Origin of the sequence: Zoogloea ramigera, assembly GCF_006539865.1 — a bacterium.
GTDB lineage: Bacteria > Pseudomonadota > Gammaproteobacteria > Burkholderiales > Rhodocyclaceae > Zoogloea > Zoogloea ramigera.
The window spans coordinates 1-41,982 of record NZ_BJNV01000047.1 but is presented as its reverse complement, the minus strand read 5'-3'; the positions used below and the strand labels follow the sequence as shown (position 1 = coordinate 41,982).

Sequence of the window (41,982 nt, the reverse complement as noted above, 5' to 3'; positions counted from 1 at the left end):
CCGGGACCCGGCCGACGGAACGCTGAATAAAGGAAAGCACCTGGTCTCCATCAGCGAACAGAATGCAGCCCGGCGTGCCCACCCACCAGTGGAACCGAGACCCTGACCAACGCAAGCCCCATCGACGGCAAGCCCCTGGCCTCCATCAACGATCAACTAGCGGCCGGCCTCACCGGGGTGGGGGGCAGCGGGGGCGCCGCACGCTGACACCCCCGCCGCCCGCCCCGATGGAGCGCACTCAGATAAGCAGTTCGCGCACCTCGTCCGGCGCCGCCGGCTGGGCGCCGGGGCTGCGGGCGCTGCCCTGCAAAAAACCGTAAAGGCGCAGCAGCAGGCGGTTGCGCAGGGTGCGGCGCAGGCTCAGCACCGCCGCCCCGCGCAGGGCGCCGTTGGCGAACTGGCGCTTCACCTCGCACTCGCCGGGGCGGAAATCCATGTAATGGAAGCCCGGCTCGCCGAACACCCGGCGAATCGCCTGCAGGTGCAGCACGGTGCCCGCCGACCACGGGCGGAAGTCGTCGCGCTCGGCCGAGCACAGGTAGTGCAGCACCTCGCCCACCGCCGTGAGGCACAGGCCGGCCACCGGCTCGCCGTGGGCAAACAGCAGAAAGGCGCGCAGCTGGCCGCGCTGGGCCGCCGCCAGCAGCTCGGCCGCCTCGACCGGCCTGCCGAAGAGCGCGCCGCGGCCGCGCAGCTGCGCGAGGTGGCTGATGAACTCGCCCACCTGCCCCGGCTCACGGTATTCGCGCAGGTCGAGGGCCTGCCCGCTGTGCTCGAGGAAGCGGGCCTCGTCGCGGGCGTAGGACTCGCGGGTCTTGGCCGAATAGCGGCCCTCCAGGAAGTCCTCATAGCGCCCGGTCCAGGCCAGGTAATGCCACACGTCGCGGCTCAGCACGAAGGCCACGCTGTTGTCGCGCAGGGTGTGGGTGCGCCAGCCGGGATCGACGACGCAGCGCAGCAAGAGGCCGTCGGCCCCGGGCGGCACCGGCAGCTCGGTGAGGGCCTGGGCGGCCTGTCCGGTCAACACCTCGGGCAGCGCCGCCTCGCGCACGGCCACACGCAGGCGGACGGAGAACAGGCGCTTGCCGCGCCAGATGAAAGGGAGTGGGAAAACCCGGTCGGGAAGCTCATTCATGCTGCACTTTCGGAAGTTTCGGTCGCCGGAAACCCGCGCCAGCCCAGGGTGGGCGGTGGGCGCAGCCTCGAACAACTTTTTAACAAAGCCGGATAGTACAGACGCATCCGGCGTACAACCACATGCCGCCGGATTTATTTTTCGTGGCGTTAAATTATTGGCAAAGCATTCCCACGAAAGCTGCTCAGCTTGGGCGCGGCTGGCCGGTCTCGCCCGCTTCCGGCACAATGGCCGGGCCCCTGCCCTGCCCCGAAGCCGATGCCGTCCTCCCTCACCCCGCCCCCCGCTCCGCCGGCCCTGGAATCCCTCGGCCAGGTGTTCACCCCGGAATCCGTCGTGCGCTGCATGTTGCGCCTGCGCCACAACACCGGCCGGGTGCTGGAGCCCTCCTGCGGCGACGGCGCCTTCCTCAAGCACCTGCACCACGCGGTGGGCATCGAGCTCGACCCCCGCCAGTGCCCGCCCGGGGCGCTCAACATCGACTTCTTCGCCTACCCGGAGGGCGAGAAGTTCGACACCGTGATCGGCAACCCGCCCTACGTGCGCTACCGGGACATCGGCGCGGCCACCCGCAAGCTGCTGCGCCAGGACGGCTTCGACGAGCGCAGCAACCTCTACCTGTTCTTCATCGAGAAGTGCGTGCGCCACCTGGCGCCGGGCGGCGAGCTGATCTTCATCACCCCGCGGGATTTCCTGAAGGCCACCAGCGCCCGCCGCATGAACCGCTGGCTGCACGCCCAGGGCACCATCACCCACGCCATCGAGCTGGGCGACGCCCGGGTGTTCACCGACGCGCTGCCCAACTGCCTGATCTGGCGCTACGAGCTCGGCAACCTCAGCCACAACACCGCCTGGGCCCACATCAGCCAGTCCGACAAGCTGGCCCACGCCCTCGAATACCCGCCCTGGCAGTACCGTCGCTTCTCCGAGTGCGCCGGCCAGCTGCGCTTCTCCCACCACGACTACACGCTCAACCTGCAGGCGCTGGCGAGCGTGCGGGTGGGCGCGGTGTCCGGCGCCGACGAGATCTACGCCAGCGAGGCGGCGGGCAACCTCGACTTCGTCACCTCGTCCACCGTGCGCAGCGGCCTCACCCGCCGCATGATCTGGTGCGAGCCCGGCGAGCCCCCGCCCGCCGCGCTGCTGCCCCACCACGACCGCCTGATCGCCCGCCGCATCCGCCCGTTCGACGAGACCAACTGGTGGCACTGGGGCCGCGGCCTGCCGCGCAGCAGCGCGCCGCGCATCTATGTAAACAGCAAGACGCGCCAGCCGAAGCCCTTCTTCCTCCACCCCTGCAACAACTTCGACGGGGCCGTGCTGGGGGTCTTCCCCCACCGCCCGGATGTCGACCTCCCCGCCCTGTGCGAGGCCCTCAACGCCGTCGACTGGGGCGACCTGGGCTTCATCTGCGACGGCCGCTACATCTTCAGCCAGCGCAGCCTCGCCAACGCCCCGCTGCCCGACAGCTTCCGCCAGTTCCTGCCCGAGCCGGCCTGAGCCACCCTTCCCGAAGCGGCCGTCAGGGCGCACCACAACGAGGCGTGCCGGACGGATGGTGTAAGATCAAACGAACAAACACGGGCCGCGCAGGTCCACGACCCGCCCTGCCGGCGTCGATCACCTGACGCCCAGCCCACCTGAGAACAGTCCGCGAGGTTTCCATGGTCCCCCATCTCACCACCGCGCTCACCGGCCCCCTGCTGGAGCTCGAAAAACACTTCCTCGACAACGCCACTGCCATCGAGCGGTGGATGCGCAGCCAGTGGCAGGAGCACATGCCGCCCTTCTACGGCTCGACGGACCTGCGCAACTCCGGCTTCAAGCTCGCCCCGGTCGACCTGAACCTCTTCCCCGGCGGCTTCAACAACCTCAACGACGCCTTCCTGCCCCTCTGCGTGCAGGCCGCCCAAGCCGCCGTCGAGCGCATCTGCGTGGGCGCCCGCTCCATCCTGCTGGTGCCCGAGAACCACACCCGCAACCAGTTCTACCTGCAGAACGTGGCCAAGCTGGTGTCCATCCTGCGCTTCACCGGCCTCGAGGTGCGCCTCGGCAGCCTGCTGCCCGACATCACCGCGCCCACCGTGGTCGAGCTGCCCAACGGCAGCAGCCTCACCCTCGAGCCGCTGGTGCGCCACGGCGGCCGCCTCGGCGTCGAAGGCTTCGACCCCTGCGCGGTGCTGCTCAACAACGACCTGTCGGCCGGCATCCCGGCGCTGCTGAACGACCTCCACGACCAGTGGGTGATCCCGCCGGTGCACGCCGGCTGGCACGCCCGCCGCAAGTCCATCCACGCCGCCGCCTACGACCGCGTAACCAAAGACTTCTGCGCCGAGATCGGCATCGACCCGTGGCGCATCAACCCGGCCTTCGACACCTGCAGCGGCCTCGACTTCCACGCCCGCACCGGCGAGCAGGAGCTGGCCGACAAGGTCGCCACGATGCTCGACGGCATCCGCGCCAAGTACAAGGAATACGGCGTGAGCGACGAGCCCTTCGTGGTCGTCAAGGCCGACGCCGGCACCTACGGCATGGGCGTCATGACGGTCAAGGACGCCGCCGAGCTGATCGGCCTCAACCGCAAGCAGCGCAACAAGATGAGCGTGGTCAAGGAGGGCCTCGAGGTGCACGACGTGATCATCCAGGAGGGCGTGCACACCTTCGAGACCCTCAACGGCGCGGTCGCCGAGCCGGTGGTGTACATGATGGACCACTACGTGGTGGGCGGCTTCTACCGGGTGCACACCCAGCGCGGCCGCGACGAGAACCTCAACGCCCCGGGCATGCACTTCGAGCCGCTGGCCTTCGAGGCCCCGTGCAGCCTGCCCGACTGCAACCAGGAGCCCGACGCCGCCCCCAACCGCTTCTACGCCTACGGCGTGGTGGCCCGCCTGGCCCTGCTGGCCGCCTCGGTCGAGATCGAAGAGACCGCGCCGGCCGTGGCCGTCGAGGCCTGAGCCGGGAGACCGCGATGAAATTCGCCTTCATCCTCGACCCCCTCGACAAGCTCAAGGCCTACAAGGATTCGAGCATCGCCATGATGCGGGCCGCCGCCCGCCGCGGCCACGAGATCTTCGCGATCCAGCGCGAGGCGCTGATCTGGGAGGCCGGCACCGTGTCGGCGCGCTGCCACGCGCTGTCGATCTCCGACTTCGACCACGCCTGGTACATCCCCGGCCCCGAGCAGACCCTGCCCCTCACCGCCTTCGACGCGGTGCTGATGCGCCAGGACCCACCCTTCGACTTCGAGTACGTCACCGCCACCTGGCTGCTGGAGCGCGCCATGCAGGCCGGCGCGCGCATCTTCAACCACCCGGTGGGCATCCGCGACCACTCCGAGAAGCTCGCCATCACCGAGTTCCCGCAGTTCGCCCCGCCCACCCGCGTGGCCTGCCTGGCGGCCGACATCAACGCCTTCATCGACGCCCACGGCGACACCATCCTGAAGCCCCTCGACGGCATGGGCGGCAGCCAGATCTTCCGGGTGCGGGCCGACGACCCCAACCGCAACGTCATCATCGAGACCCTCACCCAGGACGAGACCCGGACCATCATGGCCCAGGCCTACCTGCCGGCGATCAGCGCTGGCGACAAGCGGGTGCTGATCATCGGCGGGCAGGTCATCCCCTACTCGCTGGCGCGCATCCCGATGGCCGGTGAGACCCGCGGCAACCTCGCCGCCGGCGGCCGCGGCGTGGCGATGCCGCTCACCGACGGCGAGCGGGCGATCGCCGAACACCTGGCACCTATCCTGTGGCAGCGCGGGCTGCTCATCGTCGGCCTCGACCTGATCGGCGAGCGGCTCACCGAGATCAACGTCACCAGCCCCACCTGCATGGTCGAGATCACCGACCAGACCGGCTTCGACGTACCCGGCGCGGTCATCGACACCCTGGAAGATGTGTGCGCCTGACCCACCCGGCCGGCGGCCTGCGGGCTGCCGGCGCCCGGCTCCTGGCCCTGATTGCCCTTGCCACGCTGCTGCTCGCCGGCTGCGCCCGCGAGCGCCTGCACCAGCAGGAGTCCTACGTGTTCGGCACCCGGGTCGAGCTGCTCACCTGGGACGCCTCCGACGCCAAGGCCGAGAGCGCGATGGCCGAGGTGCTGCGCGAGTTCGACCGCCTGCACCGGGCTTACCACGCCTGGGAGCCGTCCGAGCTCACCGCCCTCAACGACGCCATCGCCGCCGGCAGGCAGGGCATCCCGGTCTCGCCCGAGCTCGCCGCGATGCTCGCCGACGCCAAGCAGCTCGCCGCCACCGGCGATGAGCTGTTCAACCCGACCCTCGGCCAGCTGATCGCCCTGTGGGGCTTCCACACCGACACCTTCACGCCCCACCGGCCCGACCCGGTGCGGCTGGCGGCCATCGTCGCCACCCGCCCGCAGATGGCCGACCTCAGCATCAGCGGCAACACCGTGACCAGCCGCAACCCCGCCGTACAGCTCGACCTGGGTGGCTACGGCAAGGGCTACGCGCTCGACCGCGCCGCCGCCATCCTCAAGGCCCGCGGCGTAAACAACGCCCTCATCAACATCGGCGGCAACGTGCTGGCGCTGGGCAGCAAGGGCGAGGCGCCCTGGCGGGTCGGCATCCAGCACCCGCGGGAACCGCGCCCCCTGGCCAGCCTGCCGCTGCGCGACGGCGAGGCGATCGGCACCTCGGGCGACTACCAGCGCTTCTTCGAGATGGACGGCGAGCGCTACTGCCACCTCCTCGACCCGCGCAGCGGCCGCCCCGCCCGCGGCACCCAGGCCGTCACCGTGCTGATCACCCCGCGCCCCGGCGCCGGCACCCTGTCGGACGCCGCCAGCAAGCCGGTTTACCTGGGCGGCGAAGCCTGGCGCGACTACGCCCGCCGCTTCGGCATCGACCACGCCCTGCGGGTGGATGCCGACGGCCGCATCCAGGTCACCCGCGCCCTCCACGACCGCCTGCAGTACGGCGAAGGAGTGGGCCAGGCCCGCGTGCTAGACTGACGGATGCCATCAACATGGCGATGCAGCCACTGTCGCCCGCAGCCCCCAAGGAAACGCCATGACGCCCACCATCCTCCCGTTCTGGCGTGCGATGCTCGCCGACCCACGGCGGATCGGCGCCATCGCCCCCGCCAGCCGGTTCCTGTGCGACGCGATCATCGATGAAGTCATGTCCTCCCGTCCCGGCCACGTCATCGAGCTGGGGGCAGGCACCGGCGCCATCACCCGGGCGCTGTTCGGCCAGCGTGCCCAGTTCGACAGCCTCGCGGCCGTCGAGCGCTCGCCCCACCTCGCGCAGCTCCTGGCGCATCGGTTTCCCGGGCTGGCGGTGCACCCCGTCTGTGCCTCGCGGCTCGACACCCTGCTCAAGGGGCCACTCGACACCATCTCGGTTGTCTCCTCCCTGCCCTTCCGCTCCCTCCCGCAGGGCGACCGCAAGCAGATCGAGCAGGCGATCCTGCGCCTGAGCCGGCACAGCCGAACCTTCCGCTTCATTCAATACAGCTATCTCGGACGCCTGCCCTTCCCCGTCGACAGCGCCCACCCGCTGCAATGGACCCGGCGCCGGACAGTCCTGGGCAACCTGCCGCCCGCTACGGTGTGGGTGCTCGCCCACCATCACCGATGAGCCCCAAAAGCACACCCGCCCCCCACCGCCAGCAGGCCTTTCGCGCGCGCCTGGCCCTCTTCGCCGCCGCCCTGTGCCCGCTGGCGATCTGGCTGATCTCCAGCGGCCGCCTCGCCCGCCCGGGGGAAACCGCGGCGTGGGCGCTGCTCTGCGCCCTGCTGATGGCATCGGCCCCGGGCCGCTGGATGCGCCCATTTGCCTACGCCCAGCTCCTGCTGCTGCCCCTGACCCTGGCCTGGGTCGGCGCGGTCGCCAGCACCGGCATGGGGCCGTCGATCGCCAGCCTGGAATCTGTCACCGCAGGCGCCTACAAGGAAGTCCGGACCGCCCTCGAGGTGGTGCTGCGGGCGCCGGGCTTCGCGCTCACGGCCGGCGCGACGCTGTTGCTGAGCGCCGTGGCTGCGCGCCTCGCCCATCGGCAGCGCTGGGAAGCCGATGGGCGCTCGGGGCTGCTGTTCCTGGTCCTGCTGCTGCCGGCCTCCGCCGCGGTGCTGGACGCCGCGGGCCTCCACGGCTTCGCCCGCCTCGCCGGCCCCGAGGCGCGGGTCTCGGTGCCCTGGCTGTCCCACCTCGAGATGATGAAGGCCAGCCTCAACCAGCTCGTGATGCCCGGCGCCCAGGCGCGCGACGCACAGCCGGTCCGGTCGGCCCTGGGCGTCGCGCCGGCCTTCCGCACCGAAGCGGGCGTCGCCGTCCTCATCATCGGCGAATCGCTGCGTGCCGATGCGCTGCTCAAGCCGGGCCGCGGCCCGGGGTCGGCGGAGCTCCAGCGGCGCCTGGACGACGGGCTCGGCGTCCGCCTGCCGGACGCCTGCGCCGGCGGCAACGGCACCTTCATCGCGGTGCCCAAGCTCCTCACCGCGGCCCCCGCCGAGGCGCCTCCCTCCGACACCCACCGCCCCAGCCTGCTGGCGCTGGCCCGGGCCGGCGGCGCCAAGACGGCCTATATCAACAACCACGAGATCTGGGTCATGCCCGAGGCAGGCCACGACCTCGTCCAGAAGATCTCGTCCACCGAGACCAACAGCTACGACGAAGTGGCCACCGAAGCCGTGGAAAACTTCATCCGGCGCGAAGAAGGCAGCCCCAGCCTGGCCATCGTGCTGCATCTGTATGGCCAGCATTTCTTCTACGAAGACCGCTACCCGAGCGGGCTCTTCGAGCCCGAGCCGGCGCCGGCCTCGCCCAGCGAACTCGAAGAGCTCCGCTACCAGCGCGCCGCCGAATACGGCGCCCAGGTGCTGGCCCGCGCCGCGCGGATGCTCGACGGGCTGCCCACGCCGGCCTACCTGGTGTTCACCAGCGACCACGGCGAGAACCTCCCCTCCGACCACAACGGCAAGCGTTTCCACGCCGGCCCGGTCAACAGCCGGCCGGACACCCTGGTGCCCGCCCTCGTGCTGTGGAACCGGGCCTTCGCGCAATCAGGGCGCCAGCACCGGCTCGAGGCGCTGCAAGGCACCGCGCTGATCACCCACCACGACCTCGCCCGCGCCTGGCTCGCCCTGCTCGGCGCCCCTGGCCGCCTCACCCCGGCCACCGAGCCGATGACCTGGGGCGCCGTGACCGCCGGCCTGCCGGCCGGGCCGCTGCGCTGTGGCGATCTGCCACCCTGACCCCGATCACGACAGCGGCTTGCCGGCCCCGCCCCTTGGGATAGAATCCCTACATGATCGGCGTCCTCCTCATCACCCATGGCACCCTCGGCGAAGCGCTCGTCCAGTGTGTCAGCCACGTCATGAACCGCCGCCCGGCCCAGCTCATGCAGCTTGGCATCTCGGGCCAGGACGACCCCCTCGACGCCCTGCCCATCGCCCGGCGCCTGGTCGAGCTGGTGGACAGCGGCAGCGGGGTGCTGATCCTCACCGACATCCTCGGCGCCACCCCCGCCAACACGGCCGCCAAGCTCCTCGAGCCGGGCCGCATCGAGGGCGTCACCGGGGTTAATGTGCCCATGCTGCTGCGGGTGATCACCTACCGCGAACGGAGCATCGAAGTGCTCGTCAAGAAAGCCGTGGCCGGCGCCTGCGAGGGCGTCGTCCACATGAAATAAACCCCACACGCAAAACCGACGCCACGTCGAGGACGACAGAAAGAACAACATGCCCCGCCAGGAAGCCCCCATCGTCAACAAACTGGGCCTGCATGCCCGCGCCTCCGCCAAGCTCACCCAGACCGCCAGCGCCTACGCCTGTGACGTGTGGCTGGAGCGCAACGGCAAGCGCGTCAACGCCAAGAGCATCATGGGCGTCATGATGCTCGCCGCCGCCAAGGGCAGCACCATCGTCATCGACACCGACGGCAGCGACGCCGACGCCGCCATGGCCGCCCTCCAGGCCCTCATCGCCGACAAGTTCGGCGAAGGGGAATAGGGCGGGAGGTAGGAAATGGGAAGTGGGAAATGGGGGGGTGACACCCGCCCAGCCCGCGGCCCCTGCCCCCCATTCCCCACTACCCACTAGCCACTAGCCACTCCCTATACAGCCATGAGCTTCACTGTCCACGGTCTCGCCGTCTCCCAGGGCATCGCCATCGGCCATGCCCACCTGGTCTCTCACGCCCTGCTCGAGGTCGCCCACTTCACCGTGGCGCCCAAGCACGTGGACGCCGAGGTCGCCCGGCTGCGGGCCGCGGTGGCCCGGGTCAAGGCCGACCTGGCGGGCCTGAAGGCTTCGTCCGGTGCCGGCACGGCGCCCTCCGAGGTCGACGCCTTCGTGGGCATGCACATCATGTTCCTCGAAGACCCGATGCTCGTCGGAGCTGCCGAGACCCTCATCCTCACCCGCCGCGCCAACGCCGAGTGGGCGCTGGTGCAGCAGATGGAGCTGCTGGTGGAGCAGTTCGAGGCCATCGAGGACGCCTACCTGCGGGAGCGCAAGGCCGACGTGGTGCAGGTGGTCGAGCGGGTCGTCAAGGTGCTGCTGGGCCACCCGGGCCACCTGCCGCCCAAGCGCAAGGACGGGCTGGGCACCATCATCGTCGCCCACGATCTCTCGCCCACCGACACCATCGGCTTCAAGGACCACGCGGTGGCCGGCTTCATCACCGACGTGGGCGGGCCCACCGGCCACACCGCCATCGTCGCCCGCAGCCTGTCGATCCCGGCGGTGGTGGCGCTGCGCCACATCCGCCACGTGGTGAAGGACGACGAGCTGGTGATCATCGACGGCACCCGCGGCGTCGTGATCGTCGACCCGGACGAGCGCGTGCTCGAGGAATACCGCCTGCGCAAGGCCTCCGTCGAGCTCGAACGCTCGCGGCTCAAGCGCCTCAAGTCGATGCCCGCCGCCACCCTCGACGGCGAGGCGGTGCAGATCCTCGCCAACATCGAGCTGCCCCCCGACGCCGTCCAGGCCAAGGCCGTCGAAGCCGACGGCGTCGGCCTGTTCCGCACCGAGTTCCTCTTCATGAGCCGCGACACCTGGCCCAACGAGGACGAACAGTTCGAGGCCTACAAGGCGGTCATCAAGACCATGGCCGGCAAGCCGGTCACCGTGCGCACCCTCGACATCGGCGCCGACAAGGAGCTCGAGGGCGCCACCCGCCAGGAGGACAACCCGGCCCTCGGCCTGCGCGCGATCCGCTTCTGCCTGGCCGAGCCCAAGATGTTCCTCACCCAGCTGCGCGCGCTGCTGCGGGCCAGCCAGTTCGGCAAGCTGAAGATCCTGATCCCCATGCTGGCGAGCAGCCACGAGATCGACCAGACCCTGGTCCTGCTCGACAAGGCCAAGGCCCAGCTGCGCGAGCGCAAGATCAAGTTCGACGAGGCCGTCGAGGTCGGCGGCATGATCGAGGTGCCCGCCGCGGCGCTGTGCCTGGGCGCCTTCACCCGCAAGCTGCAGTTCCTGTCGATCGGCACCAACGACCTCATCCAGTACACCCTCGCCATCGACCGCGGCAACGAGGCCGTCGCCCACCTCTACAACCCGCTCCACCCGGCGGTGCTCAAGCTGATCCACCTGACCATCCAGACCGGCGCCAAGGCCGGCATCCCGGTGTCGGTGTGCGGAGAAATGGCCGGCGACCCCGAGTGCACGCGCCTCCTGATCGGCATGGGGCTGCGCCAGTTTTCCATGCACCCGGCGCAGATCCTCGAGGTCAAGCAGTCCATCCTGCGCGCCGACGCCGCCGACCTGGGCCCCAAGGTGCAGCGCCTGCTCAAGCTCGACGAGCCCGACCGGGTCCGCGAGGCCGTCGAGAAACTCTAGCGCCGCGGCCGGGCCGGTTTGACTTGGCCCGATCCGCGCGCTAATCTTTGGTTCAGCGCCGATTTGAACCCTTCAGCTTGCGGGCGCTTAAAAAATGCGGCTAAAGCGACGGCAGCCCAGTTCGCGACCGTTCGCCAACTGGGTTTTTTCGTTTTTGGGACGAAACACGAATGCACGCACAAACGCAATGCGCCGCCGAATCCGTCGGAGTGGTCGAGCCCCAACGGGCCCACTTCGACGCGCCGCTGGCGCTCAAGAGCGGCGGCACCCTGCCCGCCTACGACCTGGTCTATGAAACCTACGGCACCCTCAACGCCGCGCGCAACAACGCGGTGCTGGTGTGCCACGCGCTGTCCGGCTCCCACCACGTGGCGGGCACCTACGCGGGCAAGAAGAACTCCGAGGGCTGGTGGGACAACCTGGTCGGCCCCGGCAAACCCCTCGACACCCGCAAGTTCTTCGTCATCGGCGTGAACAACCTGGGCGGCTGCTACGGCAGCACCGGGCCCAACAGCATCAACCCGGCCACCGGCAAGCCGTGGGGCGCTGATTTCCCCTTCGTCACCGTCGAAGACTGGGTGGACGCCCAGGCGCGCCTGGCCGACCGGCTCGGCATCCAGCGCTTCGCGGCGGTGGTCGGCGGCAGCCTCGGCGGCATGCAGGCGCTGTCATGGACGCTGCAATACCCCGACCGCGTTGCCCACGCGCTGGTGATCGCCTCGGCGCCCAAGCTCACCGCCCAGAACATCGCCTTCAACGAAGTCGCCCGCCAGGCCATCCTGAAAGACCCCGAGTTCCACGGCGGCCACTACTACGAGCACGGCGTGGTGCCCACCCGCGGCCTCGCGCTGGCACGCATGGTGGGGCACATCACCTACCTGTCCGACGACTCGATGGACCAGAAATTCGGCCGCAGCCTGCGCCACGACAAGCCGGTGTTCAGCTACGACGTGGAGTTCGAGATCGAGTCCTACCTGCGCTACCAGGGCGACAAATTTGCCGGCTACTTCGACGCCAACACCTACCTGCTCACCACCAAGGCGCTGGATTACTACGACCCGGCCTTCGACTACGACGGCGACCTGGTGGCCGCGTTGGGCCGCGCCAAGGCCGATTATCTGGTCGTGTCCTTCACCACCGACTGGCGCTTCGCCCCGTCGCGCAGCCGCGAGATCGTGTATGCCCTGATGCACAGCGACCGCCGGGTGAGCTACGCCGAGATCGACTGCCCCGCCGGCCACGACTCCTTCCTGCTCGACGACGCCCAGTACCACGCGGTGCTGCGGGCCTACATCGACAACATCGAGATCTGAGCCATGAGCTACCAACGCTACGACTACGACGTGATCGCCAACTGGATCGAGCCCGGCGAGCGGGTGCTCGACCTCGGCTGCGGCGACGGCAGCCTGCTGCGCCACCTCAGCACGGTGCGCCAGGTGCGCGGCTACGGCGTCGAGAACGACCCCGAGCGCATCGTCGCGTGCGCCCGCAACGGCATCAACGTGATCCAGATCGACATGGAACAAGGCCTCGCCGGCTTCGACGACGGCTTCTTCGACCACGTCATCATGAGCCTGTCGCTGCAGGCCATGCGCAACACCCAGGGCATCCTGGCCGAGATGCTGCGGGTCGGCCGCGAGGCGGTGGTCAGCTTCCCCAACTTCGCCTACTGGCGCCACCGCCAGGCCATCCTCAACGGGCGCATGCCGGTCTCCAAGAACCTGCCCTACCAGTGGTACGACACCCCCAACGTGCGCTTCTTCACCATCGCCGACTTCGACGCCCTGTGCGAACAGGAGGGCATCGTGATCCACGAGCGCCTCGCCTTCGACGAGGACAAGGTGATCGTCGACGAGCCCAATTTTCTGGCCAGCGTGGCGCTCTACCGGCTGGGTCGGGCGGAGGGGTGAAAACCGCCGGGGCCGTGCCCGCGGCTTGAACGCCGGCCGGGCGAAGGTCGCAGCCAGGCCGGCGGCTCCCCGGGCCCGGCTCGGGCGAAAGGCTGAAAGCTAGCCTCAGCTGCGCCGACGCAAGCGGCCGAGGCCTGCAAGCCCGGCCAGCCCCAGGGCTGCAAGCCCCGCGCTGGCGGGCTCGGGCACCGTCACCACGCCTGAGGAGATGGTCGCGTCGAACTGCACATCCTGCAATCCGCGATCGTGCGGAGATCCCCACTGCCCATCGACGGCCTCGATGGCAATCACGTTCAGCTCGCCCGCGCGCAGATAATTGCCAAAGCTGAGCGTGAAGATCCGGTCGGCAAAGCCCTGGTCGGCATTCAGATAGACCAGATTGCCATTCACGTAGAGGGCGAAGTCATCGTCGACCTGCATTTGCGCCAGCGAATTCAAGGCCTGGCCCAGCGCAAAGGCGCCAAGGGAGAATTCGTTGCGCAGATAGATGTGGTCCGGCCCTCCCGTTCCGCCAGGCGACGCGCCTCCCATCCACACCATATGCGCCCGCTCCTGCCCGGCCGGGGGTGAGAGCAACGGCGCCCCCGGGCTGGCCTCCAGCGCGGTGAGAACGGTGGGCTCGACCCAGCCCGCGGTGTCGTAGCCAACCGAGGTCCAGCCCGCAGTGGGCGCCACGTCGGTGACCTGCCACCCTGTCCCGGGCAAGGTCGCGATGCGGACTTCCGCCGCACCTGCCGGCGCCGCTGCGATCACGGCCACCAGGGCCAGGGCTGCGCCAAAACCAGAAGCTGTCTTCATTTGTCCCCTCTCTTCTTTCACATGATGGATTTGCGGTACTCCCGCCGCAGGGTGGGCCTCTCCGCCAGGCGCCAGGAGATGATTCGCCGGTTGCCAGCCTCCTTTGACAGCAACCCCGGTTTCACTGAAATATTGATCGTAAGCAGCAAACATCACCACGATTCGGAACCTTTTTAGCGCATCTCTCCTGACTCCATATTGATCCAATATCCTCGCGATTCATAGCGAGTACATGACGCCCTGCCATGCCGCCCGCAGGTATTTAACAAAGTACGATCCCCGCTCGCACAGCGGGCACCACAGCCCCGGCTGCTGGCGGTACAGTCCGGGGCCATCACTCCGAGCCTGCACGCAGCGACCATGACCGCCACCGCCATTCCCCCGCAAATCACCCCGCCTGCCGAATGGCAGCTGTGGTTCGACGGCTCGGCCCAGCCCAACCCGGGCCGGCTGGGGCTGGGGGCGGTGCTGGTGGGGCCTCTCGGGCAGCGCCAGGACTACTCGGCCCAGGCGCCGGGCCACGGCTGCAACAACGAGGCCGAGCTGCTCGCCCTCGGCAAGGCCCTCGAGCTGGCCCGGCAGGCCGGCGCGCGGCACCTGGTGCTGCGGGGCGACAGCGACTTCGCGGTGCGCCACCTGCGGGGCGAGGCGGTGACCCAGGTGGCCCGGCTCAAGGTGCTGATCGCCGCTATCCGCGCGCAGCTCGACGGCTTTGCCTCGGCGCGCCTTGAATGGGTGCCGCGCCATCGCAACCCGGATGCCGACCGCCTGTCCCGCGCCGCCCTCGGCCTGCCCGACAAACCCGCCGAGTGGCCGGGCATCAAGCGGCGCAGGAAACGGCCTTAACAGCCCGCGCGCCTCAGGTGTCGGAGACGACCGCCGGCTCGCCGCAACGCTGCAGGATCTCGGCCCGCGCCGCGTCGCGCAGGCGGACCGCCGCACTGAACTCATCGACGGCGTCCTCAGACGGCGGAATCGGCGTGCCGATGAACACCTCCAGCCGGCTGCGGCGCGGAAACCACTGGTCGGCGCGCAACCATCCTCGGCTGCCGCGGATCGCCACCGGCACCACCGGCACACGGGCCCGGGCGGCGGCGGCGAAGGCGCCCAAGTGAAACGGCCGCAGGCCAGGAATGCGCGTGAAGGTGCCCTCCGGGAAAACCGCCAGCGAGCGCCCGCTGGCCACCGCCGCCGCCAGCCGGTCTGCATCCGCGGCGCCCTGCTTCACGTCGAAGCGCTCGACGAACTCCACGCCCAGCCGCCGCAGATAGACCCGCGGAATAAATTGCCCGGCGAGCTCGCGCTTGGCAACGAAACTCACATGCCGGGGCAGCGCGGCGGCCAGCACGATGCCGTCGACGTAGCTAGCGTGATTGGCGACCAGTACATGGACCTGCCCGGGCGGCGGCAAATTGGCCACGCCCTCCACGCTAACTGGCGTGCCACAGAGGCGCAGGAACACCCGCGCCGCCAAGCGGCCGACCGCCCAGGCCCAGCTCGGCCGGGGCAGCGCCGCCGTCACCAGCCAGGTCAGCGGGGCGATCAGCGCACACAACACCCCGACGCGGATGGCGTGGGTGACTTCACCGGCCAGCACCCGCCCGCGGCGGGCCCGCGCAGCAGCCGCAGCCAACGCGAGCCGCGCGATCTGCCACCCGGCGGCGGGCGGACGGGTGCCGATCAGCCCGGCCTCATAGCGCTCACGGCAGGCCGAGCGGCGCACCTTGCCACTGGACGTCTTGAGCACCGTGTGGGGTGGCGCCAGCACCACCTCGTCGGCCGCCTCGCCCAGCACCTCCAGCGCCAGCCGGGCGATGTCGGCCTGCAGCGCCGCGCGCTGTACCGGGTCGGTAGCCTGGGTCTCGGCGAGCACCACCAGGCGCTCGGTGCCCGCCGCCGGATCAAGGCTGCCGAAGACCGCGACGCAGCCCTTGCGCACGCCGGGCAGTTCGCCCACGGCCAGCTCCAGCTCGTGGGGGTAGATGTTGCGCCCCGCGCGGATGATGATGTCCTTGACGCGGCCAGTGACGAAAACCTCGCCCTCGACGCTGTAGGCGCGGTCGCCGCTGTCCAGCCAGTCGCCATGGAAGAGCCGGCGGGTCTGCTCCGGATTGCGGTGATAGCCCGCGGTCGCCGACGGCCCCTTGAACTCCAGCCGGCCCTCGACCCGCTCGCCAAGCTCCAGCCCGGTTTCATCGACGATGCGCACCTGATGGCCGGGCAAGGGCCGGCCGCAGGAGACGAAGGCCAGCGCGTGCCCGTCTCCGGGCGCAGCGGGGCGGGCCTCGCGGGTCTTCACGAAGCGGTCGCGGTCGATGCGGTCGACCCTCGGCCGGCGCCCGAGGGGCGGCACCAGCTAGCCCACCGTCGCCTCCGCCAACCCGTACACCGGGGCCAGGGCTTCCGGGCGCAGGCCGCTGGCGGCAAGGCGGGCGGCGAAGCGCGCCAGGGTGTCGGGGTTGACCGGCTCGGCGCCGCAGGCCAGAAGCCGCAACGAAGAGAGGTCGAGGCCCTCGGGCTGCGCCTCGGCAAGCCGCTTGAGGCACAGCTCGAAGGCGAAATTGGGCGCGGCGCTGAGGGTGCCGCGGTAGCGGTGGATCGCCCACAGCCAGCGCTCCGGCCGCGCCAGAAAGGCGAGCGGCGACATCACCACCAGCGGCTTGCCGAAATACAGGCTGACCAGCCAGGCGCTGATCAGGCCCATATCGTGATAGAGCGGCAGCCAGCTGACGAACACATCGTCGGGCTGCACGCGGATGGCGGTGCCAATGGCGCGGATGTTGGCCAGCAGGTTGGCGTGGGTCAGCACCACGCCCTTGGGGTTGCCGGTGCTGCCCGAGGTGTACTGGATGAAGGCGATGTCGTCGCCCCGCGCCGGCCGCAGCGGGGCCGCCCGGGCGACGCCTTGCGTGAGCCCGGCCACGGTGACGACCCGGCGCAGGCCGGGCACGCCGGCTTCGAGCAGGCGCGCCACCGTCATCGCCTGCGGCACGGTGACGAGGATGCTCGCCTCGGCATTCTCGAGGATGCCGGTGTGGCGGCGCACGTGCTCCTCGATCTGCGCAGGCCGCGCCGGTGGGTAGATCGGCACCGGGATGCCGCCAGCAAGAAGAACGCCGAAGTAGGCAAAGAAATACTCGAGCGAGGTTGGCAGCATGATCGCCACCGTCTGCCGCGGCTGCAGGCCGCTGGCGCAGAGCCCCGCCGCCACGGCCACCGCACCGGCCCGCAGGTGCGTGTAGTCGAGCCGCTCCTCGCCGTCGCCCTCGGTGAGCAGCACGATCTGGGTGCGCTCGCCGTGGGCCTGCACATGCCAGTCGAGCACTTCGAGCAGGGTCGCGGCGGTAGTCGGGGTGGCGGCATCGCCAGCGGCGGCGGCGATCTGCGTCACGACCGCGGCCATGGCGCCGGCTGGCGCCGCGCGCGCGGGCGCTGCGGCAACCGCCGCCAGCAGGTCGCGCAGCGTCTCGGCGTGCTGCAGCGTGGCCTCCGGCAGCGCGACGCCAAAGGCGCGCTCGATGCGCAGCAGCAGCTCGACCCGGGCCAGGCTATCGAAGCCGAGGTCGCCTTCGAGCCGGCTGTCGAGGGTGATCTCGACCGCCGCGGGGGTCGACTGGCGATGCAGCTCGGCGTGGGTCACCCGCACCACGGCGAGCAGGGTGTCCGCCGTGGTGCCGTTCATGCCTGTGCGCTCCGGTGCCCGCGCTCGGCATCCACGCCGGCGAGGATGACGAGCCCGACCACGAAGTAGCTGCCGGTGATGAGGATGGCGAGGCGATGGTCGCCGCCGCTGAGCCAGGTGACCGCGCCATAGGTGAGCGGGCCGAGGATGGACGACAGCTTGACCGCCAGCCCCCACAGCCCGAAGAACTCGCCATGGCGGTCCGGCGGCGCCAGGTAGCCCACCAGCGCCCGGCTGGCCGACTGGCTGGCGCCCAGGCACAGGCCGGCGATATTGGCGGCGAGCCAGAACAAGGGCGGGCGCGTCGCCGCCCAGGCCAGCAGGATCATCACGATCCAGCCGGCCAGCGTGAAGGCGATTGCCCGCCGATGGCCGATGCGGTCCTGCCAGTAACCGAAGCCGAAGGCGCCGAGAGCGGCGGTGATGTTGACCACGAAGATCAGGCCTATGGTCTCCCTGGTCGTGAAACCCATCGCCTCGACCGCGTAGATGGCCGCCAGCGCGATCACCGCCTGGATGCCGGCCTGGTAAAAAACCACGCACACCATGAAGCGGCGCATGTCGCGGTAGGGGCCGCTGCCGCGAAGCTGGCGCAGGGTGCCCGCCACCCGCGCCCACACCGGGATGGGCGCCGTGGCACGGGCGGTCTTGCGTTCGCGCAGCAGCAGAAAGGTCGGCACCGAGGCCACCGCAAACAGCAGCGCGGTGATCAACATCGTCACCGGCACATAATCCGCGGCGGCGTGGCCCTGCGGCTCCGCCCAGGCGATGTAGGCGAGGCACGCCCCGAGGCTGGTCAGGCCGCCCAGATAACCCAGGCTCCAGCCCCAGCCCGAGACCTTGCCGAGGCTGTCGTCGTCGGCGAGCTCGGGCAGGAAGGCGGCGATCAGGTTCTCGCCGGTGCCGAAGCAGTAGTTGGACAGCACCAGAAAGCCGATCGCCACGCCAATGGCGCCGGGCCCGGCCAGCGCCAGGCCGGCGGTGCCGAGCACGCAACCTGCGGTAGTGAGCGCCAGCAGCCGCTTCTTCGCGCCATGGGTGTCGGCCCAGGCGCCCACAAAGGGCGCGGTGAGCAGGATGGCCGCATAGGACACCGCCAGCGCCGCCGTCCAGGCAAAGGTGCCCCAGGCCGCGCCCCCGGCGATCACCGCCACAAAATAGGCGTTGAAGATCGCCGTGATCACCACCGTGGTGTAGCCGGAGTTGGCGAAGTCGTACATGGCCCACGCCCACACCTCCCGGCGCGCGACGCCCGGCCGCAAACCCGGCAGCGTTTCAATCTTGTTCATGACAGACCCATTCATGGCGCAAAGCTGCCGCCGGGCGGGCTACGCAGCGCCGTCGTCTTCCATCAGCCGCGCCGCCACCAACCCGTTGACCAGCCCGAAGACGGTCGCCGCCAGCGCGAACACCGGCACCAGATAGAACACCCCATCATGGGGCACCAGCCAGATGCGCGCCACCACCAGCTGCCCCGCGAAGTGGGCGAAGGCCGCCAGCACGCTGTGGCTCACCGGGCCGAAAACGCGCCTCGGCAGGTGCACGGCAACGCCCAGCGCCACCAGGCTGGCCAGCCCGCCAGCCAGGCTCAGAAAGAAGCCCGGCGCCAGGAACTGCCCCAGCACCAGGCTGCCGACGATCACCCGCAGCAGCGCCACCCAAACCGCCTCGCGCCAGCCCCAGCGGGCCAGCACGACGAGGGTGACGATGTTGGCGAGGCCCGGCTTGACCCCCGGCAGCGGGAGCGGGATGGCCGCCTCGGCCACCGTCAGCACGATGGCCGCCGCCGCGTGCCGCGCGACCCGGTGGTCGTCGGCGCTGGGGCGGAGTTCGATTTCAGTAGCTGAGGGAGTCATACGCGGCGTTCCGCCCGGCCAGCGCGAGGCTGACCTGATTGGGCGCGCAGATGGCCACCGCACCAGCCGTCGCCAGCCAGCCCTGGCGCACGCAATACTGGCGCGGCCCAGGGTCGGCCGCCACCCGGGCCCGGCCGGGCTGGATCTCGATGCGGGTGCTGCCCAGCGGCCCCGGCACCTCGACGAGGCGCGGCGCAGTGAGATCAACCTCCAGAAAGACCTTGCCACCGGCCCGTATGACGGCCTTGTCGGGCCGCCCGCCCTGCCACAGGGCCAGCGCCGAGGCGACGCACACCCCCACCGCCAAGCCCAGCACCAGCAGGTCGCCGGCCCTCAGATGGCGCGCCCAGGCTGCCAGCCAGGCGCGCAGGGCCGGCCCCCGGCTCACTTGAAGGAGCGGTGCCGCACCAGAACGCGGGCGGAATCGCGGAGACGTTCGGCCAGCTGTTCGGCGATGTACACCGAGCGGTGCTGGCCGCCGGTGCAGCCGATGGCCACCGTGAGGTAGCTGCGGTTGTCGTTGACGTAGGACGGCAGCCAGGAGGCGACGAAGGCGTAGATGTCGCCGACCATCCGGCCCACCTCGGGCACCCGCTCAAGGAAATCGATGACCGGCTGGTCGCGCCCGGTAAGCGGCCGCAACACCGGGTCGTAGTGGGGGTTGGGCAGGCAGCGCACGTCGAAGACCAGGTCGGCATCCACCGGAATGCCGTACTTGAAGCCGAAGGACTCGAACAGCAGCGTGATCTGGCTGCCGGCCTCGAGGTTCATGAAGCTCTTCACCCAGTTGCGCAGGGTGTTGGCCGACAGGTCGCTGGTGTCGATGCGGTGGCCCAGCTCGGCCACCAGCGCGAGGGCCTCGCGCTCGCGGGCGATGGCCTCGCCGAGGGTCAGGCTGTCGTCGCCCAGCGGGTGCTTGCGGCGGGTTTCCGAGAAGCGCGCGATGAGCGTGTCGTCGCGGGCGTCGAGGAACAGGAAGCGCACGTCGCGCACCATGCTGCGCAGGGTTTCAAGCTGGCGCGGGAGCGCCGCGATGCCGCTGCCCGAACGCACGTCGATGGCCACCGCGATGCGCTGGTAGCCGGCCCCGCGCAGGTGGGTGACGAGCTGGGGCAGGAGGGCCGACGGCAGGTTGTCGACCACGTAATGCCCGCAATCCTCCATGACATTGAGCGCGACGCTCTTGCCGGAGCCGGACAGGCCGCTGATGATGACGAGTTGCATGACGATGCTGTTTCCGGGGAAGACGACCGATCTGAAGGTGCCAGTCTGTCAGGCGTTTGCGACAAAAATGCACGCAACGCAGCAACAGAATAAACAAAATGGGCACCCGCGCCACCCAAAACGGCCACAAAAACTCACATAAATGTGATTTTAAGTGATTTCAAGAAAACCACCCTCACGTCGGACCCGGCCGGAACGCAGCAGTTCATCGGCCAGCCAGCCGGCCAGGGCCTCCGGGCTCAGACCAAGGAAGCGCCGGTTGGCCTCCCGGTAGAGGGGCACGCTCGCCAGGTGGGCCGGCAGGTCGTCGAGGGCCACGCGCCGGCGCTCGAGCAGCCAGAAGGTGACGCAGGCGCGGATCGCGTTGCGGGCGATGCGGGCGCCGTCCTCCTCGAGATAGCGCAAGCGCGCGAAGGCCGCCTCGAAGGCCTCGTCCACCTCGACAAAGGGCGCCCCATGGCCGGGGATGACCCAATCCACCGACAGCCGTGCGAGGGCCTCGAGGGTGGCTCGGGCGGCCTCCAGGCCACCGCCCTCGCCGATCACCTCGGCGAACAGGATGCCGAAGCCGTTGCGCCACAGGGCATCCCCCGAGATCAGCCCGCGGGCGTCGGGGGCGTGGAAGACCAGGGCGTCCATGTCGTGGCCGGGCGCCGCCAGCGCCTGCCATTCGAAGCCGCCCATCTGCAGGCACTCGCCGGCAGCTAAGTGGTGATCGGCCTTGAAGCGCTCGCCGCGCTGGTCCGCCACGCTGAGCAGCAGCGCCGCCTCGTCCCAGGCAGCGACGGCCGGCGCGATGCCGGCGGGCACCCCGATGGTGCAGCCGAAGGCCCGCTGGACGGCCGCGTTGCCGCCGATGTGGTCGGAGTGCGAATGGGTGTTGAGGAGGCGGGCCAGCCGCCGCCCGGCCAGGGCCTCCCGCAGCAGCGCCACGGTCTGCCCGGCGTGGCTGACATAGCCGCTGTCGATGAGGCTTGCCGTGCCGCCGTCGAAGAGCAGCACGTTGTTGGCCGACAGCCAGCCCCGCTCCAGCACCTGGATGGAGGGCGGCAGATGGACGCGCGTCACGCCGGGCCGCTCAGCTGGAGGCGTCGGCGGGGGTGCCGACGACCGGCGCGACCACCTCGACGGCAGCCTCCTCGCCGGCCGACGCGGAATCCGTCTCGCCGAAGATCTCGTCGGCGCTGCGGCCGCAGCCGATGCAGTAGCCCGACTCGTCGATCTCGCAGATGCCGATGCAGGGGCTGTCCTGGCTCATGACGGGCTCCGCGGGTCGGCGCTGGCGGCTGCAGCGGCGGCCTTGCGGCGGGCCACTTCGTGCAGGATCGCGCGCTTGCGGCTGTCGTCGGCGCGGCCCCATTCGGTGATCTCGGCGATGCTGCGCAGGCAGCCTTCGCAAAAGCCGCTCTGCGGGCTCATGCGGCAAAGGTTGATGCAGGGGGAAGGGACACTCATGAAACGCTCTGGGGGTGGATGCCCGCCGCTCATGGGCGGCGGGTCGTCGTGGGTTGGGTGATGGGTTCAGTGGCAGGCCTTGGCGCGCTTGGCCAGCACGGCCCGGGCCACCTTGGAGGCCGGCGGGCGGCCGAGCCGCTCGCTGATCCAGCCGGCGGTGTCGACGAGCGCGTCCAGCGAGATGCCGGTTTCGATGCCGAGGCCGTCGAGCATGTATACCACGTCCTCGGTGGCGACGTTGCCGGAGGCGCCCGGCGCATAGGGGCAGCCACCGAGGCCGGCCACGGCGCTGTCGAAACAGGCCACGCCGGCCTCCAGCGAGGCATACACGTTGGCCACCGCCTGGCCGTAGGTGTCGTGGTAGTGGCCGGCGAGCTTGTCCACCGGCACCCGGCGCGCCACCGCGTCGAGCATGCGGCGCGTCTTGCCCGGTGTGCCGGCGCCGATGGTGTCGCCCAGGCTCACCTCGTAGCAGCCCATCTCGAAGAGGGTGGCGGCCACGCCGGCCACCGCCTCGGGGCTGATCTCGCCCTCGTAGGGGCAACCCAGCACGCAGGAGACATAGCCGCGTACCCGGATGCCCGCCGCCTGGGCCGCCGCCATCACCGGCTCGAAGCGGACCAGGGATTCGGCGATGGAGCAGTTGATGTTCTTGCGGCTGAAGGATTCGGAGGCCGCGCCGAACACCGCCACCTCGGTGGCGCCGGCGGCCAGTGCAGCCTCGAAGCCCTGCAGGTTGGGGGTGAGCACCGGGTAGCTGACGCCCGGCAGGCGTTCGATGCGCGCCATCACGTCGGCGGCGTCGCCCATCTGGGGCACCCAGCGCGGCGACACGAAGGAAGCCGCCTCGATGGCCGAAAGGCCAGCCGCGCCCAGGCGGGCGATGAGCTCGACCTTGATCTCGGTGCTGACGATCTGCTTCTCGTTCTGCAGCCCGTCGCGGGGCCCCATCTCGACGATGCGGACTCGGGTGGGTAGGTTCATGGCGTCTCCCTTCAGGCCGTGGCCGAATCGAGCAGGCCGAGGGTCTGCTTCATTTTTTCGCGGATCTGGAATTTCTGGATCTTGCCGGTGACAGTCATCGGGAAGCTTTCCACAAAGCTGATGTAGCGGGGGATCTTGTAGTGGGCGATCTGGCCCTGGCAGAAGGCGCGCACCTCGTCTTCGGTGAGGCGCTGGCCGTCGCGCACGATGATCCAGGCGCACAGCTCTTCGCCGTATTTCGGGTCGGGCACGCCCACCACCTGCACGTCGAGCACCTTGGGGTGGGTGTAGATGAACTCCTCGATCTCGCGCGGGTAGATGTTCTCGCCACCGCGGATCACCATGTCCTTGATGCGCCCGACGATGTTGCAGAAGCCCTCGTCGTCGATCACCGCGATGTCGCCGGTGTGCATCCAGCCGGCCTTGTCGATGGCCTCAGCCGTGCGGGCCTCGTCGCCCCAGTAGCCGAGCATCACCGAATAGCCGCGGGTGCACAGCTCGCCCGGGGTGCCGCGGGGCACGATGCGGCCCTCGTTGTCGACGATCTTCACCTCGCAGTGGGGCTGGACGCGGCCCACCGTGGACACGCGGCGCTCGATGGAATCGTCGGCGCCGCTCTGGAAGCTCACCGGCGAGGTCTCGGTCATGCCGTAGGCGATGGTCACTTCGGCCATGTTCATCTTGTCGATGACGCGCTTCATCACCTCGATCGGGCACGGGCTGCCGGCCATGATGCCGGTGCGCAGGCTGGACAGGTCGAAGCGGGCGAAATCCGGGTGGTCGAGCTGGGCGATGAACATGGTCGGCACGCCGTAACTGGCGGTGCAGCGCTCCTCGGCCACCGCCTGCAGCACCGCCAGCGGCTCGAAGGCTTCGGACGGATAGACCATGGTGGCGCCGTGGGTGAGGCAGCCCAGGTTGCCCATCACCATGCCGAAGCAGTGGTAGAGCGGCACCGGGATGCACACCCGGTCGCCCGCCCGCAGGCGGATCGCCTCGCCGACGAAGAAGCCGTTGTTGAGGATGTTGTGGTGCGACAGCGTGGCGCCCTTGGGGTTGCCGGTGGTGCCGGAGGTGAACTGGATGTTGATCGGGTCGTCGAACTGCAGGCGCTCGCCCAGTTCGGCCAGCTCGGCGAGCTCGTCGCGGCCGGGCGGGGCGAGCAGGTCGCCGAAGTTGAGCATGCCGGGGCTGCGCTCGGCGCCCAGGCGGACCACGATCTCCAGGCTCGGCAGGCGATGGGCGCGCAGCAGGCCGGGTTCGCAGTGGGCCAGCTCGGGGGCCAGGTCAGCCAGCATCGCCAGGTAGTCGCTGCTCTTGAAGGCCGGCGACAGGATCAGCGCCCGGCAGCCGACCTTATTGAGGGCGTATTCGAGTTCGCTCCGGCGATAGGCCGGGTTGATGTTGACCAGCACCAGCCCGGCCTTGGCGGTGGCGAACTGGGCCAGCGCCCATTCGTGGTTGTTCTGCGACCACAGGCCGACCCGCTCGCCGGGCGCGAGGCCCAGCCGGCGCAGGCCGCAGGCCAGCGCATCCACCTTCAGGCGCAGCTCGGCGTAGCTCAAGCGGACGTTCTGGTGGCGCACCACCAGCGCCTCCTGCCCCGCGTGGCGGGCGCAGGCTTCGTCGAAATAGCGGCCGATGGTCTGGCCGATCAGGGCCTGGCCCGATGCCCCATGGACGTAACTCAGGGTGTTGCTCATCTACCGTGTCTCCTCCGGCATTGTCTTGGATGGGGCTCCCGCCCGTCTGTGCGGGTTGCGGGAGCCGGGGAAAACCGCGGGCGCTCAGGCCGGCGTGGGCTCGAAATCGACCAGCTCCATGCCGTCGCCCACCTGGTCGCCCACCGCGAAGTGGAAGCCCTTGACGGTGCCGGCGGCCGGCGCGGTGATGGTGTGCTCCATCTTCATGGCCTCGAGGATCAAGAGCGGCGCGCCCTTCTCAACCGTGGCGCCGGCCTCGGCGATCAGCGCGATCACCTTGCCGGGCATCGGGGCGAGCAGCCCGCCCTCGGCGCCGCCGCCCTCGCCCGCGTGGTGCAGCGGGTCGACCGCGGCAAACTGCCAGGCCCGGCCGTGGCCGAAAACGTGCCGGCGCTCGCCGGCGACCACCACCGTGGCAGTGGTGCGCAGGCCGTCGAACTCGGCGCGCAACAGGCCGCGGGGGTTGAGGCTGCCGCTGACGAGGCTGGTGACGCCGTCGAGCCCGATCGCGAAGGCGTTGCCGCGGCTCTCCACCGATAGCAGCTTCTGCTCGTCGCCGAGGCGGAAGATCAGGCTGCGGCGGGCGTCGGTGTTGAGGCGCCAGCCGTCGCGCTGGTGCCACGGCGAGGCGGGCTCGGGGTGGCGGGCGGCCTGCTGGGCGGCCCGTTCGCGCTCGCGCAGGAGCTCGGCCAGGGCCACCGCCAGCCAGGCCTCGCGGCTGGCGCCAGCCTGCTCGGGGAAGAGGTAGTCCTTTTCGCGCTCGATGAGGCCGGTGTCGAGGTCGGCGTTGGCGAAGGCCGGGCAGGCGGTGAGCCGTGACAGGAACTCGACGTTGTTGGCCACGCCGACCACCCGGTAGTCGGCCAGCGCCTGCAGCATGCGCGCCAGGGCCCGGTCGCGGTTGACGTCCCAGACGATGAGCTTGGCGATCATCGGGTCGTAGAAGGGGCTGATCTCGTCACCCTCCTCCACGCCGGTGTCGACGCGCACGTGCCTGTTCTCGTCGGGCGGTGCCAGGTGCAGCAGGCGGCCGGTGGAGGGCAGGAAGCCCTTGGCCGGGTCTTCGGCGTAGATCCGCGCCTCGAGGGCGTGGCCGTTGATGGCGAGCTGCTCCTGGGCCATCGGCAGCGGCTCGCCGGAGGCCACGCGGAGCTGCCACTCGACCAGGTCGAGCCCGGTGATCATCTCGGTGACCGGGTGCTCCACCTGCAGGCGGGTGTTCATCTCCATGAAGTAGAAGGTACCGTCCTGGTTGGCGATGAACTCGACGGTGCCGGCGCCCACGTAGCCCACCGCACGGGCGGCGTCGACGGCGGCCTGGCCCATCGCGGCGCGGCGCTCGGGGGTCATGCCGGGGGCCGGCGCTTCTTCGAGCACCTTCTGGTGGCGGCGCTGCACCGAGCAGTCGCGCTCGAACAGATACACGTAGTTGCCGTGGGTGTCGCCAAACACCTGGATCTCGATGTGGCGCGGGCGGGTGAGGTATTTCTCGACCAGCACGTGGTCGGAACCGAAGCTGGCCGCCGCCTCGCGCTTGCACGAGGCCAGCGCGTCGAGGAAGTCGGCGCTTTTTTCGACCAGCCGCATGCCCTTGCCGCCGCCGCCCGCCGCGGCCTTGATGAGCACCGGGTAGCCGATGGCGTCGGCCTGCACGTTGAGGAAGCCGGGCTCCTGGTGGTCGCCGTGGTAGCCGGGGGTGAGCGGCACCTGGGCTTTTTCCATCAGCTTCTTGGCCTCGGACTTGGAGCCCATCGCGCGGATCGCCGACACCGGCGGGCCGATGAAGACGATGCCCGCCGCCTCGCAGGCTTCGCAGAAATCCTCGTTCTCCGAGAGAAAACCGTAGCCCGGGTGGATCGCCTGGGCGCCGGTCTGCTGCGCGGCGGCGATGATGCGCTCGATGACGAGGTAGCTCTCGCGGGCCGCCGCCGGGCCGATATGCACCGCCTCGTCGGCCAGGCGCACGTGGCGCGCGCCGGCGTCGGCATCGGAATACACGGCCACGGTCTTGATGCCGAGGCGGCGGGCGGTCTTGATGACGCGGCACGCGATCTCGCCGCGGTTGGCGATCAGGATCTTGTTGAACATCGGGTCTCCTCCGGTTGCATTGTTTTTTTGTCAGGTGCCTGCCAGCGGCCGTGGCGGCCGGCGGAACACCCGTTTGATGAATTTCCACAGCGCCACGATCAGCAGCAGCGCCAGGATGAAGAACACCGCCAGCCCGGCCAGGAACAGCAGCGGCTGATGGACCAGCGCCCACATGCCGCCGGCGAAGAGCACATCCTCACCCAGCGAGGTGGCGACGTTGCTGACCGGCTCGGGCGAGGTGTTGATCGCCGCCCGGGCGCCGGCCTTGGCCAGATGGGTGCCGGCCGCCAGCGTGCCGCCGACGAGGCCCATCGCCACCTGCAACGCGCCGCCCTGGTCGCCCATCACCGCGGCGGCCAGCGCCGCGCCGGCCGGGATGCGGATGAAGGTGTGCACCGCGTCCCAGGCCGAATCGAGCCAGGGCAGCTTGTCGGCGAAGAACTCGACGAGCAGCAGCAGCCCGGAGATCCCCAGCACCAGCGGATGGGCCAGCACGCCGAGGCCGCCGGGCAGCTGCACGCCGGCAAAACGGGCCAGCGCCCCGAGCACGAAGACCAGGGCGTACAGGCGCAGCCCGCTGGCCCAGCCCAGCCCGGCCGCGAGGGCCGCCAGCGAGGCGAGGTCGACCGGCACGCCGCGCCAGTCGAGGAGCGGCTTGACGCCCTCGGCGACGGCGGCGAGCTCCTGCAGCGCGATGTCCATGCCCGCCCTCAGCCCCCGGCCACCCAGCTCGCCGGGCGCTTGTCGAGGAAGGCGCCGAGGCCTTCCCGGGCCTCCGGCGTGGCGCGCAGCGTGGCGATGCGGCAGGCGGTGTCCTCGACCAGGGCGTCGCTTACCGGCTGGTCGGCCACCGCGCGGATCAGCGCCTTGGCGGCCCCTTGCGAGCGCGGCCCGCCCTGCAGCAGGGCGGTGACGATCTCGGCCACCTTGGCGTCGAGGGCGTCGGTGGCGACCACCTCGTGGGCCAGGCCGAGTTCGCGGGCCCGCGCTGCGGAGATCCGCTCGGCGGTCTGGAAGTAGCGGCCGGCCTGGCGGGCGCCGATGGCGCGGATGACGTAGGGGCTGATCGCCGACGGGATGATCCCGAAGCGCACCTCGGAGGTGGCGAACACCGCGCCCTCGCCGGCGACGCAGATGTCGCAGGCAGACGCCAGCCCCATGCCGCCGCCCAGCGCCGCGCCATGCACGCGGGCGATGGTGGGCTTGTTCATCTCGGCCAGGCTGCGCAGCATGCCGGCAAGCTTGCGGGCGTCGGCGAGGTTGGCCTCCACCGAGGCATCAGCGGCGCGGCGCATCCAGTTGAGGTCGGCGCCGGCCGAGAAGCTCTTGCCCCGCCCGGCGAGCACCACCACACGCACCGCGTCGTCGGCGTCGAGGGCCTGGCAGGCGGCGGTGAGTTCGGCGATGAGCTGCTCGTTGAAGGCGTTGTGCACGTCCGGGCGGTTCATCCAGATCGTGGTTACGCCGCCGTCGCGGAGTATTTCAAGGGTTTCGTACATGTTTTCTCCGTCAGGAGTGAGGAGTAAGGGGTGAGGAGATCGGGCGGACGGAGTGGGTGCGCTCGCGATCGGCAGCGCAAACGACCAAAACAAGGCCTCCTCACGCCTCCCTCCTTACTCCTCACCGCCTATCACATTCGGAACAGGCCGAACTTGGTCGGCAGGATCGGCGCGTTGAGGCTGGCCGACAGGGACAGGCCCAGCACGCGGCGGGTCTGGGCCGGGTCGACCACGCCGTCGTCCCACAGCCGGGCGGTGGCGTAGTAGGGGTGGCCCTGGTCTTCGTACTGCTGACGGATCGGGGCCTTGAAGGCTTCCTCATCTTCCGGGCTCCAGCTGCCGCCCTTGGTCTCGATGCCGTCACGGCGCACGGTGGCGAGCACGCTGGCGGCCTGCTCGCCCCCCATCACCGAGATGCGGCTGTTGGGCCACATCCACAGGAAGCGCGGCGAATACGCCCGCCCGCACATGCCGTAGTTGCCGGCGCCGAAGCTGCCGCCGATCAGCACCGTGAGCTTGGGCACCTGGGCGGTGGCGACGGCGGTGACCATCTTGGCGCCGTCCTTGGCGATGCCGCCGTTCTCGTATTTGCGGCCGACCATGAAGCCGGTGATGTTCTGCAGGAAGACCAGCGGGATGCCGCGCTGGGCGCACAGCTCGATGAAGTGGGCGCCCTTCTGGGCCGACTCGCCAAACAAAATGCCGTTGTTGGCGACGATGCCCACCGGCATGCCATAGAGCCGCGCAAAACCGGTGACCAGCGTGGTGCCGTAGCGGGCCTTGAACTCGTCGAAGCGCGAGCCGTCGACGACGCGGGCGATCACCTCGCGCACGTCGTAGGGCTTGCGGGTGTCGGTGGGGATCACGCCGTAGAGCTCGGCCGGGTCGTAGAGCGGCTCTTCGGCCGAAGCCAGATCGAGGCCGACCGGCTTGACGCGGTTGAGGTTGCCGACGATGCGCCGGGCAATGTGCAGCGCGTGGGTGTCGTTCTCGGCCAGGTGGTCGGCAACGCCCGAGACGCGGGTGTGCACATCGCCGCCGCCCAGGTCTTCGGCGCTCACCACCTCGCCGGTGGCGGCCTTCACGAGCGGCGGGCCACCCAGGAAGATGGTGCCCTGGTTACGCACGATGATCGTCTCGTCGCTCATCGCCGGCACATAGGCGCCGCCGGCAGTGCATGAGCCCATCACCACCGCGATCTGCGGGATGCCCTCGGCCGACATGTTGGCCTGGTTGAAGAAGATCCGCCCGAAGTGGTCGCGGTCGGGGAAGACCTCGTCCTGCTTCGGCAGAAACGCCCCGCCGGAATCCACCAGATAGATGCACGGCAGCTTGTTCTGCTGGGCGATCTCCTGGGCGCGCAGGTGCTTCTTGACCGTCATCGGGTAGTAGGTGCCGCCCTTCACGGTGGCATCGTTGGCGACGATCATGCACTCCACGCCGCTCACCCGGCCGATGCCGGTGATGACGCCCGCCGACGGCGCCTCGTTGTCGTACATGCCCAGCGCGGCGAGCTGGCCGACCTCGAGGAAGGCGGTGCCGGGGTCGAGCAGGTGGTCGACCCGGTCGCGGGGCAGCAGCTTGCCGCGGGCGGTGTGCTTGGCCCGCGCCGCCTCGCCACCGCCGAGGGACACCCGGGCGGCCTGCTCGCGCAGGTCGGCCACGGTTTTGCCCAGTGCGGCGGCGTTGGCCTGAAACTCGGCCGACCGGGGGTTGATGCTGGATTTGATGATGCTCATGGGTCTCCTCTCGCTCCGACTTTTTTATTGGTGTGCTTGTACTAAAGCTGCTTCTCGTCGCGGATGCGCTTGCCGACAGCCGGCGGGTGGTAAGCCCCCATCGTCCGCAGCAACGCCTGCGCGTTGTCTTCCACCAGCAACAGGCCGCGGTTCTCGGCCTTCATGAAGCCTTCGGCGACGCCGCGCTCCATCATCTGGACCAGCGGCTGGTAATAGGCGTCCACATTGAGCAGGCCGACCGGCTTGCTGTGGAAGCCGAGCTGGGCCCAGGTGAGGATTTCGAAGAGCTCCTCGAAGGTACCCAGCCCGCCCGGCAGGGCCATGAAACCGTCGGCCAGCTCGGCCATGCGGGCCTTGCGGGTGTGCATCGAATCGACCACCTCGAGGCGGGTCAGGCCCTCGTGGCCGACCTCCCATTCGAGCAGCGCACGGGGGATCACCCCCACCACCCGGCCACCGGCAGCCAGGCAGGCGTCGGCGACGATGCCCATCAGGCCGACGTTGCCGCCGCCATACACCAGCTCGATGCCCCGCTCGGCCAGCAGCGCGCCGACGGCCTCGGCCGCCGCCCGATAGGCCGGGCGCACGCCGGGGCGCGAGCCGCAGAACACGCAGATGCGTTTCATGGCTGTCTCCGGGTCAGAACGGGCCGGTTTCAAGCCAGCGCTCGAGCTGGGCCAGCCGGTCGGGGCCCCAGAAGCCCTCGCCCTCGACGATGAAGAAGGGCGAGCCGAACACGCCGCGGGCCTCGGCCAGGTCGATCTCGGCCTTCAGGCGGGCCTTGGTGGCGAGATCGGAGAAGGCGTTCGAGACCTCCTCGCGGTCGAGCCCGAGGGTGGCGGCGATCTCGAGCAGCACGGCCACCTCGGCAATATTGCGGCCCTCGACGAAATAGGCGCGGAACACCCCGTGGGCGAAGGCACGGGCCTCGTCCGGGTTGCGGTCGCTGAGCCACTGGAAGACACGGGCGGCGTGCTCGGTGTGCACCGGGTAGGGCGTGGGCGTTTTATAGGGGATGCCGAGGAAGGCGGCGGAGCGTTCGCAGTCACGCCGGGCGTACTCGGTGCGCAGCAGCGCCAGCGGGATCTTGACGCCGCCCTGGGGCTGGAACTGGGCGTCGAGCACGATGGCGTGCCACATCACGGCACGGCCGTGGCGGGCCGCCAGGGCCTCGATCTGCTCGGAGGCGAGATAGCCGTAGGGCGAGGAAAAGTCGAAGTAGAAGTCGATCGGTGCGGACATGGTGTCTCCGGGTTGAAGAGGGCTCGACAGGCGAGGTGACTATTATCCACGCCCGACCGGGCTCTCAAGGAAACGCAGGAGCGCTCAAAACCCGCCCTCGGCCAGCCAGCGCTCGACCTGCGGCAGCCGGTCGGCGCCCCAGAAGGCTTCGCCGTCGACAATGATGAAGGGCGACCCGAACACCCCGCGGGCCAGCCCCAGGTCCACCTCGGCGGCGAGACGCGCCTTGATCTCGGTGCCGGCGAGCACCGCCGACAGCACGTCCCGGTCGATGCCTACACCGGCGGCGATATCGAGCACCGCGCCCAGATCGGAGATATTCACGTCGTCCACAAAGTACGCCCGGTAGGCCGCCAGCCCGAAGGCCCGCGCCTTTTCGGGGCTGCGGTCGTTGAGCCACAGGAAGGCCCGCGCGGCGTGCTGGGTGGGGATCGGGAAGGTGCTCGGCTGCCGGTAGGGCAGCCCGAAGAAGCGCGCCGAGCGCTCGATGTCGTGCATCGAATAGGCGCCCTTCAGCGGAATTCCGGGCAGAGGGCCGAGCCCGGTCACCTTGAAGGTGGCCCCCAGCAGGAAGGGGTGCCAATGCACCGTGCGCCCATGGCGGGCGGCCAGGGCGTCGATCTTCTCGGCGGCGAAATAGCCGTAGGGCGACGAGAAGTCGAAGTAGAAATCGACGGGTGCGGCGGGTTTCTTCGGGGCATCGGTCATCGGTGTTTCCTCAGTTCTGGAGGCCCTTCGGCCACTGGATCAGCTGGGTGCAGCGGAACAGGGCGAGGCGGCTGCCGCTGCCGCCGCTGCTCACTTCGGCGTCCCACACCTGGGTGTGGCGGCCGCCATGCAAGGCGGTGGCTTCGCACAGCAGCACGCCCTCGGCCTGGGTGCCGAAAAAATTGGTCTTGAGCTCGATGGTGGCGAAGCTCGCCGCCCCATCGGGCAGGTGGGCCCGGGTGGCGTAAGCGGCGGCGGTGTCGGCCAGGGCGATGATCGCCGCGGCGTGCAGGCTGCCGTCGGGCGCCAGCATCTCCGGGCGAATCAACATGCGCGCCGACAGCCGCCCGGGGGCGAGGCCGACCGCCTCGACGCCGAACCAGCCCGGCAAGTGGCCGACGCCGCGGGCGTTGAGGCTCTCGAGCGTGGTGCCATCGCGGATCGTCAGGGCGGGCATCGGGCCTCCTCAGCTCTCGAGGGCGTCGAGGGCTTCGAAATAGCGCGGCATCATGTCTTCGCGCCGGCTCACGTTGATGCCCAGGTCGCGGATCAGGCCGTCCTTGAGGCCGTACACCCAGCCGTGCACGGTGAGCCGCTGGCCGCGCTTCCAGGCATCCTGGACGACGATGGTCTGGCACACGTTGACGACCTGCTCGATGGTGTTGAGCTCGCACAGGCGGTCGTGGCGCATGTCGGGCGGCAGCAGGTCGACCCGGCCGACGTGCTTCACGTGCACGTCCTGGACGTGGCGCAGCCAGAGATCCACCAGCCCGACCCGATCGCGCCGCATGGCCGCATTGACGCCGCCGCAGCCGTAGTGGCCGACCACCATGATGTGCTTCACCTTGAGCACATCCACCGCGTACTGGATCACCGACAGGCAGTTGAGGTCGGTGTGCACCACCACGTTGGCGACGTTGCGATGCACGAAGACCTCGCCCGGCAGAAGGCCGATGATCTCGTTGGCCGGCACGCGGGAGTCGGAGCAGCCGATCCACAGGTACTCGGGCGTCTGCAGGTGCGACAGCTTCTCGAAGAAGGTCGGGTCGACCTGGCGCATCCGCCGCGCCCAGGCCAGGTTGTAGTCGAAGAGGTGAAAGAGGTTCTCGTTCTTGACCTCGGACTCGGACCAGTTCTCGAGGTCGAGGGCGAGGAACAGCGTGCCCTCGACGGGGGTCGGGTAATAGGCCGGCGCCTCCTTGAAGCCGAGCTCGCGGTACAGCTTGACGGCGATGCGCATGGCCGGCAGGGTGTCCATCATCACCTTGCGGTAGCCGAGGGCCTTGGCGGCCTTGATGGCGGCCAAAGCCAGCTGGCGCCCGATGCCGTTGCCGCGCATTTCCGGCTCGACATACAGCCGCTTCATCTCGCAGACGCCGTCGGAGGACGGGCGGATGCCGACGCAGCCCGCCGGCCGGCCCTCGAACTCGGCAAAGAACAGCCGCCCCGCCGGCGCCGCGTAGGCACCGGGCAGCGAGGCCATCTCGTCGCCGAAATTCTGGTAGTCCAGATCCACGCCCAGCCAGGCCGCGTAATTGCGGAAGAACTGCCGGACTTGTTCGAGCTCGACGTGATCGTCGGCCCCAAGAATGCGAAGCTTTACAGGCATCGGTCACCCATCCATCGAAACGAAACAGCCTGACACGATACCCCTCTCGGGAGTCCGTTTCACGCACAGCACCCGCCGCCCGACCGGCGGGCACGCGGCGGCAGAAGCCGGCGGCGCGCCGACTTATGCCATCGCGGACCTGCCGGCAGCGGCGCGGCCCGGGGCCTGGCTCAGGCCGTCTCGCCGAAGAGCTCGCGGCCGATCAGCATGCGGCGGATCTCGCTGGTGCCGGCGCCGATCTCGTAGAGCTTGGCGTCGCGCCACAGGCGGCCGGTGGCGTAGTCGTTGGTGTAGCCGACGCCGCCGAGGGTCTGGATCGCCTCGCCGGCCATCCAGGTGGCTTTTTCGGCGGAATACAGGATCGCGCCGGCGGCGTCCTTGCGCAGCGTGCGGGCGTGGTCGGTGCGGTCGCAGGCCTGGCCGACCGCATACACATAGGCGCGGGTCGCCATCCAGGTGCTGTACATGTCGGCAAGCTTGCCCTGCATCAGCTGGAACTCGCCGATGCTCTGGCCGAACTGCTTGCGCTCGTGGAGGTAGGGCACCACGATGTCCATGCACGCCGCCATGATGCCCAGCGGGCCGCCGCACAGCACCGCGCGCTCGTAGTCGAGGCCGCTCATCAGCACCTTGGTGCCGTTGCCGACGCCGCCCAGCACGTTCTCTTCGGGGACTTCGCAGTCGTCGAAGAACAGCGGGTAGGTGTTGGAGCCGCGCATCCCCAGCTTGTCGAGGTGGCTGCCGTGGCTGAAGCCCTTGAAGCCCTTCTCGACGATGAAGGCGGTCATGCCCTTCGCGCCGACGTCCGGGTCGGTCTTGGCGTACACCACCAGGGTGTCGGCGTCGCCGCCGTTGGTGATCCACATCTTGGCGCCGTTAAGCACGTAGCGGTCGCCCTTTTTATCGGCGCGCAGCTTCATGCTGACCACGTCGGAGCCGGCGTTGGGCTCGCTCATCGCCAGCGCGCCGATGTGCTCGCCGGAGATCAGCTTGGGCAGGTATTTCTGCTTCTGGGCCTCGCTGCCGTTGCGGCGGATCTGGTTGATGCACAGGTTGGAGTGGGCGCCGTAGGAGAGGCCTACCGACGCCGAGGCGCGGGAGACCTCCTCGAGGGCGATGATATGGGCCAGGTAGCCCATGTTGGTGCCGCCGTACTCCTCGGGGGCGGTCATGCCGTGCAGGCCGAGGTCGCCGAGCTTCTTCCAGAGGTCGGCCGGGAACAGGTTGTCCCGGTCGACGTCGGCGGCGCGCGGCGCGATCTCGTTGGCAGCAAAGGCCTGCACGGTGTCGCGCAGGGCCTCGATGGTTTCGCCCAGGTGGAAGTCAAGGCTGGGAATGTGCATGGGTGGGTCTCCTCTCGTGCGTCTGTTTTTATGGGACTGCTCCGCCGACTACTTTACCCCCGGATAAAGAACGCATGGCAACCGCGTTTTTTCTTTATCCGTTAGCGGCTTGCCGAACACACCGCTTGGCTTGCCGACGCCGTTTTGTTACGTTTACGTAAACGTAAACCAACCAGCAAAAAAATCAAGGGTTCTCGTTGAGCCTCACGCGGGCGACGAGCTCGGCGCGGGCCTCGGCGGCACCGGCGGGGTTCTCGGCCAGCAAGGCAAGGCATTGGCGCTCGAGCATGCCGATCTCGTCGAGCACCGCGACGATGTCCTCGCGCTGCTGCTCGAGGGCGCGGCGCCGCTCGTCGAGCACATCAACAAAGCGCCGCAGCTGCGGCACCGAGTTGCGGACGCCGTCGTACATGCCGATCAGCTCGCCGATCTCGGCCAGCGACAGGCCGAGGCGCTTGCCGCGCAGGATCAGGCGCAGGCTGGTGCGGTCACGTTTGGAGTAGATGCGCTTGCTGCCGGCGCGCTCCGGCGACAGGAGGCCTTCACCCTCGTAGAAACGGATCGCCCGCGGGGTAATCCCGAACTCGCGGGCGAGATCGCTGATGGTGTAGGTTTGCTGCTGGCTCATGGATCGGATCAGACCGGGCAGATGCCCGGCGGCGGTCGACAGGCGGGCCAGTTAATCAGATTTCGCAGGCGCGGGCAACGCGCCGCCGATGCACAACAATAAACAGGAGAACAGATGACCCCCGAACTCGAGTACCCCTTCCCCACCCTGCCCGCCCCCGGCGAGACCATCGAGGTCGCCCCCGGCGTGCACTGGATCCGGATGACCCTGCCCTTCGCCCTCAACCACATCAACCTGTGGCTGCTCGACGACGGCGAGGGCGTGGCGATCGTCGACACCGGCTACGACATCGACAGCACCCGCGAGGCCTGGGACGCCATCCTCGGCCGCCTCGGCAGGCCGGTGACGCGGATCATCGTCACCCACTACCACCCCGACCACCTGGGGCTGGCCCAGTGGCTGGCCGAACGCACCGGCGCCCAGGTGAGCATGAGCCTGGGCGAGTTCCTGGCCGGCCACACCGTCTGGAACGCCCTGCCCGGCTACAACGAGACCGACATGGTGGCCCAGTTCCGCCGCAACGGCCTCGACGAGACGCGCTGCCAGGCCTTCGTCAGCCGCGGCAACGCCTACCGGCGCGGCGTGCCCTCGCTGCCCGCCAGCTACCGGCGCCTCTACGGCGGCGACAAGCTCGTCATCGGCGGGCGCGAATGGGAGGTGATCACCGGCTACGGCCACTCCCCCGAGCACAGCTCGCTGTATTGCGCCGAGGCCGGCGTGCTGATCTCCGGCGACATGCTGCTGCCGCGGATCTCCACCAACGTCAGCGTTTTCGCCGCCGCACCGGATGACGATCCCCTGGGCCGTTTCCTGGCCTCGATCCGCGGTTTCGAGCGCTTGCCTGAAGCATCTCTCGTGCTACCATCCCACGGTAATCCGTTCCGTAACATCGGCTTGCGCGTGGTGCAACTGATCGAGCATCACGATGCCCGCTGCGCGGAACTGCTTGCGGCCTGTGCCGAGCCACGCAGCGCCGGAGAGCTGCTCAGCACGCTCTTCCCGCGCCCGCTGGATACGCACCAGGTCATGTTCGCCATGGGAGAGGCGATCGCCCACCTGAACCATCTCGAACACAAGGGAGAGGTGCGCAAGGTCGAGGGGATCGATGGCATTGTCCGTTTCGTCAAGAGCAATTAACAAGGAGAGCCCACAATGGCTGCGCCCGAAAGAGAAGCTGCAAAATCCGAACTGCCGGATCCCAAAGAAGTCGCCAAGACCTACGCCGAAGTTGCACAACGGGCCTCCAAGCTGCTGTCTGATCACATCCAGAAGCAGGTCAAGAAGGGCATCAGCGCCCCCGCCGACGAGCTCGGCATCGCCCAGGCCTTCATGGACATGATGGGCAAGCTGCTGGCCAACCCCTACCGCCTCGCCCAGGCCCAGATGAACCTGGTCTGGGACTACTTCTCCCTGTGGCAGCATTCGATGATGCGCTTCTCGGGCATGACCCCGAGCGCACCGATCGCCGCCCCGGACAAGAGCGACAAGCGCTTCAAGGACGAAGAGTGGCAGGAACACTTCCTGTTCGACTTCATCAAGCAGTCCTACCTGATCACCGCCCGCCACATCCACGACACCGTGTCGTCGGTGGACGGCCTCGACGACCAGTCGCAAAAGAAGGTCAGCTTCTACACCCGTCAGTACATTGACGCGCTGTCGCCGTCCAACTTCGCGCTGACCAACCCGGAAGTCTTCCGCGAGACGGTCAAGAGCCACGGCCAGAACCTGATCAAGGGCCTCAACAACCTGCTGCGCGACGTCGAAGAAGGTGACGGCAACCTGCGCGTCAAGATGACCGACACCACCGCCTTCGAGCTGGGCAAGAACGTCGCCACCACGCCGGGCAAGGTCGTCTTCCAGACCGACATGATGCAGCTGCTGCAATACACGCCGAGCACCCCGGACGCCCTCAAGCGCCCGCTGCTGATCGTGCCGCCGTGGATCAACAAGTTCTACATCCTCGACCTGCGCGAGAAGAACTCCTACATCAAGTGGTGTGTCGATCAGGGCCACACCGTGTTCGTGATCTCCTGGGTCAACCCCGACGAGCGCCTCGCCGAAAAGAGCTTCGACTCCTATCTGCTCGAGGGCACCATGGCGGCCGTCGACGCCATCGTCGAACAGACCGGCGCCAAGGAGATCAACGCGGCCGGCTACTGCCTGGGCGGCACCCTGCTCGCCACCACGCTGGCCTACATGGCCGCCAAGAAGGACAAGCGGATCGCCTCCGGCACCTTCTTCACCACCATGACCGACTTCGCCGACCCGGGCGAACTCTCCGTCTTCATCGACGAAGGCCAGATCAACAGCCTCGAGAAGAAGATGTTCGAGCGCGGCTACCTCGAAGGCTCCGAGATGGCCGGCACCTTCAGCATGCTGCGCGCCAACGACCTGATCTGGTCCTTCGTGGTGAACAACTACCTGATGGGCAAGGATCCGTTCCCCTTCGACCTGCTGTTCTGGAACTCCGATTCCACCCGCATGCCGGCGAAGATGCACAGCTTCTACCTGCGCAACATGTACCTCAAGAACCTGCTCAAGGAGCCGGGTGGCATCGAGGTCGCAGGTGTGCCCATCGACCTCTCCAAGATCAAGGTCCCGACCTACTTCATCTCCGCCATCGAAGACCACATCGCCCCGTGGAAGAGCACCTACGCCGGTGCCCTCAACTTCGGCGGCAACGTGCGCTTCGTGCTGGGCGGCTCCGGCCACATCGCCGGCATCGTCAACCCGCCGGCGGCCAACAAGTACGGCTACTGGACCTACTCGGGCAGCAAACTGCCTGCCACCGCCGACGAGTTCTTCGCCGCCTCCGAGCAGCAGCCGGGCTCCTGGTGGACCGACTGGCAGGCCTGGCTGATGGCCCAGGACGACGCCAAGGTGCCGGCCCGCGACCCCGTCAAGGGCAACCTGAAGGTTCTCGAAGACGCCCCGGGCTCCTTCGTCAAGGCTCGCCTCGGCAGCACCGAAGCCGCGTAAGCAACACCTGCAGTAATCCGGAAGGGGGCTTCGGCCCCCTTCTTTTTTGTCCCGACCCGTCCGTCCGACGCCACCGTGGCCACCTACGCCCTCCCTACTCCGCTGCCCGCCGGGCTGCCCGTCGTCCTCGACACCAACGCCGTGCTGTCCCTGTGGATGTTCGAAGACCCTGCCCTCGCCCGCCTGCGGGCCGCCATCGAAGGGGGTGCCTTCACGCTGTTCACCCGCGACGACTGCCTCGGCGAACTCGCCCGCGTGCTGGCCTACAGCCAGTTCAAGCAGACGCCCGAACGCCAGGCCGAGATCGCCGCCGCCTACCGGGCCCGCTGCACCCTGGCCCCGACCTGCGAGACACCGGCCTGCGAACTGCCCGCCTGCCTCGACCGGGACGACCAGAAGTTTCTCGAGCTGGCCCGCGACAGCGGCGCCCGCGCCCTCGTCACCCGGGACAAGCTGGTGCTCAAGCTGGGCCGCCGGCCGGTAATCGCCGCGCGCTTCGCTATCCTCAGCCCCGAGCGCCTGCAATCGCTGCTGGCACCGCAGACCTGACGCCAAAAACACAATAGTTTGCGATTCATGCCACAGGCTTACTCCAACTCTGGCTAGACTGGGCCCAACCCATTCAGAGGAGCACCCGTCATGTCATCCGCACTGAATTTCGATCTGGGCAGCCTGGTCACCACCTATCTCATTCCGCTGGCCTGGCAGCTCGCCGGGGCGATCCTGCTGTGGGTCGTCGGCGGCTGGGTGATCAACCTCGTCGGCAACCTGTCGAACCGCGGCATGACCCGCCAGAAGGTCGAGCCGACCCTGATCCGCTACGTCGAGGCGACCCTGCGGGTCATCATGCGCATCGTGCTGGTGATCGTCATCCTGTCGGTGTTCGGCATCGAGACGACCAGCTTCGCCGCCCTGCTTGCCGCCGCCGGCATCGCCATCGGCGCCGCCTGGAGCGGCCTGCTCGCCAACTTCGCGGCGGGCGCCTTCCTGATCATCCTGCGCCCCTTCAAGGTGGGTGACTTCATCAGCGGCGGCGGCATCACCGGCACCGTCCGCGAGATCGGCCTGTTTGCCACCACCATCGACCAACCCGACAACGTGCGCACCACCATCGGCAACAACAAGCTGTTCGCCGACAACATCGTCAACTTCAGCGCCAACTCCGCCCGCCGGGTCGACCTCACCGCCCAGCTCGCCCACAGCGTCGATCCCCAGCAGGCCATGGCGCTGATCCGCACGCGCATCGCGCAGATCCCCAACGTGCTGCCCGACCCGGCACCCGACGTCGAGATCCTCGAGTTCAACGCCGCCGGCACCAAGCTGATCGTGCGCCCCTATTGCCACAACGACAACTATTGGCAAGTCTATTTCGACACCAACAAGGCCCTGGCCGAAGTGGGCGGCGCCAACAACTGGCCGATCCCGGCCCCGCACCAGGTGCTGCGTCAGCCCTCCTGAGCCCGCTTCGCTGCAGGCCGACGCCCACCCCTGCGGTGGGCGTTGTTCATTCCAGGCCGGCCAGCTTGCGGCGCAGCGCCGCAAGGTAACGCAAGCCGGCCGCCGCCCGGCTGCCGTACCAGGACGCCATCTCGCCATCCACCAGGCAGGCCGGCCGCCCCGCGGCGGCCTCCACCTCGGCGAGGTGCCGCTCGCGGAAGCGGTAAGGCTCGGACGACAACAGCACGCGATCCACCTCCGCCAGCCACGGCGCGTCCCACTCGAAGGCCGGGTAGCGCGGCTCCGCCCCCGGCGGCAAGGTGTCCCAGCCGACGGTGGCCAGGGTCGCCGAGATGTAGGTGCTGCGCGCCACCGTCATCCAGGGCTCGCGCCAGATCAGGTACAAGACCTTCTCGCGGGGCAGGCTGGCGCCGGCCTGGCGCGCCTCGTCGAGGGCCGCGCGCAGATCCGACGCCAGCGCGGCCGCCTCCGCCTGGCGCCCGAAGATCCCGCCCAGCAGGCGATAGACATCCAGGTTGTCTTCCGGGGAGCACGGGTGGGTGACGATCACGCGGGGCACGAAGCGGGCGATCTCCTCGGCGCACTCGCGGCGGTTCTCGTCGATGTTCACGATCACGTGGCTCGGCGCAAGCTCGCGCAGGCGGTCGAGGTTCACATCCTTGGTGCCGCCCACCTTGGGCACCCGACGCAGGACGTCCTTCGGGTGGATGCAGAAACCGGTGCGCCCGACGAGCTGGTCCACCAGGCCCAGATCACACACCAGCTCGGTCAGCGAGGGCACCAGCGACACGATGCGCGCCGGCCCGTTGTGGGCCGGGTGGGCCTGCCCGGCGGCGTCGGCCCAGGTTTCTTGCTCAGGTTTGATCGTCATCATGCAAGTATCGCAGGGGCTCGGCCCTAATGGGAACATGCGGCGGCAGGGCGACTCTCAGCCAAGGCAAGGCCAGCCGATCCACCACGGAGGAGATCATGAAGATAGGCGTCCCGAAGGAAACCAAGAACCATGAATACCGGGTCGGGCTCACCCCCGGCGCCGTGCGCGAGGTCGTTGCCCACGGGCACGGGGTGATCGTCGAGTCCGGCGCCGGGGCGGGGATAGGCGCCAGCGACGCCGACTACCAGCAGGCCGGCGCCGAGATGACCGACAGCTCGGAGGCCGTCTTCGACACCGCCGAGATGATCGTCAAGGTCAAGGAGCCGCTGCCCGAAGAGTGCGCCCGCCTCAAGCCCCACCACCTGCTGCTCACCTACCTGCACCTGGCCGCCAACCCGGCCCTGGCCGGCGAGCTCCTGGAGCGCAAGATCACCGCGATCGCCTACGAGACCGTCACTGCCCCTGGCGGCGGCCTGCCGCTGCTGGCGCCGATGTCCGAGGTGGCCGGCCGCATGAGCATCCAGGCCGGGGCCGCGGCCCTAGAGAAATCCCACGGCGGGCGCGGCGTGCTGCTCGGCGGCGTGCCGGGCGTCGAGCCCGGCCGGGTGCTGGTGCTGGGGGGCGGCACGGTGGGCAACAACGCGGCCCACACCGCGGTCGGCATTGGGGCCGACGTGACCGTGATCGATAAATCCCTGGCGGTGCTGCGGCACCTCGACGAGATCTACGGCGGCCGGGTGAAAACCCTCTACGCCACCCGCGACGACATCGAGCGCCTGCTGATGCAGGCCGACTTGGTGATCGGGGCGGTGCTGATCCCCGGCGCCACCGCCCCCAAGCTGGTCACCCGCGACATGCTGGCGCGGATGAAACCCGGCGCGGTGATCGTGGACGTCGCCATCGACCAGGGCGGCTGCTTCGAGACCTCCCGCCCCACCACCCACGCCGACCCCACCTTCGTGGTCGATGGGGTGGTGCATTACTGCGTGGCCAACATGCCCGGCGCGGTCGCCCGCACCGCCACCTACGCCCTCAACGCGGCGACCCTGCCTTACATCCTGACGCTGGCCGACAAGGGCTGGAAGGACGCCCTGAAGGACGACGCCGGGCTGCGGGCCGGCCTCAACGTGTGCAACGGCCAGGTGACGCACCCCCAGGTGGCCGCATCCCTAGGGCACAAATACCTGCCTGCGATCACCCAGCTCGCCTGACGCGGCGCTCAAGGAAACGCAGGGCCGCCCCAAGTTTCCTTGGA

At 69.2% G+C, this 41,982-nt stretch carries 42 protein-coding genes and 1 riboswitch; of the genes, 17 read left to right on the top strand and 25 right to left on the bottom strand.

The genetic code is table 11. The features are described 5' to 3' along the window. Positions 1–238 precede the first annotated feature (238 nt). Positions 239–1,135 carry a GNAT family N-acetyltransferase gene (locus ZRA01_RS13450; RefSeq protein WP_141353025.1) on the bottom strand — a complete coding sequence of 299 codons (897 nt, stop codon included), beginning with the start codon at positions 1,133–1,135 and terminating at the stop codon, positions 239–241. 258 nt (positions 1,136–1,393) lie between these two features. On the opposite strand from ZRA01_RS13450, the gene ZRA01_RS13445 reads away from it, so the two are divergent. The 11 genes from ZRA01_RS13445 to metW all read left to right on the top strand — a co-directional run bounded on the left by ZRA01_RS13445 (position 1,394) and on the right by metW (position 12,858). Continuing rightward, positions 1,394–2,635: an Eco57I restriction-modification methylase domain-containing protein gene (locus tag ZRA01_RS13445; RefSeq protein ID WP_141353023.1), complete on the top strand. Its 1,242-nt coding sequence runs from the start codon at positions 1,394–1,396 to the stop codon at positions 2,633–2,635. A 164-nt stretch (positions 2,636–2,799) separates the two neighbouring features. Beyond that, on the top strand, positions 2,800–4,092 hold the full coding sequence (gene gshA / locus ZRA01_RS13440; RefSeq protein ID WP_141353021.1) for a glutamate--cysteine ligase: 1,293 nt from the start codon (positions 2,800–2,802) through the stop codon (positions 4,090–4,092). Between the two features lie 14 nt (positions 4,093–4,106). Then, positions 4,107–5,048 (top strand): glutathione synthase, encoded by a 942-nt coding sequence (gshB, locus tag ZRA01_RS13435; protein ID WP_174851620.1) that lies wholly within the window; start codon positions 4,107–4,109, stop codon positions 5,046–5,048. Continuing rightward, positions 5,039–6,112, top strand: a complete 1,074-nt coding sequence (locus tag ZRA01_RS13430) for an FAD:protein FMN transferase (protein WP_246093674.1) — start codon at positions 5,039–5,041, stop codon at positions 6,110–6,112. The genes gshB and ZRA01_RS13430 overlap by 10 nt, the downstream gene beginning before the upstream one ends. A 58-nt stretch (positions 6,113–6,170) precedes the next feature. Further along, positions 6,171–6,740, top strand: a complete 570-nt coding sequence (locus tag ZRA01_RS13425; RefSeq protein ID WP_141353019.1) for a class I SAM-dependent methyltransferase — start codon at positions 6,171–6,173, stop codon at positions 6,738–6,740. Then, a complete protein-coding gene (locus ZRA01_RS13420) occupies positions 6,737–8,356 on the top strand; it encodes a sulfatase-like hydrolase/transferase (RefSeq protein ID WP_141353017.1) in 1,620 nt (539 codons plus the stop codon). Before ZRA01_RS13425 ends, ZRA01_RS13420 begins: the two co-directional genes overlap by 4 nt. 53 nt (positions 8,357–8,409) lie before the next feature. Beyond that, positions 8,410–8,793, top strand: a complete 384-nt coding sequence (locus ZRA01_RS13415) for a PTS sugar transporter subunit IIA (protein ID WP_141353015.1) — start codon at positions 8,410–8,412, stop codon at positions 8,791–8,793. Positions 8,794–8,842: 49 nt separating this feature from the next. After that, complete coding sequence (locus ZRA01_RS13410) at positions 8,843–9,112, top strand: HPr family phosphocarrier protein (protein ID WP_141353013.1); 270 nt, start codon at positions 8,843–8,845, stop codon at positions 9,110–9,112. Positions 9,113–9,226: 114 nt separating this feature from the next. Further along, positions 9,227–10,948 (top strand): phosphoenolpyruvate--protein phosphotransferase, encoded by a 1,722-nt coding sequence (gene ptsP, locus ZRA01_RS13405; protein ID WP_141353011.1) that lies wholly within the window; start codon positions 9,227–9,229, stop codon positions 10,946–10,948. A 45-nt stretch (positions 10,949–10,993) separates the two neighbouring features. Further along, positions 10,994–11,073, top strand: a riboswitch (SAM riboswitch). Between the two features lie 45 nt (positions 11,074–11,118). Continuing rightward, positions 11,119–12,261, top strand: coding sequence for a homoserine O-succinyltransferase MetX (gene metX / locus ZRA01_RS13400; protein ID WP_141353009.1), 1,143 nt, complete (start codon positions 11,119–11,121; stop codon positions 12,259–12,261). A 3-nt stretch (positions 12,262–12,264) separates the two neighbouring features. Next, positions 12,265–12,858, top strand: a complete 594-nt coding sequence (metW, locus tag ZRA01_RS13395; protein WP_141353007.1) for a methionine biosynthesis protein MetW — start codon at positions 12,265–12,267, stop codon at positions 12,856–12,858. A gap of 105 nt (positions 12,859–12,963) precedes the next feature. On the opposite strand, the gene ZRA01_RS13390 is transcribed toward metW, so the two are convergent. Continuing rightward, a complete protein-coding gene (locus ZRA01_RS13390; protein ID WP_141353005.1) occupies positions 12,964–13,656 on the bottom strand; it encodes a PEP-CTERM sorting domain-containing protein in 693 nt (230 codons plus the stop codon). Between the two features lie 360 nt (positions 13,657–14,016). Between ZRA01_RS13390 and ZRA01_RS13385 the strand changes: the two genes are divergently transcribed. Continuing rightward, on the top strand, positions 14,017–14,502 hold the full coding sequence (locus ZRA01_RS13385; RefSeq protein WP_141353003.1) for a ribonuclease HI family protein: 486 nt from the start codon (positions 14,017–14,019) through the stop codon (positions 14,500–14,502). A 13-nt stretch (positions 14,503–14,515) separates the two neighbouring features. Here ZRA01_RS13385 and ZRA01_RS21370 read toward each other — a convergent pair whose 3' ends face one another. The 22 genes from ZRA01_RS21370 to ZRA01_RS13280 form a co-directional block, all read right to left on the bottom strand. Next, positions 14,516–16,009, bottom strand: coding sequence for a 1-acyl-sn-glycerol-3-phosphate acyltransferase (locus ZRA01_RS21370; RefSeq protein WP_218028724.1), 1,494 nt, complete (start codon positions 16,007–16,009; stop codon positions 14,516–14,518). A gap of 3 nt (positions 16,010–16,012) precedes the next feature. Then, the gene (locus ZRA01_RS20865) at positions 16,013–17,338 is read right to left on the bottom strand and encodes an AMP-binding protein (RefSeq protein ID WP_218028723.1); all 1,326 of its coding nucleotides are present in this window, start codon (positions 17,336–17,338) and stop codon (positions 16,013–16,015) included. After that, positions 17,335–18,627 carry an MFS transporter gene (locus tag ZRA01_RS13375; RefSeq protein ID WP_218028722.1) on the bottom strand — a complete coding sequence of 431 codons (1,293 nt, stop codon included), beginning with the start codon at positions 18,625–18,627 and terminating at the stop codon, positions 17,335–17,337. The genes ZRA01_RS20865 and ZRA01_RS13375 overlap by 4 nt, the downstream gene beginning before the upstream one ends. Before the next feature lie 39 nt (positions 18,628–18,666). Then, complete coding sequence (locus tag ZRA01_RS13370) at positions 18,667–19,194, bottom strand: Gx transporter family protein (protein ID WP_174851619.1); 528 nt, start codon at positions 19,192–19,194, stop codon at positions 18,667–18,669. Beyond that, entirely contained in the window at positions 19,175–19,564 is a 390-nt protein-coding gene (locus ZRA01_RS13365; protein ID WP_141353033.1) for a NusG domain II-containing protein, read from the bottom strand. Before ZRA01_RS13365 ends, ZRA01_RS13370 begins: the two co-directional genes overlap by 20 nt. 14 nt (positions 19,565–19,578) lie before the next feature. Continuing rightward, positions 19,579–20,418, bottom strand: coding sequence for an RNase adapter RapZ (gene rapZ / locus ZRA01_RS13360; RefSeq protein ID WP_141353001.1), 840 nt, complete (start codon positions 20,416–20,418; stop codon positions 19,579–19,581). A gap of 150 nt (positions 20,419–20,568) precedes the next feature. Beyond that, on the bottom strand, positions 20,569–21,486 hold the full coding sequence (locus ZRA01_RS13355; protein WP_246093672.1) for an MBL fold metallo-hydrolase: 918 nt from the start codon (positions 21,484–21,486) through the stop codon (positions 20,569–20,571). Positions 21,487–21,496: 10 nt separating this feature from the next. Beyond that, on the bottom strand, positions 21,497–21,676 hold the full coding sequence (locus ZRA01_RS13350; RefSeq protein ID WP_141352999.1) for a DUF1289 domain-containing protein: 180 nt from the start codon (positions 21,674–21,676) through the stop codon (positions 21,497–21,499). Further along, complete coding sequence (locus tag ZRA01_RS13345) at positions 21,673–21,873, bottom strand: DUF1289 domain-containing protein (RefSeq protein WP_141352997.1); 201 nt, start codon at positions 21,871–21,873, stop codon at positions 21,673–21,675. Before ZRA01_RS13345 ends, ZRA01_RS13350 begins: the two co-directional genes overlap by 4 nt. A gap of 66 nt (positions 21,874–21,939) precedes the next feature. Beyond that, complete coding sequence (locus tag ZRA01_RS13340) at positions 21,940–22,857, bottom strand: hydroxymethylglutaryl-CoA lyase (RefSeq protein ID WP_141352995.1); 918 nt, start codon at positions 22,855–22,857, stop codon at positions 21,940–21,942. Positions 22,858–22,868: 11 nt separating this feature from the next. After that, on the bottom strand, positions 22,869–24,560 hold the full coding sequence (locus ZRA01_RS13335; RefSeq protein WP_141352993.1) for an AMP-binding protein: 1,692 nt from the start codon (positions 24,558–24,560) through the stop codon (positions 22,869–22,871). An 84-nt stretch (positions 24,561–24,644) separates the two neighbouring features. Next, positions 24,645–26,648: an acetyl/propionyl/methylcrotonyl-CoA carboxylase subunit alpha gene (locus ZRA01_RS13330; protein ID WP_141352991.1), complete on the bottom strand. Its 2,004-nt coding sequence runs from the start codon at positions 26,646–26,648 to the stop codon at positions 24,645–24,647. Positions 26,649–26,678: 30 nt separating this feature from the next. Then, on the bottom strand, positions 26,679–27,350 hold the full coding sequence (locus ZRA01_RS13325; RefSeq protein WP_141352989.1) for a DUF4126 domain-containing protein: 672 nt from the start codon (positions 27,348–27,350) through the stop codon (positions 26,679–26,681). An 8-nt stretch (positions 27,351–27,358) separates the two neighbouring features. Then, positions 27,359–28,147, bottom strand: coding sequence for an enoyl-CoA hydratase/isomerase family protein (locus ZRA01_RS13320; RefSeq protein ID WP_141352987.1), 789 nt, complete (start codon positions 28,145–28,147; stop codon positions 27,359–27,361). A gap of 131 nt (positions 28,148–28,278) precedes the next feature. Further along, a complete protein-coding gene (locus ZRA01_RS13315; RefSeq protein ID WP_141352985.1) occupies positions 28,279–29,886 on the bottom strand; it encodes a carboxyl transferase domain-containing protein in 1,608 nt (535 codons plus the stop codon). Between the two features lie 41 nt (positions 29,887–29,927). Continuing rightward, positions 29,928–30,512 (bottom strand): LOG family protein, encoded by a 585-nt coding sequence (locus ZRA01_RS13310; RefSeq protein WP_141352983.1) that lies wholly within the window; start codon positions 30,510–30,512, stop codon positions 29,928–29,930. A gap of 13 nt (positions 30,513–30,525) precedes the next feature. Further along, positions 30,526–31,128: a 2-hydroxychromene-2-carboxylate isomerase gene (locus ZRA01_RS13305; RefSeq protein ID WP_141352981.1), complete on the bottom strand. Its 603-nt coding sequence runs from the start codon at positions 31,126–31,128 to the stop codon at positions 30,526–30,528. Between the two features lie 84 nt (positions 31,129–31,212). Next, complete coding sequence (locus tag ZRA01_RS13300; protein WP_141352979.1) at positions 31,213–31,836, bottom strand: 2-hydroxychromene-2-carboxylate isomerase; 624 nt, start codon at positions 31,834–31,836, stop codon at positions 31,213–31,215. Between the two features lie 10 nt (positions 31,837–31,846). Beyond that, entirely contained in the window at positions 31,847–32,293 is a 447-nt protein-coding gene (locus ZRA01_RS13295; RefSeq protein WP_141352977.1) for a PaaI family thioesterase, read from the bottom strand. Positions 32,294–32,302: 9 nt separating this feature from the next. Next, on the bottom strand, positions 32,303–33,445 hold the full coding sequence (gene can, locus ZRA01_RS13290; RefSeq protein WP_141352975.1) for a carbonate dehydratase: 1,143 nt from the start codon (positions 33,443–33,445) through the stop codon (positions 32,303–32,305). Between the two features lie 170 nt (positions 33,446–33,615). After that, positions 33,616–34,788 carry an isovaleryl-CoA dehydrogenase gene (locus ZRA01_RS13285; RefSeq protein WP_141352973.1) on the bottom strand — a complete coding sequence of 391 codons (1,173 nt, stop codon included), beginning with the start codon at positions 34,786–34,788 and terminating at the stop codon, positions 33,616–33,618. Between the two features lie 184 nt (positions 34,789–34,972). Further along, entirely contained in the window at positions 34,973–35,416 is a 444-nt protein-coding gene (locus ZRA01_RS13280) for a MerR family transcriptional regulator (RefSeq protein ID WP_141352971.1), read from the bottom strand. A 114-nt stretch (positions 35,417–35,530) separates the two neighbouring features. Between ZRA01_RS13280 and ZRA01_RS13275 the strand changes: the two genes are divergently transcribed. From ZRA01_RS13275 to ZRA01_RS13260, 4 genes are all read left to right on the top strand, one after another. Further along, the gene (locus ZRA01_RS13275; RefSeq protein ID WP_141352969.1) at positions 35,531–36,553 is read left to right on the top strand and encodes an MBL fold metallo-hydrolase; all 1,023 of its coding nucleotides are present in this window, start codon (positions 35,531–35,533) and stop codon (positions 36,551–36,553) included. 15 nt (positions 36,554–36,568) lie between these two features. After that, entirely contained in the window at positions 36,569–38,395 is a 1,827-nt protein-coding gene (locus tag ZRA01_RS13270; RefSeq protein WP_141352967.1) for a PHA/PHB synthase family protein, read from the top strand. Between the two features lie 75 nt (positions 38,396–38,470). Continuing rightward, on the top strand, positions 38,471–38,944 hold the full coding sequence (locus ZRA01_RS13265; protein ID WP_246093671.1) for a putative toxin-antitoxin system toxin component, PIN family: 474 nt from the start codon (positions 38,471–38,473) through the stop codon (positions 38,942–38,944). 90 nt (positions 38,945–39,034) lie between these two features. Beyond that, the gene (locus ZRA01_RS13260) at positions 39,035–39,853 is read left to right on the top strand and encodes a mechanosensitive ion channel family protein (protein ID WP_141352965.1); all 819 of its coding nucleotides are present in this window, start codon (positions 39,035–39,037) and stop codon (positions 39,851–39,853) included. A 46-nt stretch (positions 39,854–39,899) separates the two neighbouring features. On the opposite strand, the gene ZRA01_RS13255 is transcribed toward ZRA01_RS13260, so the two are convergent. Further along, a complete protein-coding gene (locus tag ZRA01_RS13255; protein WP_141352963.1) occupies positions 39,900–40,727 on the bottom strand; it encodes a helical backbone metal receptor in 828 nt (275 codons plus the stop codon). Positions 40,728–40,822: 95 nt separating this feature from the next. On the opposite strand from ZRA01_RS13255, the gene ald reads away from it, so the two are divergent. After that, positions 40,823–41,938, top strand: a complete 1,116-nt coding sequence (gene ald, locus ZRA01_RS13250; RefSeq protein ID WP_141352961.1) for an alanine dehydrogenase — start codon at positions 40,823–40,825, stop codon at positions 41,936–41,938. Positions 41,939–41,982 lie beyond the last annotated feature (44 nt).

Bases quoted from the DNA above. Each gene is read 5' to 3' on its own strand.
- ZRA01_RS13450 (WP_141353025.1), bottom strand. From the start codon at position 1,135: ATGAATGAGCTTCCCGACCGGGTTTTCCCACTCCCTTTCATCTGGCGC.
- ZRA01_RS13445 (WP_141353023.1), top strand. From the start codon at position 1,394: ATGCCGTCCTCCCTCACCCCGCCCCCCGCTCCGCCGGCCCTGGAATCC.
- gshA (WP_141353021.1), top strand. From the start codon at position 2,800: ATGGTCCCCCATCTCACCACCGCGCTCACCGGCCCCCTGCTGGAGCTC.
- gshB (WP_174851620.1), top strand. From the start codon at position 4,107: ATGAAATTCGCCTTCATCCTCGACCCCCTCGACAAGCTCAAGGCCTAC.
- ZRA01_RS13425 (WP_141353019.1), top strand. From the start codon at position 6,171: ATGACGCCCACCATCCTCCCGTTCTGGCGTGCGATGCTCGCCGACCCA.
- ZRA01_RS13420 (WP_141353017.1), top strand. From the start codon at position 6,737: ATGAGCCCCAAAAGCACACCCGCCCCCCACCGCCAGCAGGCCTTTCGC.
- ZRA01_RS13415 (WP_141353015.1), top strand. From the start codon at position 8,410: ATGATCGGCGTCCTCCTCATCACCCATGGCACCCTCGGCGAAGCGCTC.
- ZRA01_RS13410 (WP_141353013.1), top strand. From the start codon at position 8,843: ATGCCCCGCCAGGAAGCCCCCATCGTCAACAAACTGGGCCTGCATGCC.
- ptsP (WP_141353011.1), top strand. From the start codon at position 9,227: ATGAGCTTCACTGTCCACGGTCTCGCCGTCTCCCAGGGCATCGCCATC.
- metX (WP_141353009.1), top strand. From the start codon at position 11,119: ATGCACGCACAAACGCAATGCGCCGCCGAATCCGTCGGAGTGGTCGAG.
- metW (WP_141353007.1), top strand. From the start codon at position 12,265: ATGAGCTACCAACGCTACGACTACGACGTGATCGCCAACTGGATCGAG.
- ZRA01_RS13390 (WP_141353005.1), bottom strand. From the start codon at position 13,656: ATGAAGACAGCTTCTGGTTTTGGCGCAGCCCTGGCCCTGGTGGCCGTG.
- ZRA01_RS13385 (WP_141353003.1), top strand. From the start codon at position 14,017: ATGACCGCCACCGCCATTCCCCCGCAAATCACCCCGCCTGCCGAATGG.
- ZRA01_RS20865 (WP_218028723.1), bottom strand. From the start codon at position 17,338: ATGAACGGCACCACGGCGGACACCCTGCTCGCCGTGGTGCGGGTGACC.
- ZRA01_RS13375 (WP_218028722.1), bottom strand. From the start codon at position 18,627: ATGAACAAGATTGAAACGCTGCCGGGTTTGCGGCCGGGCGTCGCGCGC.
- ZRA01_RS13370 (WP_174851619.1), bottom strand. From the start codon at position 19,194: ATGACTCCCTCAGCTACTGAAATCGAACTCCGCCCCAGCGCCGACGAC.
- rapZ (WP_141353001.1), bottom strand. From the start codon at position 20,418: ATGCAACTCGTCATCATCAGCGGCCTGTCCGGCTCCGGCAAGAGCGTC.
- ZRA01_RS13350 (WP_141352999.1), bottom strand. From the start codon at position 21,676: ATGAGCCAGGACAGCCCCTGCATCGGCATCTGCGAGATCGACGAGTCG.
- ZRA01_RS13345 (WP_141352997.1), bottom strand. From the start codon at position 21,873: ATGAGTGTCCCTTCCCCCTGCATCAACCTTTGCCGCATGAGCCCGCAG.
- ZRA01_RS13340 (WP_141352995.1), bottom strand. From the start codon at position 22,857: ATGAACCTACCCACCCGAGTCCGCATCGTCGAGATGGGGCCCCGCGAC.
- ZRA01_RS13335 (WP_141352993.1), bottom strand. From the start codon at position 24,560: ATGAGCAACACCCTGAGTTACGTCCATGGGGCATCGGGCCAGGCCCTG.
- ZRA01_RS13330 (WP_141352991.1), bottom strand. From the start codon at position 26,648: ATGTTCAACAAGATCCTGATCGCCAACCGCGGCGAGATCGCGTGCCGC.
- ZRA01_RS13325 (WP_141352989.1), bottom strand. From the start codon at position 27,350: ATGGACATCGCGCTGCAGGAGCTCGCCGCCGTCGCCGAGGGCGTCAAG.
- ZRA01_RS13320 (WP_141352987.1), bottom strand. From the start codon at position 28,147: ATGTACGAAACCCTTGAAATACTCCGCGACGGCGGCGTAACCACGATC.
- ZRA01_RS13315 (WP_141352985.1), bottom strand. From the start codon at position 29,886: ATGAGCATCATCAAATCCAGCATCAACCCCCGGTCGGCCGAGTTTCAG.
- ZRA01_RS13310 (WP_141352983.1), bottom strand. From the start codon at position 30,512: ATGAAACGCATCTGCGTGTTCTGCGGCTCGCGCCCCGGCGTGCGCCCG.
- ZRA01_RS13305 (WP_141352981.1), bottom strand. From the start codon at position 31,128: ATGTCCGCACCGATCGACTTCTACTTCGACTTTTCCTCGCCCTACGGC.
- ZRA01_RS13300 (WP_141352979.1), bottom strand. From the start codon at position 31,836: ATGACCGATGCCCCGAAGAAACCCGCCGCACCCGTCGATTTCTACTTC.
- ZRA01_RS13295 (WP_141352977.1), bottom strand. From the start codon at position 32,293: ATGCCCGCCCTGACGATCCGCGATGGCACCACGCTCGAGAGCCTCAAC.
- can (WP_141352975.1), bottom strand. From the start codon at position 33,445: ATGCCTGTAAAGCTTCGCATTCTTGGGGCCGACGATCACGTCGAGCTC.
- ZRA01_RS13285 (WP_141352973.1), bottom strand. From the start codon at position 34,788: ATGCACATTCCCAGCCTTGACTTCCACCTGGGCGAAACCATCGAGGCC.
- ZRA01_RS13280 (WP_141352971.1), bottom strand. From the start codon at position 35,416: ATGAGCCAGCAGCAAACCTACACCATCAGCGATCTCGCCCGCGAGTTC.
- ZRA01_RS13275 (WP_141352969.1), top strand. From the start codon at position 35,531: ATGACCCCCGAACTCGAGTACCCCTTCCCCACCCTGCCCGCCCCCGGC.
- ZRA01_RS13270 (WP_141352967.1), top strand. From the start codon at position 36,569: ATGGCTGCGCCCGAAAGAGAAGCTGCAAAATCCGAACTGCCGGATCCC.
- ZRA01_RS13260 (WP_141352965.1), top strand. From the start codon at position 39,035: ATGTCATCCGCACTGAATTTCGATCTGGGCAGCCTGGTCACCACCTAT.
- ZRA01_RS13255 (WP_141352963.1), bottom strand. From the start codon at position 40,727: ATGATGACGATCAAACCTGAGCAAGAAACCTGGGCCGACGCCGCCGGG.
- ald (WP_141352961.1), top strand. From the start codon at position 40,823: ATGAAGATAGGCGTCCCGAAGGAAACCAAGAACCATGAATACCGGGTC.